The sequence below is a fragment of the Pseudomonas sp. 8 R 14 genome, assembly GCF_900005955.1.
GTDB classification, from domain to species: Bacteria; Pseudomonadota; Gammaproteobacteria; order Pseudomonadales; family Pseudomonadaceae; genus Aquipseudomonas; species Aquipseudomonas marginalis.
Window position 1 is genome coordinate 1 of the sequence record NZ_CVTH01000050.1, and the last position, 56,555, is coordinate 56,555.

Annotated in this window: 51 protein-coding genes and 1 pseudogene (1 of these 52 running past the window's edge); 19 read left to right on the forward strand and 33 right to left on the reverse strand. The window is 61.3% G+C overall.

Features of this window, described 5'->3' with window-relative positions; all coding sequences use genetic code 11:
* Positions 1-30 precede the first annotated feature (30 nt).
* Both BFQ01_RS10245 and BFQ01_RS10250 read right to left on the reverse strand, forming a co-directional pair.
* Positions 31-1,512, reverse strand: a complete 1,482-nt coding sequence (locus tag BFQ01_RS10245; protein ID WP_370671254.1) for a methyl-accepting chemotaxis protein — start codon at positions 1,510-1,512, stop codon at positions 31-33.
* Between the two features lie 190 nt (positions 1,513-1,702).
* A complete protein-coding gene (locus tag BFQ01_RS10250) occupies positions 1,703-2,857 on the reverse strand; it encodes a GGDEF domain-containing protein (protein WP_065925184.1) in 1,155 nt (384 codons plus the stop codon).
* A 266-nt stretch (positions 2,858-3,123) separates the two neighbouring features.
* Between BFQ01_RS10250 and BFQ01_RS10255 the strand changes: the two genes are divergently transcribed.
* Positions 3,124-5,322: an OsmC domain/YcaO domain-containing protein gene (locus tag BFQ01_RS10255; protein WP_065925185.1), complete on the forward strand. Its 2,199-nt coding sequence runs from the start codon at positions 3,124-3,126 to the stop codon at positions 5,320-5,322.
* Between the two features lie 63 nt (positions 5,323-5,385).
* Here the strand turns inward: BFQ01_RS10255 and BFQ01_RS10260 are convergent, their stop codons facing one another.
* Together BFQ01_RS10260 and BFQ01_RS10265 are read right to left on the reverse strand one after the other, a co-directional pair.
* Positions 5,386-6,552: a cystathionine gamma-synthase gene (locus tag BFQ01_RS10260; RefSeq protein WP_065925186.1), complete on the reverse strand. Its 1,167-nt coding sequence runs from the start codon at positions 6,550-6,552 to the stop codon at positions 5,386-5,388.
* Complete coding sequence (locus BFQ01_RS10265; protein ID WP_027608450.1) at positions 6,549-7,925, reverse strand: pyridoxal-phosphate dependent enzyme; 1,377 nt, start codon at positions 7,923-7,925, stop codon at positions 6,549-6,551. Before BFQ01_RS10265 ends, BFQ01_RS10260 begins: the two co-directional genes overlap by 4 nt.
* Before the next feature lie 246 nt (positions 7,926-8,171).
* Between BFQ01_RS10265 and atzF the strand changes: the two genes are divergently transcribed.
* Both atzF and BFQ01_RS10275 read left to right on the forward strand, forming a co-directional pair.
* Complete coding sequence (gene atzF, locus BFQ01_RS10270) at positions 8,172-9,968, forward strand: allophanate hydrolase (protein WP_065925187.1); 1,797 nt, start codon at positions 8,172-8,174, stop codon at positions 9,966-9,968.
* Positions 9,969-9,970: 2 nt separating this feature from the next.
* Positions 9,971-10,663, forward strand: coding sequence for a GntR family transcriptional regulator (locus tag BFQ01_RS10275; RefSeq protein WP_065925188.1), 693 nt, complete (start codon positions 9,971-9,973; stop codon positions 10,661-10,663).
* Between the two features lie 654 nt (positions 10,664-11,317).
* On the opposite strand, the gene dapA is transcribed toward BFQ01_RS10275, so the two are convergent.
* From dapA to BFQ01_RS10305, 7 genes and pseudogenes are all read right to left on the reverse strand, one after another.
* The gene (dapA, locus tag BFQ01_RS10280; protein WP_065925189.1) at positions 11,318-12,181 is read right to left on the reverse strand and encodes a 4-hydroxy-tetrahydrodipicolinate synthase; all 864 of its coding nucleotides are present in this window, start codon (positions 12,179-12,181) and stop codon (positions 11,318-11,320) included.
* 322 nt (positions 12,182-12,503) lie between these two features.
* Positions 12,504-12,983, reverse strand: a complete 480-nt coding sequence (locus BFQ01_RS10285) for a VOC family protein (RefSeq protein WP_065925190.1) — start codon at positions 12,981-12,983, stop codon at positions 12,504-12,506.
* 33 nt (positions 12,984-13,016) lie between these two features.
* Positions 13,017-13,409 (reverse strand): ester cyclase, encoded by a 393-nt coding sequence (locus BFQ01_RS10290; RefSeq protein WP_065925191.1) that lies wholly within the window; start codon positions 13,407-13,409, stop codon positions 13,017-13,019.
* Positions 13,410-13,419: 10 nt separating this feature from the next.
* Positions 13,420-14,040: a LysE family translocator gene (locus BFQ01_RS10295; protein WP_065925192.1), complete on the reverse strand. Its 621-nt coding sequence runs from the start codon at positions 14,038-14,040 to the stop codon at positions 13,420-13,422.
* Positions 14,041-14,175: 135 nt separating this feature from the next.
* Entirely contained in the window at positions 14,176-14,613 is a 438-nt protein-coding gene (locus BFQ01_RS33310; RefSeq protein WP_370671255.1) for a methyl-accepting chemotaxis protein, read from the reverse strand.
* Positions 14,614-14,715: 102 nt separating this feature from the next.
* Positions 14,716-15,489, reverse strand: a pseudogene (locus BFQ01_RS33315) (PAS domain-containing protein); the annotation flags it as partial.
* A gap of 100 nt (positions 15,490-15,589) precedes the next feature.
* Positions 15,590-16,384, reverse strand: coding sequence for an AraC family transcriptional regulator (locus tag BFQ01_RS10305; protein ID WP_027608440.1), 795 nt, complete (start codon positions 16,382-16,384; stop codon positions 15,590-15,592).
* A gap of 116 nt (positions 16,385-16,500) precedes the next feature.
* Between BFQ01_RS10305 and BFQ01_RS10310 the strand changes: the two genes are divergently transcribed.
* From BFQ01_RS10310 to BFQ01_RS10325, 4 genes are read left to right on the forward strand one after another with little or no spacing between them, the layout of a single operon-like run.
* Entirely contained in the window at positions 16,501-16,689 is a 189-nt protein-coding gene (locus BFQ01_RS10310) for a DUF1656 domain-containing protein (RefSeq protein WP_065925194.1), read from the forward strand.
* 10 nt (positions 16,690-16,699) lie between these two features.
* Positions 16,700-17,608, forward strand: a complete 909-nt coding sequence (locus BFQ01_RS10315; protein WP_065925195.1) for an efflux RND transporter periplasmic adaptor subunit — start codon at positions 16,700-16,702, stop codon at positions 17,606-17,608.
* Positions 17,608-19,563, forward strand: a complete 1,956-nt coding sequence (locus tag BFQ01_RS10320) for an FUSC family protein (RefSeq protein WP_065925196.1) — start codon at positions 17,608-17,610, stop codon at positions 19,561-19,563. Before BFQ01_RS10315 ends, BFQ01_RS10320 begins: the two co-directional genes overlap by 1 nt.
* Positions 19,560-19,757 (forward strand): hypothetical protein, encoded by a 198-nt coding sequence (locus BFQ01_RS10325; RefSeq protein ID WP_065925197.1) that lies wholly within the window; start codon positions 19,560-19,562, stop codon positions 19,755-19,757. The genes BFQ01_RS10320 and BFQ01_RS10325 overlap by 4 nt, the downstream gene beginning before the upstream one ends.
* Positions 19,758-19,842: 85 nt before the next feature.
* On the opposite strand, the gene BFQ01_RS10330 is transcribed toward BFQ01_RS10325, so the two are convergent.
* Together BFQ01_RS10330 and BFQ01_RS10335 are read right to left on the reverse strand one after the other, a co-directional pair.
* Positions 19,843-20,346, reverse strand: coding sequence for a DUF6630 family protein (locus BFQ01_RS10330; protein WP_370671252.1), 504 nt, complete (start codon positions 20,344-20,346; stop codon positions 19,843-19,845).
* A gap of 155 nt (positions 20,347-20,501) precedes the next feature.
* Complete coding sequence (locus tag BFQ01_RS10335; RefSeq protein WP_256097721.1) at positions 20,502-21,110, reverse strand: hypothetical protein; 609 nt, start codon at positions 21,108-21,110, stop codon at positions 20,502-20,504.
* A gap of 228 nt (positions 21,111-21,338) precedes the next feature.
* Between BFQ01_RS10335 and BFQ01_RS10340 the strand changes: the two genes are divergently transcribed.
* Positions 21,339-21,821 carry a DUF2867 domain-containing protein gene (locus BFQ01_RS10340; protein ID WP_065925199.1) on the forward strand — a complete coding sequence of 161 codons (483 nt, stop codon included), beginning with the start codon at positions 21,339-21,341 and terminating at the stop codon, positions 21,819-21,821.
* 54 nt (positions 21,822-21,875) lie between these two features.
* On the opposite strand, the gene BFQ01_RS10345 is transcribed toward BFQ01_RS10340, so the two are convergent.
* On the reverse strand, positions 21,876-22,805 hold the full coding sequence (locus BFQ01_RS10345) for a LysR substrate-binding domain-containing protein (RefSeq protein WP_065925200.1): 930 nt from the start codon (positions 22,803-22,805) through the stop codon (positions 21,876-21,878).
* 137 nt (positions 22,806-22,942) lie between these two features.
* Between BFQ01_RS10345 and BFQ01_RS10350 the strand changes: the two genes are divergently transcribed.
* Together BFQ01_RS10350 and BFQ01_RS10355 are read left to right on the forward strand one after the other, a co-directional pair.
* A complete protein-coding gene (locus BFQ01_RS10350) occupies positions 22,943-23,335 on the forward strand; it encodes a RidA family protein (protein WP_065925201.1) in 393 nt (130 codons plus the stop codon).
* A 98-nt stretch (positions 23,336-23,433) separates the two neighbouring features.
* Positions 23,434-24,303, forward strand: coding sequence for an AraC family transcriptional regulator (locus BFQ01_RS10355; RefSeq protein ID WP_065925202.1), 870 nt, complete (start codon positions 23,434-23,436; stop codon positions 24,301-24,303).
* 58 nt (positions 24,304-24,361) lie between these two features.
* On the opposite strand, the gene BFQ01_RS10360 is transcribed toward BFQ01_RS10355, so the two are convergent.
* On the reverse strand, positions 24,362-24,718 hold the full coding sequence (locus BFQ01_RS10360; RefSeq protein WP_065925203.1) for a VOC family protein: 357 nt from the start codon (positions 24,716-24,718) through the stop codon (positions 24,362-24,364).
* Between the two features lie 103 nt (positions 24,719-24,821).
* On the opposite strand from BFQ01_RS10360, the gene BFQ01_RS10365 reads away from it, so the two are divergent.
* Positions 24,822-25,565, forward strand: a complete 744-nt coding sequence (locus BFQ01_RS10365) for a class I SAM-dependent DNA methyltransferase (RefSeq protein ID WP_065925204.1) — start codon at positions 24,822-24,824, stop codon at positions 25,563-25,565.
* Positions 25,566-25,744: 179 nt separating this feature from the next.
* Here BFQ01_RS10365 and BFQ01_RS10370 read toward each other — a convergent pair whose 3' ends face one another.
* On the reverse strand, positions 25,745-26,392 hold the full coding sequence (locus BFQ01_RS10370; protein ID WP_065925205.1) for a hydrolase: 648 nt from the start codon (positions 26,390-26,392) through the stop codon (positions 25,745-25,747).
* Positions 26,393-26,567: 175 nt separating this feature from the next.
* Here BFQ01_RS10370 and BFQ01_RS10375 point away from each other — a divergent pair, with 175 nt between their 5' ends.
* Positions 26,568-27,491 (forward strand): LysR family transcriptional regulator, encoded by a 924-nt coding sequence (locus BFQ01_RS10375; protein WP_065925206.1) that lies wholly within the window; start codon positions 26,568-26,570, stop codon positions 27,489-27,491.
* Positions 27,492-27,604: 113 nt separating this feature from the next.
* Complete coding sequence (alaE, locus tag BFQ01_RS10380) at positions 27,605-28,066, forward strand: L-alanine exporter AlaE (protein ID WP_065925207.1); 462 nt, start codon at positions 27,605-27,607, stop codon at positions 28,064-28,066.
* A 77-nt stretch (positions 28,067-28,143) separates the two neighbouring features.
* Here alaE and BFQ01_RS10385 read toward each other — a convergent pair whose 3' ends face one another.
* The gene (locus tag BFQ01_RS10385) at positions 28,144-29,760 is read right to left on the reverse strand and encodes an ATP-binding response regulator (protein WP_370671253.1); all 1,617 of its coding nucleotides are present in this window, start codon (positions 29,758-29,760) and stop codon (positions 28,144-28,146) included.
* A 96-nt stretch (positions 29,761-29,856) separates the two neighbouring features.
* On the opposite strand from BFQ01_RS10385, the gene BFQ01_RS10390 reads away from it, so the two are divergent.
* Positions 29,857-30,495, forward strand: coding sequence for a response regulator transcription factor (locus BFQ01_RS10390; protein ID WP_065925236.1), 639 nt, complete (start codon positions 29,857-29,859; stop codon positions 30,493-30,495).
* Between the two features lie 21 nt (positions 30,496-30,516).
* Here BFQ01_RS10390 and BFQ01_RS10395 read toward each other — a convergent pair whose 3' ends face one another.
* On the reverse strand, positions 30,517-30,924 hold the full coding sequence (locus BFQ01_RS10395; RefSeq protein ID WP_065925208.1) for a hypothetical protein: 408 nt from the start codon (positions 30,922-30,924) through the stop codon (positions 30,517-30,519).
* A gap of 459 nt (positions 30,925-31,383) precedes the next feature.
* Here BFQ01_RS10395 and BFQ01_RS10400 point away from each other — a divergent pair, with 459 nt between their 5' ends.
* Both BFQ01_RS10400 and BFQ01_RS10405 read left to right on the forward strand, forming a co-directional pair.
* Positions 31,384-31,779, forward strand: coding sequence for a hypothetical protein (locus tag BFQ01_RS10400; protein ID WP_065925237.1), 396 nt, complete (start codon positions 31,384-31,386; stop codon positions 31,777-31,779).
* Between the two features lie 103 nt (positions 31,780-31,882).
* A complete protein-coding gene (locus BFQ01_RS10405; RefSeq protein ID WP_083244866.1) occupies positions 31,883-33,517 on the forward strand; it encodes an ATP-binding response regulator in 1,635 nt (544 codons plus the stop codon).
* A gap of 13 nt (positions 33,518-33,530) precedes the next feature.
* On the opposite strand, the gene BFQ01_RS10410 is transcribed toward BFQ01_RS10405, so the two are convergent.
* Both BFQ01_RS10410 and BFQ01_RS10415 read right to left on the reverse strand, forming a co-directional pair.
* Positions 33,531-34,151, reverse strand: a complete 621-nt coding sequence (locus tag BFQ01_RS10410) for a response regulator transcription factor (RefSeq protein ID WP_065925209.1) — start codon at positions 34,149-34,151, stop codon at positions 33,531-33,533.
* 230 nt (positions 34,152-34,381) lie between these two features.
* Entirely contained in the window at positions 34,382-35,095 is a 714-nt protein-coding gene (locus tag BFQ01_RS10415; protein WP_065925239.1) for a hypothetical protein, read from the reverse strand.
* Positions 35,096-35,361: 266 nt separating this feature from the next.
* Between BFQ01_RS10415 and BFQ01_RS10420 the strand changes: the two genes are divergently transcribed.
* Complete coding sequence (locus BFQ01_RS10420; RefSeq protein ID WP_065925210.1) at positions 35,362-36,330, forward strand: OmpA family protein; 969 nt, start codon at positions 35,362-35,364, stop codon at positions 36,328-36,330.
* Positions 36,331-36,412: 82 nt separating this feature from the next.
* Here BFQ01_RS10420 and BFQ01_RS33195 read toward each other — a convergent pair whose 3' ends face one another.
* From BFQ01_RS33195 to BFQ01_RS10435, 3 genes are all read right to left on the reverse strand, one after another.
* Positions 36,413-37,906 carry a methyl-accepting chemotaxis protein gene (locus BFQ01_RS33195; protein WP_065925211.1) on the reverse strand — a complete coding sequence of 498 codons (1,494 nt, stop codon included), beginning with the start codon at positions 37,904-37,906 and terminating at the stop codon, positions 36,413-36,415.
* A 231-nt stretch (positions 37,907-38,137) separates the two neighbouring features.
* A complete protein-coding gene (locus BFQ01_RS10430; protein WP_065925212.1) occupies positions 38,138-40,300 on the reverse strand; it encodes a TonB-dependent siderophore receptor in 2,163 nt (720 codons plus the stop codon).
* A gap of 186 nt (positions 40,301-40,486) precedes the next feature.
* On the reverse strand, positions 40,487-40,978 hold the full coding sequence (locus BFQ01_RS10435) for an Lrp/AsnC family transcriptional regulator (RefSeq protein WP_027606753.1): 492 nt from the start codon (positions 40,976-40,978) through the stop codon (positions 40,487-40,489).
* Between the two features lie 121 nt (positions 40,979-41,099).
* Between BFQ01_RS10435 and BFQ01_RS10440 the strand changes: the two genes are divergently transcribed.
* Both BFQ01_RS10440 and BFQ01_RS10445 read left to right on the forward strand, forming a co-directional pair.
* Entirely contained in the window at positions 41,100-42,134 is a 1,035-nt protein-coding gene (locus BFQ01_RS10440) for a histone deacetylase family protein (RefSeq protein WP_065925213.1), read from the forward strand.
* 67 nt (positions 42,135-42,201) lie between these two features.
* Positions 42,202-43,608: an amino acid permease gene (locus BFQ01_RS10445; protein ID WP_065925214.1), complete on the forward strand. Its 1,407-nt coding sequence runs from the start codon at positions 42,202-42,204 to the stop codon at positions 43,606-43,608.
* Positions 43,609-43,620: 12 nt separating this feature from the next.
* Here the strand turns inward: BFQ01_RS10445 and BFQ01_RS10450 are convergent, their stop codons facing one another.
* From BFQ01_RS10450 to malQ, 10 genes are all read right to left on the reverse strand, one after another.
* A complete protein-coding gene (locus BFQ01_RS10450) occupies positions 43,621-46,164 on the reverse strand; it encodes an autotransporter family protein (RefSeq protein ID WP_065925215.1) in 2,544 nt (847 codons plus the stop codon).
* 249 nt (positions 46,165-46,413) lie between these two features.
* A complete protein-coding gene (locus BFQ01_RS10455) occupies positions 46,414-47,175 on the reverse strand; it encodes a PIG-L deacetylase family protein (protein WP_065925216.1) in 762 nt (253 codons plus the stop codon).
* A 177-nt stretch (positions 47,176-47,352) separates the two neighbouring features.
* Positions 47,353-48,012: a glycosyltransferase gene (locus tag BFQ01_RS10460; RefSeq protein WP_065925217.1), complete on the reverse strand. Its 660-nt coding sequence runs from the start codon at positions 48,010-48,012 to the stop codon at positions 47,353-47,355.
* Positions 48,009-48,608 (reverse strand): SAM-dependent methyltransferase, encoded by a 600-nt coding sequence (locus BFQ01_RS10465; protein ID WP_065925218.1) that lies wholly within the window; start codon positions 48,606-48,608, stop codon positions 48,009-48,011. Before BFQ01_RS10465 ends, BFQ01_RS10460 begins: the two co-directional genes overlap by 4 nt.
* Complete coding sequence (locus tag BFQ01_RS10470; RefSeq protein ID WP_065925219.1) at positions 48,605-49,363, reverse strand: PIG-L deacetylase family protein; 759 nt, start codon at positions 49,361-49,363, stop codon at positions 48,605-48,607. The genes BFQ01_RS10465 and BFQ01_RS10470 overlap by 4 nt, the downstream gene beginning before the upstream one ends.
* Positions 49,360-50,358 (reverse strand): acyl-CoA dehydrogenase family protein, encoded by a 999-nt coding sequence (locus BFQ01_RS10475; protein WP_065925220.1) that lies wholly within the window; start codon positions 50,356-50,358, stop codon positions 49,360-49,362. Before BFQ01_RS10475 ends, BFQ01_RS10470 begins: the two co-directional genes overlap by 4 nt.
* 1 nt (position 50,359) lies before the next feature.
* The gene (gene glgX / locus BFQ01_RS10480) at positions 50,360-52,519 is read right to left on the reverse strand and encodes a glycogen debranching protein GlgX (RefSeq protein WP_065925221.1); all 2,160 of its coding nucleotides are present in this window, start codon (positions 52,517-52,519) and stop codon (positions 50,360-50,362) included.
* Positions 52,520-52,649: 130 nt separating this feature from the next.
* Positions 52,650-52,919 carry a DUF2934 domain-containing protein gene (locus BFQ01_RS10485; protein ID WP_065925222.1) on the reverse strand — a complete coding sequence of 90 codons (270 nt, stop codon included), beginning with the start codon at positions 52,917-52,919 and terminating at the stop codon, positions 52,650-52,652.
* Between the two features lie 24 nt (positions 52,920-52,943).
* A complete protein-coding gene (locus BFQ01_RS10490) occupies positions 52,944-55,694 on the reverse strand; it encodes a malto-oligosyltrehalose synthase (protein WP_065925223.1) in 2,751 nt (916 codons plus the stop codon).
* Positions 55,691-56,555, reverse strand: the 3' end of a protein-coding gene (gene malQ / locus BFQ01_RS10495) for a 4-alpha-glucanotransferase (RefSeq protein WP_065925224.1). The gene runs 1,220 nt beyond the window's last position; the window shows 865 of its 2,085 coding nt (coding positions 1,221-2,085); its start codon lies beyond the right edge, outside the window; its stop codon occupies positions 55,691-55,693. Before malQ ends, BFQ01_RS10490 begins: the two co-directional genes overlap by 4 nt.

The following is a 56,555-nucleotide window of genomic DNA, read 5'->3' on the forward strand; positions in this document are numbered from 1 at the left end:
AGCGGGCTTACTAGAGAAGCTTGTCTGCCTCTAGCGGTTGAAGCGCTCAACCAGCGCGTATTGGGTGGCCGCGGTATTGGTCAGTTCCTTGCTCAGGTCCGTGGATTGATGGGCTTGTATCGAGGTCTGGTCGGCCAGTTCGGCGATGGTGGTGATGTTGCGGCTGATCTCCTCGGCGACGGCACTTTGTTCTTCGGTGGCGGCGGCGATCTGGGTGGTCATGTCGGTGATATGCGACACCGCTTCGCTGATCCCCACCAGGGCCTGGTCCGCTTCCAGCACCCAGGCCACGCCTTCCTGGGCCTGGCGCTGGCCGTTTTCCATGCTTTGCACCGCGTTGCTGGAGGATGCCTGGAGCTTGGTGATCAGCCCATGGATCTGGGTGGTCGATTGTGAAGTGCGCTGGGCCAGTTGGCGCACTTCGTCGGCTACCACTGCAAAGCCTCGGCCTTGTTCGCCGGCTCGCGCTGCTTCGATTGCGGCGTTGAGGGCGAGCAGGTTGGTTTGGTCGGCGATGCCCTTGATCACATCCACCACGCTGCCGATTTCGTCGCTGTCCCTGGCCAGTTGCGCCACGGTCACCCCGGTCTCGCCGACCATGGTGGACAGACGCTCGATGGCTTCACGGGTATCGCGCGCCACTTCGCGGCCGCGCCCGGTCAGCACGTTGGCCTGTTGGGTGGCGTCGGCGGTGCGTTGTACATGGCTGGCGACTTCCTGGGTGGTCGCGGCCATCTGGTTGACGGCCGCCGAGACCTGTTCGGTTTCCACGCGCTGGCGGTTCAGGCCTTTGGCGCTGGCGGCAGCCAACTGATCGGATTGCCCCGCCAGGGTACTCAGTTGTTCGGCGCTGTCCTGCAGGCGGGTGAGGCAGGTTTTCAGGCGCGCGGTCTGGCTGAGAAACGCGGTTTCTAAACGCGACTGTGGGCCGCGTGCGTCACTGTACATCTGCGCGATCAAGGCATCCGACGTCGAGGGTTCGACCCCCTCCAATAGACGCAGGGTACTGCCCTGGCGCCAGCGCGAGCACAGCAGGCCCACCGGCAGCGCGACCGCCACGGCCACTGCGACGGCCACCGGTGCACTGAGGAACAGCCCGGCGACGCTGCCAGCCACACCGGTGGCCATGTACGGCACGCAACTCACTGCCGCCGGCAGCCAGGCATCCTGGCGCGGCACGCCCGGCTTGCCTTGGCTCAGACGCCGGTAGAGGGCCTGGGCGCGGCGGATTTCATCGGCCGTAGGCTTGACCCGCACCGACTCGAAGCCAACGACCCGGCTGCCGTCGAAGATCGGCGTGACGTAGGCATTGACCCAATAGTGGTCGCCGTTTTTCGAGCGGTTCTTGACGATGCCCATCCACGGCAGGCCTTGCTTGAGCGCGCTCCACATGTGGGCGAAAACGGCGGGTGGCACGTCGGGGTGCCGCACGATGTTCTGGGGCGCGCCGATCAGGTCGGCGCGTTCAAAACCGCTGATATCGACGAAGGCGTCGTTGCAGTAAGTGATCATCCCTTGAACATCGGTGGCGGAGATGAGTTTTTGCGAAGGCGCGAGTGAAATCTCGCGCTGTGTTACGGGCTGGTTGTTGCGCATTCCGACTACTCCCTGAATTGCCATAAGTTCATCGGCATCACACGGAATAAGTTGATGGCGATTGTTTGATATAAACCGGGACGTGACGAATGGCGTTCAGGAGGGCCTAAGTGGCGAATTGTCCTGGTGCGATACGAAAACAGTTTTTGCCTGCGCGCTTGGCTTCATATAACGCACCATCCGCATGGGCAATCACTGTTTGTGCGCAGGTATGTGACGTACTGTCGGCGCCTTCAAAGAGGGCAATGCCGATGCTGGCTTGCAAGGCATAGGGAAGAGCGCAACGCTCAGAGGCCTGTCGCAATGTTTCTATAATTCGTTGCGCTGCCAGGGTGGCAGAGGTCATGCCGGAATTATTCATCAGCAGAATAAATTCGTCTCCACCCAAGCGGCCGGCGCAATCCTGATTTAGCCTGACAATCGATTTAAGTGTTGCACCAAATTCGGCTAACGCCTTGTCACCTTCGGCATGTCCGTGGTTATCGTTGATGCTCTTGAAACCATCCAGATCTATATAGAGCACCGCAAAGTGTTTATCGGCATGCCGGCTGCGGGCCAGGGTGTTTTCAATCAGTTCGAGTATCCCCATACGGTTGTACAGGCCGGTGAGGGGGTCATGGGTCGCGCGGATTTCGTTCTTGGCCTCGGCCAGTAACGCGCGCACCAGGTTATCGTTCAACGTGTTGAGCAGTAGCCACATGCCCGTCAAGTACAGCGGGGCCTGGAGCAGGAATATCCTCAGCAGCGGTTCCGGCTGAAACAAGGTGGCGAGCTTCATGGGCACATCCGTCAGCAATATTTGAGTAAATGCATAGCGCGGTACACCTTGATTACGCATGGCGATCGCGGCATTCACGCTCACCATTGAGGTGCACCCGAGAACTTGAAGAATCGCATCGCCGCTGATCAGGCAACCAGCGGTACCCAGGCCCAGCTCCGCCGCCCAGACCAGGCCCAGTAATAACGATAGATCAATGACATAAGGATATTTTTGGCCGCCGTATTTATTGATCCAATACAGCAGTGCTAACCGTGAGAGCCAGATCATCGAATCAATGATGAGCCAGGCAATGAAGAATTGGCTCGGGTGCAGTGTAACCGCGACTGTGCATATCACCAGGCTGTTAAACCAACCGACCCAGAGCACCCCCTTGGAAGAAAAAGGCCCGGCTATAAGTTCGCTGCGTATGCGCGTGTCATACGGTGCGTCTGCATTCGTCAGCCATCTCATCGCCTTTGTCGCAGGGAGTTGATATTCCATATTGACCCTCACCTGAAGCCCTGAAATCAAATAGTGGCATATGGCTATGCTGGCACCGTTCCAGCGGCTTTTCAAATGCTATGAGATAAAATTTGCGGGGCATTGATTCATGAAATATTCACTTGTTATTCAGCACATCCGTCGGGGAATCGCGCCGGTAGAACCGCTATCCATCACCCCGCATGATTGAAAAGCCTGAAACTTCCCGATGAAAAACCTCATAATGGCGGCCATTTTTGTTTAGCCCGTTATTCTGGTGTGCCCCCATGGAAATCAAGGTCAACTTTCTCGACAACCTCCGGCTTGAAGCCAAGTTCGATGACTTCACGGTGATTGCCGACCAGCCTATTCGCTATAAAGGCGATGGCTCGGCACCGGGGCCGTTCGATTACTTCCTGGCTTCGTCGGCGTTGTGTGCGGCGTACTTCGTCAAGTTGTACTGCAGCACGCGCAACATCCCCACGGACAATATTCGCCTGTCGCAGAACAATATTGTCGATCCGGAAAACCGCTATAACCAGATCTTCAAGATCCAGGTGGAGTTGCCGGCCGATATTTCCGATAAGGACCGCCAGGGCATCCTGCGCTCCATCGACCGTTGCACCGTGAAGAAAGTGGTGCAGGCCGGGCCGGAGTTCGTGATCGAAGAAGTGGACAACCTCGACGCCGATGCCCAGGCCCTGTTGATGCCGAGCGCGGGCAGCGAGGCGGGCACTTATATTGCTGGCAAGGACCTGCCGCTGGAGCAGACCATCGCCAACATGTCCGGGATCCTTGCCGGCCTGGGCATGAAGATCGAGATCGCCTCATGGCGCAATATCGTGCCGAACGTGTGGTCGCTGCATATCCGCGACGCCCATTCACCGATGTGCTTTACCAACGGCAAGGGCGCGACCAAGGAGGGCGCCCTGGCGTCGGCGTTGGGCGAGTTCATCGAGCGGCTCAACTGCAACTTCTTCTACAACGACCAATTCTGGGGTGAGGAACTGGCCAATGCGCCGTTCGTGCATTACCCGGACGAACGCTGGTTCCAGCCGGGCCCGAATGACGAGCTGCCCGGGGAAATCCTCGACGCCTACTGCCTGAAGGTCTACAACCGCGACGGCGAGCTGCGCGGTTCGCACCTGTTCGACACCAACTCCGGCAATGAAGCGCGCGGCATCGTTTCGCTGCCGTTCGTGCGCCAGTCGGATGGCGAGGTGGTGTATTTCCCGTCCAACCTGATCGAGAACCTCTACCTCAGCAACGGCATGAGCGCGGGCAACACCCTGGCCGAGGCCCAGGTGCAGTGCCTGTCGGAGATTTTCGAGCGGGCAGTGAAGCGCGAAATCATCGAGGGCGAATTTGCCCTGCCGGACGTGCCGGCTGACGTGCTCGCGAAGTACCCGAGCATCCTGGCGGGTATTGCAGGCCTGGAAGCCCAGGGCTTCCCGGTGCTGGTCAAGGACGCGTCCCTGGGCGGCGAATTCCCGGTGATGTGCGTGACCTTGATGAACCCGCGCACCGGCGGCGTGTTCGCCTCGTTCGGTGCCCACCCGAGCCTGGAAGTGGCGCTGGAACGCAGCCTCACCGAACTGCTGCAAGGCCGCAGCTTCGAAGGCTTGAACGACCTGCCGCAGCCGACCTTCGAAGGCCAGGCGGTGACCGAGCCGAACAACTTCGTCGAGCACTTTATCGACTCCAGCGGTGTGGTGTCGTGGCGCTTCTTCAGCGCCCAATCGGACTACGAATTTGTCGAGTGGGACTTCTCAGGCGAAGGTGAAGACTCCAACGCCCAAGAGGCCGCGACCTTGTTCGGCATCCTCGAAGGCATGGGCAAGGAAGCCTATATGGCGGTGTACGAACACCTCGGCGCAACCGCCTGCCGCATCCTGGTGCCGGACTACTCGGAAATCTACCCGGTGGACGACCTGATCTGGGACAACACCAACAAGGCGCTGTTTTTCCGCGAGGACATCCTCAATCTGCACCGCCTGGACGAAGCGGAATTGCAGGGGTTGGTCGAGCGCCTGATCGAAAGCGAGCTGGACGACTACACCGACATCACCACCCTGATCGGCATCGAGTTTGACGACAACACGGCCTGGGGCCAACTGACCATCCTCGAATTGAAGCTGCTGATCTTCCTCGCCTTGCAGCAGTACGAGGAGGCCAAGGAGTGCGTGGAGATGTTCCTGCAGTACAACGACAACACCGCTGAGCGTGGCCTGTTCTACCAGGCGATGAATGCGGTGCTGGAGATGGAGCTGGACGACGACCTGGAACTGGCGGACTACGAAGCCAACTTCCGCCGCATGTTCGGCAATGAGCGGATGGATGCGGTGATCGGCTCGGTCAACGGCAGTGTGCGTTTCCATGGGCTGACACCGACCAGCATGAAGCTGGAAGGGCTGGACCGGCATTTGCGCTTGATCGAGAGCTACAAGAAGCTGCATTCGGCGCGTGCCAACATCGTCCAGGGGTGACGCGTACCCAATGTGGGAGGGGGCAAGCCCCCTCCCACAGTTGATCCCTGTTGCCTGGGGGATTTATATACGGGCCAAGGCTTGCGCCAGGTCCGCCCGTAGATCCTCCACGTCCTCAACCCCCACCGACAACCGTACCAGCCCGTCGCCAATCCCCAACTGCGCGCGGGTCGCCGCCGGGATGCTGGCGTGGGTCATGATCGCCGGGTGTTCGATCAGGCTTTCCACGCCCCCCAGGCTCTCGGCCAGGGCGAAGAGCTTGACGGTTTCCAGGAAGCGCGTGGCGCCGGCCAGGTCGCTGTTCAAGTCGACTGAAATCATCCCGCCAAACCCGCGCATCTGCCTGTGTGCCAGTTCGTGCTGCGGGTGGGACGCCAGGCCTGGGTAATAGACCCGGGATACTTGCGGTTGCTGTTCCAGCCAGGTGGCCAGGTCGAGGGCGTTGCTGCAATGGCGCTCCATGCGCAGGGCCAGGGTTTTCACGCCGCGCAGGGTGAGGAAGGCATCGAACGGGCCGGCGATGGCACCAACCGAGTTTTGCAAAAAACCCACGCGCTCGGCCAACTCGGGGTTGTCGCCGACGATGGCGATGCCACCGATCACATCGGAGTGACCATTGAGGTACTTGGTGCTGGAGTGCACCACGATGTCGAAACCCAACTCCAGCGGACGCTGGATCCACGGGCTGGCGAAGGTGTTGTCGGCCACGCAGAGAATGCCGCGGCTGCGGCAGATACGGGCGATGGCGCCGAGGTCGGTGAGGCTCAGCAGCGGGTTGCTCGGGGTTTCGACCCAAACCATGCGCGTGTCGTCCTGCAAGGACGCTTCGAACGCCGCCACATCACTCAGGTCGACAAAGCTGAAACGGTGCCCGGCACTGCGCTGGCGCACCTTGTCGAACAGGCGGAAGGTGCCGCCGTAGAGGTCGTTGCCGGACACGATATGGGCGCCGGCATCCAGCAACTCCAGCACCGTGGAGATTGCTGCCAGCCCGGACGCGAAGGCAAACGCCTGGCTGCCGCCTTCGAGGTCGGCCACGCAGCGCTCCAGGGCAAACCGCGTGGGGTTGTGGGAGCGGCCGTAGTCGAAGCCCTTGTGTACGCCGGGGCTGTCTTGCAGGTAGGTGGAGTTGGCGTAGATCGGCGGCATCAGCGCGCCCGTGGTCGGGTCAGGTGACTGCCCGGCGTGGATCACACGGGTGGCAAACGCGCTTTTATCGGGCTGGCTCATGCAAGGGATCTCCGCAGGTGGTTGAGCAGGTCGACGCGGGTGATCAGGCCGTGAAAGCCCGCCGCGTCGGCAATGATGGCGACCAGGCCGCGGTCCAGTTCAGCCTGCAATTCGGCCAGGCTGGCGCCGGGGGCCAGGGTGTGGACTTTGTCGCTCATGGCGCTGGCGACCATCATGGAGAAGTCCGCCGCGTCATGGTGCAGGCCCAGCAGGATGTCGGACTCATCGATCACCCCCACCAGTTCGCGGCCGTCCACCAGCACCGGCAGTTGCGACACGTCCGCCAGGCGCATGCGCTGGAAGGCGGTGAGCAGGGTGTCGTCGGGGCTCACGCTGATCACGCGACCATCTTCGAAGCGCCGCGCGATCAAGTCGCGCAGGTCGCCGTAGTGCTTGTAGTGCAGCAAGCCTGCATCGGTCATCCATTGGTCGTTGTAGACCTTCGACAAATAGCGGGTGCCGGTGTCGCAGACAAAGGTGACCACGCGCTTGGGCACCGTTTGTTCGCGGCAATACCGCAGCGCGGCCGCGAACAGGGTGCCGGTGGATGAACCGCCGAGAATGCCCTCGGCCTTGAGCAGCTGGCGGGCGTGGTCGAAGCTGTCTTCATCGCTGATGGAGTAGGCGTGGCGTACGCTGGACAGGTCGGCAATCGACGGGATGAAGTCCTCGCCGATGCCTTCCACCGCCCACGAGCCGGGTGTTTCCAGCTTGCCGCTGCGGCTGTATTCGGCCATCACCGAACCCACCGGGTCGGCGAGGACCATTTCCAGCTCGGGCTGCACCCGTTTGAAGAAGCGCGTCAGGCCGGTGAGGGTGCCGGCCGAGCCGACGCCCACCACAATCGCGTCTACATCGTGTTGGGTCTGGGCCCAGATCTCCGGCGCGGTGCTGGTCTCGTGGGCCAGGGGGTTGGCCGGGTTGTTGAATTGGTCGGCGAAGAAACAGCCGTCAATCTCCTTGGCCAGCCGCGCGGCCATGTCCTGGTAATACTCGGGATGGCCCTTGCCCACATCGGAGCGGGTGATATGCACCTCGGCGCCCATGGCCTTGAGGTGCAGCACTTTTTCCGTGGACATCTTGTCGGGCACCACCAGCACCACCCGATAACCTTTCGCCCGGCCCACCAGCGCCAGGCCCAGGCCGGTGTTGCCGGCGGTGGCTTCAATGATTGTGCCGCCGGGGCGCAGGCGGCCGTCGCGTTCGGCGGCGTCGATCATGGCCAGGCCGATGCGGTCCTTTATGGAACCGCCGGGGTTCTGGGATTCAAGCTTGAGGAACAGCGTGCAGGGGCCGGTATCGAAACGGCTGACCCGAACCAGCGGCGTGTTGCCGATCAGCTCGAGTACGGCAGGGCGGGGTAGTGTGGGCATGTCGTCACCTGGGGGCTTAGGGTGGGGGACAGCAAATCGCAGAGCATGGTCTGGAACAGTAGGTCGGTATTGGGTCGGTCGCAACCGAGGGGTCGATTGAATGACTTTTTTTGGCGCATGGGCGATGCCCGGGTGCGCCATCTACGCGCATGTTTTGCGGCGATACCCTTGTATTCATTGGCAGAGTGACCTGGCGTGGGCTTTGCTTTAGATAAATCCAAACTTGGATACAAGATGGAGTTTCCCATGCACAACGTTGTTGGCTGGACCCTCGGTGAATGGCAGGCCGCTTACCGCAACGGCACGATCACGCCGGACATTTTGCTCACCCTGGCCGCGCAATACCCCGCCGAGGACAGCGCCTGGATCGCCCGCGCCCAGCCGTCGTCATTGGCCGAGCAGTTGGCACAGTTGAGCGAACGGCTGGCAGCCCTGGGCGGCGATATGACCCAGCTGCCGTTGTATGGCGTGCCGTTTGCGATCAAGGACAACATCGATGCGGCCGGCTGGTACACCACTGCCGCCTGCCCCGAATTTGCCTACCGCGCGACCCGGGATGCCTCGGTCGTGCAGAAGCTGCGCGCCGCCGGCGCAATCCTGATGGGCAAGACCAACCTCGATCAGTTCGCCACCGGCCTGGTGGGCACCCGCTCGCCGTATGGCGCGGTGGGCAACAGTTTCAATGGCGATTACGTCAGCGGCGGCTCCAGCTCCGGTTCTGCGTCGGTGGTCGCCCGTGGGCTGGTGGCGTTTTCCCTGGGCACCGACACGGCGGGCTCCGGGCGTGTACCGGCGGGGTTCAACAATATCGTCGGCTTGAAGCCGACCAAGGGGCGTTTGTCCAATACCGGCCTGGTGCCGGCTTGCCGCACGGTGGATTGCGTCTCGGTGTTTGCGTTGACCGTGGAAGATGCCGAGACCGTGGCGCACGTTGCGGCGGGATACGACGCCAGCGACGCCTATTCCCGCGCCAACCCCAACACGGCGCCAGTGGCGGTGGGCGCTTCGATCAAGCTGGCCATCCCGGCGGCCCTGGAGTTTTTCGGCGATACCCAGAACCAGGCCGTGTTCGAACACGCGGTCGAACACTTCAAGGCGCTGGGCGCGGTGATCACCCCGGTGGATTTCACTGCGTTCAAGGAACTGGCGGACCAGCTGTACTTCGGCCCTTGGGTTGCCGAACGCACCGTGGCCCTGGAAAGCATGCTCGAAAACCAGCCCGAGGCAATCAACCCGGTGGTGCGCGGCATTGTCGAAAATGGCCGCCAGTACAGCGCCTGCGACGCCTACAAAGCCGAATACCTGCGGGCCGAACTGAGCCGCCGCATCAATGACAGCCTGGCCGGTTTCGATGCCTTGCTGGTGCCGACTTCGCCAACCCTGCGCACCATGGCCGAGATGGCGGAGGAGCCGGTGCGCTACAACTCGCAGTTCGGCTACTACACCAACTTCACCAACCTGGCCGACCTCTCGGCCCTGGCGCTGCCGGCCGGTATCCGCGCCGATGGCTTGCCCAGCGGCATTACCTTGCTCGCACCGGCCTGGCATGACACGGCGCTGGCGCACCTGGGCAAGCGCTGGCAATCCAGCCTGGAGCTGCCTTTAGGTGCCACCCAGCGCTATCTGCCGGCACCGTCCGCACCCGCCCAAGCCCCCGGCTGCGTGCGCGTGGCAGTGGTGGGCGCACACCTCACCGGCATGCCGCTGAATGTCCAGCTGACGACGCGCAACGCGGTGCTGGTGGAGCAAACCCTGACGGCCGACACCTACCGCCTGTACGCGCTGCCGGGCACGGTGCCGCCCAAGCCCGGGCTGGCCAAGGCGGACAGCGGTCGGGCGATCATCGTCGAGCTATGGGACATGCCCCTCGCACGCTTTGGCGAGTTCGTCGCCGAGATCCCCGCGCCGCTGGGGATCGGCAACCTGCTGCTGGCCGATGGGCGCAGCGTCAAAGGCTTCATCTGCGAGCCCTGGGCCCTGGCCGACGCCCTCGACATCACCGAGTTCGGTGGCTGGCGCGCCTTTATTGCGAGTCGCGGTTAAGCATGGGGGCCAAGACACGCCCCGACAGCCTGGCCGAGCAGATCTACGCGCAGCTCAAGGCGGATATTTTCGACTTCCGACTGCTGCCGGGCGATCGTTTCAGCGAAGGCGAGGTGGCCGAACGCATGCACGCCAGCCGCACGCCGGTGCGTCAGGCGCTGTATCGCTTGGAACGGGAAGGGTATCTCGAGGTGTATTTTCGCAGCGGCTGGCAGGTGAAACCGTTCGATTTCGCCTACTTCGAAGAGCTCTACGACGTGCGCATCGTATTGGAACTGGCGGCTGTCGGCCGGTTATGTGCGATGGACGAACCGAACCCGATGCTGCAAGCGTTGCAGGCGACCTGGCAGGTGCAGGAGGGCGAGCGCCTGGAGGACGCCCAGGCCGTATCGGCGCTGGATGAGCGTTTTCATTGCGCGTTGGTGGAAGCCACCGGCAACCGTGAAATGGCGCGCATGCACTACGCCATCACCGAGCAAATCCGCATCATCCGGCGGCTCGACTTTACCCAGGCGCCCCGCATTGCGGCGACGTACGAAGAGCATGGGCAACTGCTCTCGGCCATCGTGCAACGCCAGGCTGACCAGGCGCAGCACCTGCTGCAGCGGCATATCGAACTGAGCAAGCAGGCGGTGCGCGAGATCACGTTGCACCGGTTGCATACGGCCCGGCAGGTGGGGGGGCAGATTTCCTGATGCCCTGAGCTTCTGTGGTGAGCGGGCTTATTGTGGTGAGCGGGCTTGCTGTGGTGAGCGGGCTTGCCCCGCGCTGGGCTGCGCAGCAGCCCCAATCAGGCTCCCTGTGTTCTGTCGGGTAAACCGCAGCGCCTGGTTTTGGGTCTGCTTCGCAGCCCAACGCGGGGCAAGCCCGCTCGCCACAGGTTAGGAGTAGTCCTCAGATCACGTGGGGCGTGGAGGTGCAATCTCGAATGCGTTATTGGTTGAGCCTGCGCAAGCTTATTGTGGTGAGCGGGCTTGCTGTGGTGAGCGGGCTTGCCCCGCGCTGGGCTGCGCAGCAGCCCCAATCAGCCTCCCTGTGTTCTGTCAGGTAAACCGCAGCGCCTGGTTTTGGGTCTGCTTCGCAGCCCAACGCGGGGCAAGCCCGCTCACCACAGGTTACGAGTAGTCCTCAGATCACGTGGGGTGTGGAGGTGCACTCTCGAATGCGTTATTGGGTGAGCTTGCGCACGCTTATTGTGGTGAGCGGGCTTGCTGTGGTGAGCGGGCTTGCCCCGCGCTGGGCTGCGCAGCAGCCCCAATCAGCCTCCCTGTGTTCTGTCAGGTAAACCGCAGCGCCTGGTTTTGGGTCTGCTTCGCAGCCCAACGCGGGGCAAGCCCGCTCACCACAGGTTACTGGGCCTGGCGTGAAAGCCTTTGCAGCTTTGCGATGACCGCCTCGGTTGCCCGCTGCATCGGCGCCCGCAACTCACTGTCGATCAAGCCCTCCAGCGCCAGTGCGGCTTTCACCGGCGCCGGGTTGGGCTCCATGAACAGTGTGTTGATCAACGGCACCAAGCCAAGGAACGTCGCCCGCGCCTCAGCCAACTGGTTGTCCCGTACCTGTTGCCACAGCGCCACAAACTGTTCGGTGCACACATGGGCCGACGCGGCAATCGCACCGCTGGCACCCAGGCACAGCGCATTGAAGATCTGCAGGTCCTCGCCACACAACACATCGGCCTCACCGCTGGCCAACACCGCCAGGGTATTGCCCAGGTTGCCGCCGCAGTCCTTGATCGCCACGATCTGCGGGTGCGCGACGATGTTCAGCAAGGTCGCCTGCTCGAAGGTCACGCCGGTACGGTAGGGAATGTCGTAGAGAATGATCGGCACGCTGGACGCATCGGCCACCGTGCGAAAGAACGCTTCTAGGCCGGCCTGGGAAGGGCGGATGTAACTCGGCGCCGGCACCAGCAAACCCGCCAGCGGGCGCTTGAGGATCTCGGCCTGGAATTGCAGCAGCTCAATCTGGTTGTTGCCCGCCAGGCCCATCACCACGCGGTGGGCGGGCACCTGTTGCAATACCGCATCCAGCACGGTCAGTTGTTCCTGGCGGCTGAGCGATGCAGCTTCGCCCGTGGTGGTGCACACCATGATCCCGGCCACGTGCTTGCCCAGCAGGTGGCTGACCAGGCGGTGCAGGCCGACAAAGTCGATGGCGCCATCCTGGAACGGCGTGACCACGGGAACCCAGATACCTTGAAACGATGACATGCACTTTCTCCTGATGATTGACCGCTTGAGTCACCGTCAGAAGGGCATGGGGAATTGTGCAAGGGGGAGGGAGTCCGCGCTCAATGTCCTGTCAGCTCATCTGACGGGACAGCGCGCCCCGGTCACATGAGCGACTGTTTCTTCGATTTGAGGGCGTGCGCAACGCAACCTTGCGCCTTGGCAATCAAGCCAATGACGGAAAGGTTAACCACTGAGGTTGCGGACATAAGCTGACACACCCATGAAGACTGGGGCTATCTTCATGGAATATTACGAGGTGTGTCAACTTCCTCCGTAGCTTGAATGCGCCGGTGCAGGTGGATCAGCCTTTTATCGCTGCTTCAATCGCCGCAATGTCGATTTTGGTCATGGTCATCATCGCGTCGAAAGCACGTTTGGCTATTGTCGAGTCAGGGTTGGCCACCGCATCGGTCAACACCCGAGGCGTGATCTGCCACGACAATCCCCATTTATCCTTGCACCAACCGCAGGCGCTGGCCTGGCCGCCGTTGTCGATAATGGCGTTCCAGTAGCGATCGGTTTCGGCCTGGTCATCGGTGGCGACCTGGAAGGAAAACGCTTCGCTGTGGGGGAATATCGGGCCGCCATTGAGGCCAATGCACGGGATGCCCATCACGGTGAATTCCACCGTGAGCACATCGCCCTGTTTGCCGGACGGGTAGTCACCGGGGGCCAGGTGCACGGCGTCGAGCGTACTGTCGGGGAAGGTGCTGGCGTAGAAGCGCGCAGCCTCCTCGGCGGTGTCGTTGTACCAGAGGCAGAGGGTGTTCTTGCGTTTCATGATCGGTCTCCACGGACAATGGGTCCATGGAGTTTAGACGGCCAACTGCCGTTCGATCGCCGCCTTGTCGATCACCGACCAGACCTGGGCGATTTTGCCGTCGACGAACGTGTAGAAAACGTTCTCCGAGAACGCCACCTGGCGACCATTGATCGCCAGCCCGAAAAACTCGCCCCGGGGCGTGACATTGAAGTTCAGCCGGCAGGCGACGGTGGGCGGGTCGGCGATCAGCAACTGGATGTGGAACACCAGGTCGGGGATCTCGCGGAGGTCGCGCTCCAGCATGGCGCGGTAGCCCTCCAGGCCGACCACCTTGGCGTTATAGGCCACGTCAGGATGGACGAAGTCGCCCAGGCGGTTCCAATCCTGCCGGTTCAGGCAGTCGATGTAGCCGAGGTAAAGGTCGGCAAGTTGGTTGCGGGTCATGTTTTTTTCCTCAAGCCCTGCGTGCGGTCAACAACACCGTCGCCGCCGCTGACAACAACCCCGCACAGCAGCGGTTGAATATCCGCTTGCCACGCGGCTCGGCAAACCAGCGGCGCATGTGCAGGCCCATATAGGCGTAGAGGCTGATGGCGATCCATTCCAACACCAGGAACAGCGCGCCCAGCACGGCGAATTGCGGGGTGATGGGTTGGCCGGGGACCACGAATTGCGGGAGGAACGCGGTGAAGATCAGGATCGCCTTGGGGTTGCCCGCCGCCACCAGGAACTCCTGTCGCGCCAGTGCCCACAAACCCACCTTCGCGCCTGCCGATTGCGCCTCAGCCTGCGGATCAGCCCGCCACAGCTGAAATGCCAGATAAAACAGATACGCCGCGCCCACAATCTTGATCGCGTAGAACAACAACTCCGACGTCTGCAGCACCACCGCCAACCCCGCAGAGGCGAGGGCGATCATGCCGGCAAAGGCCAGCAGGCGGCCGATACCGGCGATGCAGGAGGTGCGGTAGCCATAGCGGGTGGAGTTGCTCACGGACAACAAGTTATTGGGGCCGGGCGCCATGTTCAGGGCGAAGCAGGCGGGGAGGAACAGGGCGAGGGTGGCGAGGTCCATGGCGGCTCCGGTTTTGGACGGACGGGGAGCGTCGAGGATAAGGGGAGTGGAGATGGTTGGACAATGTGCGGCTTGATTCCCATGTCCGGCGTGCAGTCGCCGCCTCATGCACAGGCGGCCCTGTGACTGCTCCGGCTAAGCCACCTGATTCGCAAACCTGCCCACCGCGTCGACCACCCGCTTGGCGCCATCCTGAATTTCCACAATGACCTGGCCTGCCTGCGTGGCGAGTTCAAGACCTTGCTCTGCCTGGGATTTGCTGTTGGCCATTTCGGCGACGGTCTCATCCACCAGTTTCTGGTTCTGCAGCACCACCGAGGCGATTTCTTCCGTCGCCGTGCTGGTGCGCCCGGCCAGTTGTCGCACTTCATCAGCCACCACCGCAAAGCCGCGACCTTGCTCGCCTGCACGGGCGGCTTCAATCGCGGCATTCAATGCCAGCAGGTTGGTTTGCTGGGCAATGCTGCTGATGGTCTGAATGATCGAACTGATCAGCAGTGACTGTTTTCCGAGGGCTTCGACTCCACCGGCAGCCGCCTGCATATCAGCGGCGATTTTATGCATGGTATGCATCGTGTCGTTGACCACGACGGCTCCACGCTCGGCACTGACATCGGTCTGCCGGGAAATTTCAAATGCGGTTTGCGCCGCGCCACTGACTTCCTGTTCCCGGGCAACCTGGTCGGAGACCACCGTGGCGAACTTGACCACCTTGCACAGTGCGCCTTCAGTGTCATACACCGGGTTGTAGGTTGCTTCCAGCCACACGGTCTGGCCGCGGCTGTCAACGCGTTCAAATCGGCCGGCTACAAACTCGCCCCTGTTCAGGGTTGCCCAGAAATCCTTGTAGTGCTGCGACGAGGTTTCCTCCGGCTTGCAGAAAATCCGGTGGTGGCTGCCTTTGGCTTGTTCCAGGCTGTAGCCCATGGCGTGCAGGAACTGTTCATTGGCGGTGATGACATGCCCGGAGAGGTCGAACTCGATCACCGCCGTCGAGCGCAGCAATGCCTGGATGAAAGAAGTGTTTTCCGATGCTTTTTCTACCCGGGCGGTAATGTTCGTTGCATAGCAGGTGACATGACTCAGCTGGCCGCTCGCATCCGTGATCGGCTGCCAATGTGCATGCAGCCATATCAATGAGCCGTCGGCATGCAGGTAGCGGTAATCGTCGGTAATGGACTTGCCTGCGGCGACCGCCGCTCGGAAATTATGAAAGCAGGGCAGCTTGGAGACGTACTGCGGGACGATCTCGGCCATGGCACGGCCTCGAAGTTGCTCCGGGGTGCAGCCCAACGACTTGGCAAAGTTGTCGTTGCATGCGGTGATCTTGAATGTCGAGTCGATGCTCAACGTCAGCATTTCACGGTTCAGGCCATCGCGCAGTTGGCGCAGTTCCAACAGCTCGGCTGCCTGGGCGTGAAGCTGGTTCTTGGCTTTTGTATTGAACATGGGAAACCGCCTCCTTGGGTTATATCCAGCCTATCGGCACGTCATTCTGCAAATTTAGGCCGTTCGACGGGTAAAGCTTCATCAGCCAGCCGGATCCCCGCTAACGTGTTGCGGTCCGCCGCATGTACCGCGCTGGCGGCGAGCCCAGTGTCTTGCGAAACATGCTGATGAACGAACTGACCGACTCGTACCCGAGGGCTTCGGCGGTGCGTTGCACGGATTCGCCCTCGGCCAGGCTCTGCAAGGCCACGATGATTTGCCATTGCTTGCGCCATTGGCCAAAGGTTAGCCCAGTTTCGCTTTTAACCAAGCGCGCCAGGGAGCGCTCGCTCATGGCGACCTGGCGTGCCCATTGGGCCATGGTGCAGCGATTTGACGGGTCCTGGGCCAACCCCCGTGCGATGAAACGCAGCTGCGTTGTGGCCGGAAGCGGCAGGTACAGCTGTTCCGAGGGGGCCAGTTCCAACTGTTCGAGGAGCACGCTCGCCACGCGTGCATTGGCAGACGCCGGCGGATAGTCCTGGGCTTGGGCGCTCAAGTGCAGGATCAATTCCAGGACCAGCGGTGACAGCACCAGCGTGCAGCATGTGTGCGGTAATGCTGCGGCACCGGGCTCTACGAACAGATAGCCGATCTTGCCGTTGGCGGTCACCCTGTTGCTGTGGGCAATACCGCCCGGAATCCATACGCCGAACCCCGATGGCACCATCCACACGCCATCCTCTACGGTGCACACGATGCCGCCGTGATACGCCACCACCAGTTGGCCTTTGCGGTGCGTATGGACGGGGAATTCGGTGTCGTTTCGCTGGCTTCCCAGCATCAACGCCACTGCGGGTTGGTCGAAACTGTCCAGTTCGAATTGATCCACCCCGTAGAGATGTGTCTCGTCCACGTCGCGCACCTCGATTGTCTGAATTTGATTATATCTTGGCAGCATACTCAATATCGGCACGGCCTTGCAGTCCCTACCATCGTCAGCAAGGCCATTGCCGACTGCGAGATTCAACGATGCTGAGCGAAATCACGATTGCCCACCTCTACCTGCCGCCTTTCTTGCTCTACCTGGGCGTTACCGCCGTGGTTTACGCACTGCTGGAGCGGATCGTGCGGCCCTGGCTGGACTGGGCCTGGCACCCGAGCATGGCGCGTTTCTGCATGTCGTTGATCGTTCTCTCGATCCTCGTGCTGAAGTTTTGAGGCGCGGGCGATGACGATCAAACACCTGCTCAAGACCCTCGTCACCCTGATGCTCGGCTTGACCGCGCTGCTGTTGTGTACGCAGTTGTGGCGCGCCTATGAGCTGGCCCCCTGGACACGGGACGGGCGGGTCAGCGCGCAAGTCATCCGCATTGCCCCCGAAGTGTCCGGCCAGGTTGAACAACTGCTGGTCGAGGACAACCAGTGGGTCGCCAAGGGCGCGTTGTTGTATCAGATCGACCGCAGCGCCTATCTGCTGGCCCGGCAACAGCGAACGGCCGAGCTTGCCGAGGCGCGCAGCGTGTTCGAACAGCGCCGCTCACAGCTCAGCCGTCGCCAGCAACTCGGCGATGCCATTGCGCGGGAGGAGACCGACAATGCGGCCCGGGACCTGGCGGTGGCCAGGGCGCGGGTGGACGCGGCCCAGAGCCAGTTGGCCCACGCGCAGCTGGATCTGCAGCGCACGACGGTTCGTTCACCGGTCGACGGGTATGTGACCCAGCTGCGGCTGCAGCCGGGTGACTACGCGGCGGCGGGCGATACCAATATCTATGTGGTCGACAGCCATAGCTTCTGGGTCACCGGTTACTTCGAGGAGACCAAGCTGCCCGGTGTTCGCGTGGGGGCCGCAGCGTCCATCAAGCTCATGGGCTTTGCGCCGCTGCTTGAAGGGCATGTGGCGAGTCTCGGCAGAGGCATTGCCGACGGCAACGAGCTGCGCAGTAACAGTGGCTTGCCCCAGGTGGCTCCTACGTTCAGCTGGATACGCCTGGCCCAGCGTGTGCCGGTTCGGATTGAGCTGGACAAGGTGCCACCGGGCGTGGAGCTGGCGGCGGGGATGACTGCGAGTATCGAGGTCGCCGAGGCGGGGGCCGCCCCCCATTGGCGGCTTACCCAGTGGCTGCAGGATTTCATGTGATGGTCGGCGCACTGCGAATGCTCGGGGCATGGCCGCCCGAGACCTCGGGGTATGTGCTGCGCAGTCTTGCGGCGGCCACATTGGCCCTGTGGCTGGGCTTCCAATTGCACCTGGAGGCGCCGTTCTCGGCGGCTTCGACCGTGTTGCTGCTGATCCATCCGCTGCAGGGCGCGGTGGTCGGCAAGGGCTTCAATCGCGTACTGGGAACCCTGGTGGGGTTGCTCGCCGCCCTGGTCCTGACCGGCCTGTTCGCGCAAAAAATGCTGCTGTTCATCCTCGGGATCGGGGTGTGGCTCGGCCTTTGTGTCGGTGCCATGACCGTGCTTCGGCACTACCAGGCCACGGCGGCAGTGGTCGCAGGCTATACGGTTTGCCTTGCCCTGGGCCCGGCCATTGTCGCCCCGCAGCAAGGTTTCGAGCATATAGTGGCGCGGGGCACGGCCGTGGTCCTCGGGGTGTTGAGCCTGAGTCTGGTGGCGACGCTGTTCAGCCGCAAGACCGTCGAGTCCAAACTGAACAAGGCGCTTGAGGACATCGCCGCCCGTACCTTGGGATTGCTGGCCTTGCGAATGGAGGGGGAGCAGGGCGCGCAACTGGCTAGTGTGCAGGGCCAGCTCGCCATCGATGTGGGTAAGGTGGACGAGCTTCTCGGGATCGGCCGAGGTGAGTCCCGCCTGATCCGTTCCAGGCTTGCGACCCTGCAGGCAGGGCTTGCGTATGTGCATGGGGTGATCCTGGACGAGTCACCGCTCAACCGTGGTGGCTTGCCTTCCCTCGTTAGGATGGGCGCGCAGCTGCAACAGCTGGCCGAAGCAAAGCCGGGTTTTTCCGCGGCAGCCGAGCATGTCCGGGAGATGCAGCACTGCCTCGCCCAGGCGCATGAAAACTGTCAAAGCCAGCAGTGCTTGAGTGAACAATTGGCAGACCTGTCCAGCGCCTTGCTGAGCTTTGCCTGCCTTGAACGCGCGCCCCGGACGCCGGCCCGCGCCGTGGGGTTCCACCGCCATTACGGCGACGCGCTGCGCAACGGTCTACGCGCCCTGGTGGCCACGCTTGCAACCGCTGCGGTCTGGTACCTGACCGCCTGGGACCAGGGGCCAACCTTGCTGGCAGTGTTGGGCCCGTGTTGCACCTTGCTGGCCACCAGCCCGGCGCCCGCTCAAGGCATCGGCCGCTTCTTCGAGGGGACGCTCTACGGCATCGTAACGGCAGCGGCGTGCAAGTTCCTGGTGTTGCCGCACATCAGCGGGTTCGCGTTGCTCAGCATCGTGCTGATCGCCTTCTGGACCGTCGGCATTCATGCCACCACCCGGCCGCGCCACGCCTTGCAGGGCATTGCCTACCTGATCGCGTTCAACACCCTCGTCGGCACCGGCGGCACGGCCCAGTACGACTTCACGGACTTCGCCAATCAAGCGCTCGCCTGGCTGGCAGCGCTTGCCATCTGCCTGCTGGCCTTCCAGCTACTGCCGGGGAAATCCGCCCGCCATGTACACGTCCTCACCCAGGCGCTGCACAGGGACACCCGGCGCTTACTCCGGCACGGGCGCCGCATGGACCTGCTCAAGTGGCAGGCCCGGCAACAGCACCGATTGGTCGCCTTGCAGGCACTCTTGGGCGCTGGTCACCAACCGGCGGGCGGCGCCGGCTCTGTGTCCCTTCAATTGAGTCGCCGGCTGCTGACTTTACAACGCCAGACACGGGAGCTGGAACCTGACTCGGCGATCGCCACGTGCGCGCAAAGGGGCGAACAGCGTATTTCACGGTATGCCTCCACTCCCGCGATCAGCGCGGCTCAGGCACGTCGGACGTCGAGATCATTGACCCGGCTGGGGGCTCACGCTCTGGCGGCTGGCTACCAGGAGTTAGCCGGGCTGCTCGACACCTATTCAAGCATTACCAACGCGGATATCCGCATCCATTCCAGTTCAAACAACCAAGGTGAGATGAAATGAAGCAACTCCTTATCTGGACGCTTTTCGGCATGATCGCGTCGACGCCATGGGCCGTGCAGGCATCGGACGGGGCTGAGGCGCTGGTGCGCTGGCAGCAGCAATTCAAGCAGGAGCAAAAACAGCGGGCTGAACGCCCGAGGGGGGATCAGGGCTCCAGGTCCAAGGCCGCAATGACCGGGAAAGGGAAAACCTGATCGGATAGCGGCCGGGGCAGGGACATTCCTCGGGCGAGGGCTTGATTGAACAGGTTTTGCAGAAGCCCCTCACCCCGCCGCAGAGTCAGAAGCTCTCAAGACGCACGTGGATTCCCGCTCGTCCAGCCAGCTCGATAACGTCTTCCAGTCGATCCGCGTCAACAATGAAACCGTCGTAATTTTCACCTCCGGAGTCCAGGTGAAGAAACCGTTTACCGAACCGGGCGAGCCACTGATCAAAGTTATCGAGAACCTGTGGCATGGAGGTAGCGTCTTCCCGTACATAGGCGTAGGGCGCCTTCAAGCCACTGGCGCTGACCAGAAAGGGCGCTTGATACTCAAACACGTCATAGCCCTTCCAATCCACGCTGAGGAGTACAAGGTGTTCAAGTTTTTGCCCCTTGGCGTCATTCAGGAAACCTTCGGTGAGGGCACTGCAGGGGTCATCTCCCATCGCGTATCTGCGCATAACGCGGCGGACAAGTCTGGCGCCTTCTTTTTCCGCAGTGGTCGCCACCAGCGCCTGGGCAAAGGCTTCGAGGGCTTTTTTCTGGGTGGGGTCGCTGCGCTCGGGCCGTAGCTCTTTCATGATCGCTGAAGCGCTGAGGTTGGTTTCCTAGGGAGGAGGCATGGTAAAGCGCCCACCAAACAACCGATCCAAAATGCCCATGTCTGTCCCTGTATGAGTGTGAGGAAAACCATTGAGTCAAGCACAACTGCCGTTCAACAACTGTCCCGGGACGATCAAGGCAAGGACGCTGGGGTCACGGTGTACCAGCCCGACGGCGTTTTGGCACACACCTGGGGTTTCAGCGGCGTTTCTACGGTGGTGTCGGCCTGGGTGGAGAGTTGGCGAACGGCAATCACGCAGCCGGCCTTGAACGTGCTGATTTTCATCATTTGAAGTTCCATTTCATAGTCTTTACCGGGCTCGGGGATGAGCGTGACAGGCGCGGGAAAGCAGGAGAGTTGCGATCCCCCCATGGCGAACCCTGCAATAAACGGTTTACCGGCCGGGATGACATGTTCGTCAAACACCTTGGGCGATTGATTGATGGCTTTGCTCGCCTTGCTGGCAGGCATGCCAATCACGCTGTTCTGGCGGTCTGTCGCCCGGAAAGGGTAGAGTCCCGCCGAGTCGACATGGGCTGTTTGCCATCCGGCTTCTTCAGGGGTTTTGGTCAGCAGGGACTCGTTGTAGAACATCTCGCAGGTCTGGCCACTGATAAAGCCTGCGTGGGTGGTGTCACCGGTGATCAGGCGGACACGCGCCGTATTGGCCGGGTCATATCGACTGATTTGTGCTTCGTTGCGAACGTCGGTCTTGGTGGTGGCGCAGCCGATCAGCGTCAAGCTGACGGCCAGGGGAAACAGTAAACGCATGGGTAACCTTCATATCCTGTGAGGGTTGGGGGCCGCAACCATACTATGGCGGGGATATGTTCGCCCACTTGCGATACACGGGGGAAGGGACAGGGAGGGGACGTTCATGGCGGCTGTACATTGACGTAACATAGCCGCATAACACTCAGCCTCGGATGTTATCGGGAATGAAAACTGGCCCACTGGACGGGATGAAAATTGCCTATCACATCACCAGCTCACACGTTGCGTGCACTGTCGGAGCTCGATTACTACCACATTAGGTCGGTTCAGCTCCCCGTTGAAATCACCATGCTTGACGCGTGGAACATCACAACGGCTGAGCCGGGGCTGGCCATGCGGCTGGCTTTCCGAATAAGGGACGCAATTTCTTCGTTATTCGGTGTGAGGCGAATCGGCGGGTTCTCGGGCGTTGCGCGAAAAACGGTACACGCAGGTGAACACCTGGATTTCTTTCTGGTGGAGCACAGCGCCTCCAATATCCTGGTTCTTACCGAGCGTGACAGGCATCTGGATGTCATGATCTGCCTTTCGATAACAGATCGTGTGCTCACCATCACATCATCGGTCGTCACGCATAACCTCTATGGACGCATCTACATGTTACCGGTAGGGCTCGCCCATAAAGTGATCGTCAGTAGTCATCTGCGCCGACTGAAGAGAAGCCTTGAAGGGCAGTAGAGGTTGGTTGTTCCGGCTGCATTTCATCGATCAGCGAACCCGTACACGACTCCATCAGCACCCATCCTGTCGCCCACTGACAGGCGCATGCACGGCCAGCAACTCAGTCACCCATTCGATAAACACACGCAGCTTGAGGCTGATATGCCGGTTCGGCGGAAAGGCCACGTAAAGCGGCATCGGATCAAGGTGCCAGTCCTTGAACAAGGGCACTAATTCGCCCCGGTCCTCGAAGGCTTTCGACATGTAGGTGGGCAGCCACAGCACGCCAAGGCCCGCCAGGCCGGCAGCAAGGTAGGCATTGCCATCATCGACCGCCAGGGCGTAGCGGCCCTTGATCTGGAGACTTTCCTGGTGCTTGCCCATGGCATAGGGCAAGGGCTTGCCGGTGCGGGCCCACAGGAAGCCGACGATACGATGGTTGGCGTCTTCCAGTTCCCGTGGGTGGGCGGGCGTACCTACGCGTGCCAGGTAGCTCGGCGCGGCAAACACGCCGAGCGCCAGGTCGCCTACACGTCGGGCCATCAGGGATTGGTCGGTGAGTTCACCGCCACGCACCACGCAATCGACGTTCTCATCGATCATGTCGACGATACGGTCGCTGACGCCCATGTCGATCTGGATGTCCGGGTAGCGGGCGTAAAACCCAGGCAACGCGGGGACGAGGATCATGCTGGCCAGTGGGCTCGGCACATCCACGCGCAGGCGGCCCCTGGGCAGGGTTGCCGCGCCGGACAGGCTGGTCTCGGCGTCGTCCATATCGGCCAGCAGCTGCAGCACGCGTTCGTAGTACACGGCGCCGTCGGCCGTGACGTTGACTTTGCGCGTGGTGCGGTTAAGCAATTTAACCCGCAGGCGTGCCTCCAACTGCTGCACCAGTTGCGTCACGGTGGTCTTGCTCATGTGCAGGGTCTCGGCGGCCTTGGTGAAGCTGCCGGCTTCCACCACGCGAGCAAATGCCTGCATTGCATCAAAACGGTCCATTAAGGCCTCGGCGATCGATTGTTTGGGTTTCACAAACAGTGCTGGCCAAGGTTGCTGGTTTATCGCCCTGGCACAAGCCCCTAGAGTCTGCCCATCGTTAATTGCGGGTCAATCTCGACCCTTTGATGGAGGCTTCCATGACGCAGCGTAATGTGGTTTTTCCGCCTGGACGCCAGGCGCTGTATGAGCGCAATCGCTATTCACCGGCCATTAAGTCCAATGGCTTTTTATTCGTGTCGGGGCAGGTCGGCAGCCATGCAGACGGCTCGCCCGAGCCCGATCTGGAGGATCAGGTCCGTCTGGCGTTCAACAACCTGAATGCGATCCTGGGGTCTGCCGGCTGCACCTTTGACGATGTGATCGATGTGACGGTGTTTATCGTCGATCCCGAATCCAGGTTCGAGACGATCTGGAAGGTGGTGCCGGAGTTCTGGGGCGAAGCGCCGCACCCGACGCTGACTGGCGTGGGGGTTACCTGGCTGTATGGGTACCAGTTCGAGATCAAGGTGATTGCCAGGCTTCCTGTGTGAATCCGTGCTGGCACATCCACCTCAGCAAGCACGGCTAGGCGCAGGCTGTCGGTATAGTTGATCCTATCGTCCAACGCCTATCCCGGAGCTTGCAACCCGTGTCTGACTTGCCAGGCAACGCCGCCTACACACAGCGTTTCGACGCCGTACTCGCCTATATCGACGCGAATCTTGAAGGTGACTTGTCGGTGAAGACGCTGAGCGGGGTGGCGCATTTTTCGGTGTTTCACTTCCATCGGCAATTCACCGCGTTCGTGGGCATGCCGGTTGCGCGCTATGTGCAACTGATGCGCCTGCGCCGCGCGGCACATGACTTGTCTTCCCGCGCTGATTATTCGGTGCTGGAGGCGGCGCTGGGGGCCGGCTTCGAAAGTCCTGAAGCCTTTGCCAGGGCGTTCAGGCGAGCGTTCGGCATGGCGCCGAGCGCATTCCGGAAACGACCGGATTGGCAGCTCTGGCGCGCGGTATTCAGCGTCCCTTACTTTTCCAGGAGCATCATCATGCAGGTACGAATTGTGGAGTTTCCTGCGGTCAAGGTGGCCGCATTCGAGCACCGCGGCGCCCCAGGGCGCGTGAATGAAAGCGTGCAGACATTCATTGCGTGGCGCATGCACAGCGGGCAGTCGCCGGTGGCTTCAAGTCGCAGCTTCGGTATTCCCTTCGACAATCCTGATACGACCCCGGCCGATGAGTTCCGGTTTGCCATTTGCGGCGAGATTCACCAGGCGCTGGCCGCGAATGAGTTCGGCGTCACTGAACGCGTCATCCCCGGCGGGCGCTGTGTGGTGGTGCGTCACGTGGGTTCGCCGGATCACATCGCAGAGTCGATCTATCCGATCTACCGCGACTGGCTGCCTGGCAGCGGCGAGGAGCTTCGGGACCAGCCGTTGTTTTTCGAATACCTGAGCATTTTCCCCGAGACACCGCAGGATCAATGGCAGACCGATATTTATGTGCCGTTGCAGTAGCGGCGCTCGCCAGCCTGTGGGAGCGCGACTGCGCTTCCACGCCCGGTGTTGCGGCCAGCTACGGCTGAGCGGTCCACACCGCCAGCTCATAACCATCCGGGTCAATGAAGTGAAACCTGCTGCCACCGGGGAACGAAAAGGTCTCGCGGCTGATCACGGCGCCGACGGATTTGAGCCGCTGCTGCGTGGCTTCAAGATCATCCGCGTACAGGATCACCAGCGGGCCACCCGGTCGTACGGGCTCTGCGGTAGTGAACCCGCCGGTCAGCCTGCCATCGCTGAACTCGGTGTAGGTGGGGCCGTAGTCGACGAATGCCCAGCCGAACACTGCGCCGTAGAAGGCTTTGCTGCGGGCGATATCGCCCACGTTGAACTCGATATTGTCGATCTGTCGGTCTGGACCGCGAACGCTCATGGTTGCCTCCTTGGCGGATGGTTGAGGGGCGAGTGTAGCGGTTTACACCCGGGACTGGGTTACCATGCCGGCGCGAAATTTCCGCCGAACCCTCTGGCCACTTATGTCCTCCAACGCGCTGTACACCGACCTGTCCATCTACTACGACCTGATGTGCGCCGACATCGACTACCGCGCGCAGAGCCACAGCGTGCGCCGGCTGCACCAGTTGTTCGGCAATGACGGGCGCCGCCATCTGGACCTTGCCTGTGGCACCGGGCCCCATGTGCGCCACTTCCTCGACTTCGGCTACCGCAGCACCGGCCTGGACATCAGCCAACCGATGCTGGACCTCGCCCAACTGCGTTGCCCCGAGGCAGGGTTCAGCCGCCAGGACATGGCCGGTTTCCAGGTGGACGAACCGCAAGACCTGATCACCTGCTTCCTGTACTCGACTCACTACAACCCCGGGCTGGCCCAACTGCGTGCCTGCCTCGCCAGCGTGCACGGCGCACTCGCCGACAACGGCGTGTTCTGCTTCAACGCGGTGGACAAACTGCATATCGACAACCGCTTGCTGGTACGCCATAGCGTGGAGTTTGAAGGCAGTCATTTCACCTTCGGTTCCGGCTGGCATTACCGCGGAGAAGGGGAGCAGCAGGCACTGCGCCTGAGTATCGAAAAGACCACGGCGGGGGTGACCCAGGCCTGGCAGGATGAGCACACCATGGTGGCGCTGAGTTTCACGGAGTTGCAGGGGCTGTTACAGCCGTATTTTGAGGTGCAGGTGTTCGAGCATGACTATGAGCGGATCACGCCCTGGGCGGGCGTGACCGGCAATGCGTTGTTTGTGTGTGTGAAGCGGTAATGAACTGCCAGGCGGCCCTGATGCTGACGCGCTGGATCGCAATGATGCCAGCGCGGGTTCAGTTGATTTGATTTAACTTGCTGGCGCTTCTTCTGCGGCTGAAACCTGGGCACGCAAGCGTTGACCGATGATCGCCACATCAGGCCAGGGCCATCACGCAATCATCAACTGCCCTTTGATCAGGTTTTCTTGCCCGCTTCCTCCAGAGCCTTTTCAGCGTTGAACCCGTCGAAGTTCTCGAACACGCCCATAAAGCCCGGCACGGTCACTTCTCGCGCCCAGTCGCGCTGCAGTTCGCAATACATCTGCACGCGACTGATGAGCTTCGCGCCCGCCTGCTCCATTCTGTGTAGCGCCGCCTCGTGTGCGGCGAGCGATGTGCCGCCAACCGCGTCGACCGGCACATACACTTCATAGCCTTCCTGGATAGCGTCGAGCACCGGGAATGTCAGGCAGGCCTCGGTCCAGAGCGCCGTCATGATGAGTTTCCTACGCCCAAGCGCCTTGACCGCCTGTTTGAATTCCATGTCCTCCCAACTGTTAATCGAGGTGCGGTCATAGGTCGGCAGGTGGCCGAGTACCTCTTGCAGTTCCTGGATCGGCGGTTTGTTGCGACCGGTCGCTACATTGACGGTCGAATGGATGATCGGAAGGTTGTAGTTGACCGCCGCCCTGGCGACGCTGGTGATGTTGAAGACGAGTTCGTCACGCGGCATCGAGCGGATCGAGGAAACCTGAACAGGCTGATAATCGATGATGATCAACGCTGAGTTTTCCGGGGTCAGTAGTGGGTCGGTATGGGGGTTGCGCAGAGTCTCGCTTGCCATGGGCAAATCCTTTTTATGGGTGCACGTTGGTAAAAAGGCCTGAGCCCGTGCGGGTAATGGATTCCAGGACACGGGTAGAGGATGCTGTGCCTGGAAAATCCATTGTGCTGTTCCCATGTTCGACACAGTAGTAGCATCCTGCGATGTGCTGTGTCGCATGACGGGGAACGCAAGCATGGATATCGAAGAACTACAGACCTTCGTGGAGGTGGCTGATGCCGGGGGCATTTCGCAGGCAGCAGTGCGTCTTGGCGTATCGAAGTCGATCGTCAGTCGTCGCCTGGCTCGGCTTGAAAGCGAACTCGGCGTGCAACTGCTGGCACGCTCCACTCGCGGCGCGGCACTCACTGAGTCCGGCGCGACATTCAGGGACTACGCCGCCAGAGTCTGCACCGAGATCGACATCGCCAAGGAAACGATCCTGCCTGCCGGCGCTCTTCGCGGCCGCCTGCGCGTGGCCGTCCCGCTGTCGTTTGGCCCGACTCATTTCGCACCGGTGCTGGCGGAAATGGCACGCCGTCACCCTCAGTTGCATATGCAGACTTGCTACAGCGATCGCTTCGTTGACCTCATCACCGAGGGCTACGATTGCGCCATTCGCGTGGGGTATCTGAAGGACTCCAACCTGATCGCAAGGCGCATTGGCCCGGTCTATACCAAGCTTGTCGCGAGCCCGGATTACATCAAGGCGCACGGTGCCCCCGCGACGCCGGACGACCTGGTCGACCATCAGGCGCTTCTGCAAGGCACTGAAGCCTGGCAGTTCATGGACGGCGACAAGATCATCACGGTTCGTCCGCAAGGACGCTTCAAGGCCGACAACGGCATCGCCCTTGTTGCCGCTGCGATTGCTGGCCTCGGCGTCGCTTACCTGCCTGACTGCCTCACCCATGAACACGTGGCATCCGGCGCACTGGTACCGATCATGACAAACCATCCACCACCACCGGCCGGGGCCTACATCCTCCGCCCGCCGGGTCCGCATCCCGCCCGTAAAATACGCGTGCTCACCGAACTGCTGATCGAGTTCTTCGGTGAATCTCCGCACCTGGCGGTGCAGCCGCTGTCACATCGGGAAGATGCGCCGCCGAATAGCTGAATCATGGTGGGCCGAGTAACCGGGCTGAAGGTTGGCACTGTTGGCTGAGCTGGCGTCGTGCGTGAATCAAGGTCCAGCGCTTTGTTTGTCCAAGCCAGGACAGGAGATGTGATGTGCTTCAACGCTCGCGACAGTCAAGGGGCCGGACTGCGTTTTTTGCAGACACAACAGCGCTGATCGTGTTTTTCACAATCACCGGCATCATCAATGAACGTTTCATTGCCGGCATGGCCTGGGATCAGGTCCTTCATGCGCGCCTTCTGGGCGCAGTGCTGATGGTGCCGGTCGCGAGACCTTACGGTCTATGGCGGGATTGGGTGATGACGCGCGCCAGTCAGGGTCGGGTTTCCAGGTTGCTATGGGACAGTCTCGCCCTCGTCAGTTTCCAGGTGCCCATCTATGCAGCGATCATAGCCTTCAGTGGTGCATCGGGAAGTGGGCTGGTGCGCGGCACGCTCGGTGCGGCGTTGATGATGCTGGTTCTGGGCCGGCCTTATGGGGCGTTTCTCAATGGGGTGCGCAAGGTGTTTGGATTGCCTCCGGGTGGAGACAAGCCAATGTCGCTGAACAGCTGAGCGACCGCTGCTGGGCGATTCTGTTGCGGTGGTCGAACGGACGTTCTTCGATATATCCGGGCATCGACATCCTCCAGCTAACCCATTTCCCTGGCGAAATGCTTGGTCAGTTCGAGCAGGGTCGTTCGCAATTCAGGTGGACGCACGGGCTTGGACAGGATGGAGATATTCATGTGGATCAATGTGCTGCGGATACGCTCGATTTCATGGCCGGTCATGATCATGGCCGGTACTTCCCAACCACGCTGTTCGCGAATTGCAGCGATACACTCGGAACCTGAAATCCTAGGGCCCAGGTCGAAGTCGGCAATGATGATGTCGCATTCCGTGGTCACGTTCAGTCCATCGCTATGACTTTCTACCTCGCATCCCCATTTTTCCAGCAAGGCCGAGGTCGCCATCAGTACGTTGGAATCGTCTTCCACCAGGCATACCCGCAGACCCTGCAGACGGCTTTGCGTGGGCGCTGGCCGTTGCGTCTCGATGCCTGGCGCGACGCTTTCCAGGCGTTGGATAGTGGCGCGGGTGCCTTGGCCGAGTCGGGAGTCCAACTGGATATCCAGATTGAGCAACTGGCTGATGCGCTTGACGATGGACAAGCCCAACCCCAGGCCCTCGACATCCTTGTCGCGTGCGTGGCGCACCCGGTAAAACTCCTTGAATACGTCCGGCAGATGTTCAGCGGCGATGCCGCGTCCCTTGTCGTAGATGACAATGGCCAAGCCCTTGCCTCTGGGACGCACACCGATCAAGACCGGTTGGCCGGACGCGTATTTGAGTGTATTTGACACCAGGTTCTGCACCATGGTGGTCAACAGCCCCGCATTGACATTCACCCAGTGCTCGCAAGGGCGCAGGCGCAGTTGAACCCCGGCCCAGCGCGCGGCCTCGGTGTTCTGTTTGACGACGTCCCGCAGCAGCGCGCCCAGGTTCACCGGTTCCGCTTGCGGCTCCAGCTTTCCGTTGTCGAGGGTGTAGATATCCAAAATCGAACGGAACAGCTGAGAGACGGTGTGCAGCGAGCGGTCGATGTTGTCCACCAGTCGCAGTTCTTCGCCGCCCAGATTCGCGTCACGCAGGCACGCGGTGAACAGGCCGATGGAGTGGATGGGCTGGCGCAGGTCGTGGCTGGCCTGGGCGAGAAAGCGTGATTTCTCCTGATTGGCGGCGATTGCCTCTTCCGATGCGATACGCGTGCGCTTGAGTAGAATGTGCGCATAGGCCGGCACGACGATGGTGGTCACGATCAGCATCAGGAACATGTAGGGCTGTGCGCGCCAGAACGGGGTAAGCATGAAGATCATGACCAGCATGCTCAGTGCGATGAGTGTCGCGGCGGTCAAGTAGCGCGAGCCAAAGCGCATGCCATTGCCCAATGTGACCCAGAGCAACGCGGCATAAACCGGCAACGCGCCTTCTCCACCCACGATCATGGCGAAAGCGATGCCGGTATAGTCATGGGCCATGGCGAACAATCGGCGCCAGAAAAAGTGCCCTGGCCAGCGCTTGATCGCCATGCGCAGGGGGACTGCCACGCTGATGAAAAACGCCATGTACCACATGATCGGTACATAGGTGGCGAAGTCACTTGAAGGAAGGAGGGCCACCACCAAGATGTACAGCGAAGCACAGGTGCTGACCGTCAACCGCAATGTGGCCTGGTCCAGTTCACTGTTCTTTTCCGTCATGTTCATTGCGATTCTCCAGGGTAAGAAGTCGCTTAAAAGTTGAAACCTGGCGTTACAGTTTGCGTTACGATGCGCCGGACCTGAGGTGAGATGGGCCTTGACATGACGCACAGAATCATAGTGGCAGATGACCATCCTCTGTTTCGCGAAGGTATGCTGAGAACCATAGAACGGCTTATGCCGACAGCGATGATAGAGCAGGCGGGCAATCTGGATGAAGTACTGGCGCTGGCGCGTACGGGCGCAGAAGTTGATTCGTTGATTCTGGACCTGCGCTTTCCCGGTATCACGTCGATGCAGGTCATAGGCCAACTGCGCAACGAGTTCAAGCGCACCTCGATCATTGTGGTGTCGATGGTCGATGACCTGGACATTATTTCCCAGGTCATCGCCCAAGGCGCTGATGGCTTTATCGGCAAAAACGTTGATCCGGCAGGCATTGCCGAAGCCATCCTGGCGATTCGGGAAGGGGAAGTCGTGGTGAAGTACAACCCCGAAAATCCCCTGCTGGACCCAAGCCTTGCCTCACTCACCGCCCGCCAACGGCAAGTGCTCGGCCTGGTTGCAGCGGGCAAGACCAATAAGGAAATAGCCAAGCAACTAGGGATCTCCCCGTTCACCGTACGCATCCATGTTTCCACTCTGCTTAAATCCCTGGGTGTGCCCACCCGCGCGGCGGCGGCGGCTCAATTCAGTAACTTTCCCGGTGCCAGTGGGTGGCCGGGCAAGCTCGATACGTGAATCAAGACGGTGCAATGAACATTAGAGCGTGGGTTGGGGGACGGGGGCGTTACCGGGGATCAACTTGGCGCCTTTAGGCCTTTTTGGACAGTCGCCAGATGAATACCAGCGGGTCACCACGCCCTTTTCAATCATGAACCGCTGTTCGCAACGGGCGTAATCAGGCACATAACCCCATTCCATCGAATGGCTGCCGTTTGTAAGCCATACGTAGTCGTAGCCGATGATTTTCGAGTTGCCATCACTGAGGCCATGGCTGTTTTTTGGCGCCCCCCATGACGTCACCAACTCATCTTCGGACGCACCTACCCATGAAGCAGTAATGTCCGATGTCGTTTGATAACGCTGGTTCGTGACCAGATTACTCAAGGGAGAACCCGCACACCCGGACAGCATCAGAATGGATAAGACGATGATCCATGATTTCATATTTCGACTCCATTCCCGCGGCTTCAATAATCCGGAATTACATCAACTGGCGAGCAATTTATTACATTAATTCAAGCCATTAATGTCCATCTGTCTATGCTAGACAAGTCCCTGTTGGTCGCCTATAGCACACTTGTACTATAGCGTCAGCTCACGCGCCCTCATAAGCTGTACACGCTCGAAAAAGTCTTAAAGGCTTTGAGCCAGAGCGCACACCGGAATGCACTTTAACTTCAGCGTTGAAGTGTTCCAGTGTGTTTGCCCACCTGTGAATCCAAAGGCTCGATTAGTTGCACTACGTTGTGTCAACTTCACCGTGCATCCGGTCGAAATGGAATGGTATTAATCACAACTCAAGGTAAGTCTATGTGCTTGAAATATGGAAAACTACTTAGAATCGGATTCACGCTGTGCATACTGACCGCAGGCCTGGGAGGCTGTGCTAACACTGGGGATTTGATGAGTTCCTTAAATCCTGGAGCACAAAAGTACGATGTTGCTTACCTGAAGAAAACCATCATCCCGGGAAAAACTACCAAGACTCAGGTGACGCAATTGTTCGGCGCTCCAGCCGAAGAGCAACTTGATTCAACGAGCAGAAGCAACGGGTCCAACTGGACCTATGATAAAAACCAGGAGGGTCTGGAAAAGTACATGACCCTGGCCCACAAATATGTCTCGACCGAGACAAGCCTGAAGATGTACGACGCCTCGTCGCAAGTGTCCAAGGCACAGGGTGTCGCCAATGATGTCGGCAGTGTGACGGGCACGAAAAAAGCTCAAAGCCAGACCCAGGGAACGAAGTTGATAATTTACTTCGTGGATGACGTGGTGGATTACTACAGGCTTTACTGAAACGTTCCGCTTCTGATACGACACGCCGTGTCGTTTGATGCCTTAACACGCCAACCTACGCCTTATTGTTCTCAAGGGGGCGGCATCCAGCGATGCATCCCCCATGGTCCATGAGGTTGAACGCGTGGAAAAGAACAGCGAACTCAATCAGGCCACGTTGCGCCTGACCGTCAGCGCCTGTGCGCTGCTGTACATCATCGTACTGAGCGGGCTGCGCCCCAGCGATACCGCAGCCTACACGCCCATCATCGTGTATATCTCGACCTTCATCGTGGTGTCGATATTCCTGCGCATGGCGATCAAGCGCTGGCCAGGACACTTTTTTTGGCGGCGCTTGCTCTCAATGCTCCATGACTACACCGGTATCGCTTTCGCCATGGTGCTGGGAGGCGAAGGTGCATTGCCTATTTATGCCGCGCTGCTCTGGGTGACCCTGGGTAATGGCATGCGTTTCGGCTCACACTATCTGGCCCTGGCAACCGTGATCGCGTTGTCTACCCTTATCGTTATTTTCTTGTTCAACCCCTTCTGGCGCGCGCAGCCCTACATGTTCCTGATGCTGATCGTGACCACCATCGTCGTGCCGACCTATGCACACATTCTGCTCAAACGCACGCGTATCGCATCGGAAGAGGCAATCGCCGCCAATCAGGAGAAATCACGCTTTCTCGCCCAGGCCAGCCACGACCTGCGCCAGCCCATCCACTCCATCGGCCTGTTCACCGCGTGCCTGCGGGACGCGAATCTGGGCGGCGAAGAACTGCGCATGGTGGACAACATCGACCGCTCGCTGCACACCGTCTCTCAGCTGTTCCGTTCGATCCTGGATATCTACACCCTCGACAACGGGAAGCTGGAGCCGCGAGCGGAACCGGTGAACCTGGGCGCGCTGTTGCAGGAGGTCGTCAAACAGAACACCGAGGCCGCGCGTTGGGCCGGGGTTCAACTGCGCCTGCACCCTTGCCCGCATTGGGTGAACGTCAATGGGGGGCTGTTGACCACCATGGTGCAGAACCTGGTGTCCAATGCGATCAAGTACGCATCGGGAGAGCCCGTGCTGATCGGTGTCAGACGCCAGGCAAAGGGCTTGGCCGTGGTGGTTTACGATAAGGGCTGCGGTATCGCCGCCGAACATTTACCGGACGTGTTCAAAGAGTTTTACCGGGTGCGCCACGCACGCGACAAGGATGTCGAGGGCCTGGGGTTGGGCTTGTCCATCGTCAAGCGCATCAGCCAATTGCTCAATGTCGATGTACATATTCGCTCCACGCCCGGGCGCGGCACCCAGGTGGCAATCAGCGGGTTGAAACACGCCGCCCCAAAGGTCATCGCGCCTCGGATGAAAAGCACCCATGAGCGCCTGAACGGACTACGGATATGCCTGATTGAAGACGACGCCAATGTGTTGCTGGCCACCAAGGCCCTGCTGGAGAAATGGGGCTGCGTCGTCGAGACCCACAGTGATGCGGATACCCTGGCCAGCGATTGCGACATCATCATTGCCGACTTCGACCTGGGCACAAAGGTCTCGGGGTCCGAATGTATCGCGGCAATACGCGAGTTCCGGGGTCAAGAGATACCGGCATTGGTCATCACCGGGCACGAAATCGAGCGCATCCGTCAATCACTGCACGCATTCAATATCTCGGTACTGGCCAAACCGGTGCGACCGCCGGAACTGCGCAACGTGTTGCTTGAGCAGGTCAAGTCAATGAAGTGCGGTGCGAGTTACCCGTAGATCCATCAAGGGACTAGCAGGTGTAGCGCCCCGCGAAACGCGCGGCGGCTACTGCTCTATTGGGTACGTTCAAGGCACGTATCAGCGAAGACACGTGAATACGCACGGTATAGGGAGAGATTTCCAGTTCAGCGGCAATTTCCTTGTTGGTTTTACCTTGTGCGATCAAATGCCAGACTTCCCGCTGCCGCGACGTCAGTTTGCCCATCGCATGATCACTTTCAAATGATGGTGATTCGGCCGGTTCGTATTTGACCACTACTTGGCCATTCCGAATATCATTGATGGCGTTACGTACCTCTTCGGCTGAAATGTTCTTGCCAATAAAACCATTGGCGCCGGCCTCCATCACTCGCGTAATGACCACGCTGTCATCGACTGTCGAAACAACAACGACTGCAGTAGTGCCTCTTTCCCCGCACAGTTTCGCAAGCTCTTTCAAGGAGCAAAGCCCTGGCAAATATACTTCGATAAACAGCATGGCGACAGGTTGCCAGCGTTCCAGGAGAACCCAGACTTCCTCCAGGTTTCCTGCCTGTTTTATCGTTGCTTCAGGTATTAAGCACTCCAGTAGCCCTGTCATGCCCTCTCGATAAAGTAGGTGTTCGTCCGCCACCACAATTCGGCAACTCATATCAGCAAGCACAACCCGTCCAGATCAATGAAAACACGCTTTGATCATGTCCGACTCATACAACTTATGATATAGAACAGCTGAACTAGTACACCTGTGCTAGTTACTAAAGGCCATTAAGCACTTAAGTACATTTTGGTCGATGCAACTGCGGCACAAACAGCGGGCTTGAACCCGTTGCCAGGAAGGGCAGTGCTATCCTCCTTCTCATCGCCTGGGCATAAAGCTACCTAGTTGGCTCGCGTCTCATATCGCATCTTGACCACTTCAACGAGCCGCTCCTGTCCTCCATTGGTTCCGGAGAGGCTGGCCGACCTGATTGATTGTCCACGGTAGGGCCCTTCGGCAGCAAACCAATTCTGCACCACGACCTTCTGGGTCGGTTGCTGACCGGACGTTGATCCAGTGGAAATTTCATTGGTGAAGCGACAGGTCTCGAACGTCCCGAGTGCTGTCTTGATCGTCTCGCGGCCGTGGTAGGTCAGCTTTTCTGATACCTCAAACTCAAGCGTGGTGCCGCCGCTGGCGACCTGGTTCTTGTAACTGACGGCGACTGTTTGCCCGGGTTGTAAATCCAGCGGCGTGGTGGGCGGAGGGGTGTAAAGGGTCGTGGTCAACGAAGGCCCGGCACCGTGTCGATCACCATAGCGAATCAACTGGCCGTCCTTGATTTGCGCAAAGGTGGTCGTTAAATACACCGGCGAATTGCTTATGAACGTGGTGTGTAACGACGCCACCGGGTTGGCCCCGGCGAAGTCTTCAGGGCCCAGCGTTTCGGTTTTACTTCGATTGGTTACTGCAGAGGTGTTGTCGCGACTTTCAGATTCCACAACGGTGCCGGCCTGGAAATCCGCTTCATTGGTACACGGTGCCGAGGAGGCCGTTGCACCAACGGCTGCCTCGGTCCAGGTAGCGCTGGTGGTTAACAGCGAGATCAAGGCCATCGCCAGCGCAGCGTTCATTTCAATTTTTCTGGTGGTTATAGGTTTCAAAAAAAGCATCCCTGTTCAATACGATCGGCAGCGTCGAATAGCGTAGAAAAGACCTGTTAGAGCGCGAACAACTGTGATCCAGCGCCAAAGCGCGATGCAATAGGGCAGCTGTGCTATTGAGTTATCTCGATAGCCCCGGTTTTATAAGCAGCCAACGACAGCAGCACCCTTTATCCGCTCGACCATCACCCTGGGTGCTAAGGATTTGCGGGAATAACATGACGTTAGTGAAAAAAACAGCAGCGACTACCCTGGTTTTAATCGTCACCCTGGGGCTGAGCATTCAAGCCTCGTCATTCGAGAGCGGAGCAGACAACAAGGTATTCGATGCCGCGAGTCTTGAGGTGTCGAACGTGCCGTTGGGCGCCTTTCCCTACATCGCCCTTCCCGACGGATATGTCATCGCCACCGCGCCCGATGTCTCCGACTTCGATCAGGTACCCTTCTGGACCGGTGATCGCCTGGCAGTAGTAGAAGGCAAGGTCTGGTCAGCCCATATCGACGCCGCGCAGGGCAAGGCGTTCTCCGACCTGGAATTGCAGCGCAACCTCGAGTCCGTAGTGTCCTCGTTGGGCGGCAGCAAGATCTTCGATGGCAGGATTCCGGAAGACCCTGGCCAGAAGATCAAAGAATGGCCGCGGGACTTCGCGCTCAAATACAACAGTGGCCTGGGGGACATTTGGAATAACGCCGCGCAGGTGTTTGTTATCCATCGCGCCGACCGCGATATCTGGATTCATTTGTGCAGCTACGCGTTCGGCGGCGGCCTGCTGATTGCCGAAACCAAACCGCTGCAAATAACGGCCAGCCTGTTGCCGGCCAGTGAACTGAAAGCGCAGATAGATAAAACCGGCAAGGTGGCATTGCACATCAACTTTGCGACTGACCAGACCCGCATCCTTCCGGGTTCACAGCCACAGATCGAGCAGGTGTCGTTGTTACTCAAGCAAAATACATCGTTGAAACTGGCCATTAACGGCTACACCGATCACACCGGTGATCCCGCGTACAACAAGACACTGTCATACGCCCGCGCCAAGGCCGTCGAGGCCGCCATCACCGCCAAGGGTATCGACACGGCGAGGTTATCTGCGGCCGGATTTGGCGAGGCTGACCCGGTGGCCGACAACGCCACCGAGGCAGGCAAAGCTGAAAACCGCAGGGTCGAGCTGGTCAAGCAAGACTAAGCGAACGCTCAGGACCAGGGGCGGCCCGGGCCGCCAAGACGAGACCCGTGATGGCTTCCGGCTGATGGCGAGCCCCAAATTATCACGGGTGAAACCGCCTCCCCAACGCATCCAACCGCACCGCAATCGGCGGCAACTGCTTGCTGCTCCTGGCCAACATCTCCACATCCTCCGCCGTGCTCTGCGCAATGCTCTGCACCGACTGCAAGCGCCCGACAATCTCCAGGTTCGCCGAGGTCTGTTCGCGTGTGGTGGAGACAATCCGCCCATTCAGCGCATCGATCTGGGTAATGTCATTGCCCACCGCTCGCAGCATTTCCACTGCCAGCTGACTGTCCTCCACACACCGTTCCACGCCCTGGCGGCTGTCGTGCATGGCTTCCACGGCCTGGCGGCTGCCTTGCTGCAGGCCTTCGATGATGGTTTTGATTTCCTGGGTGGAGACGGCGGTGCGTTGCGCCAGGCTGCGCACTTCGTCGGCGACGACGGCGAAGCCGCGGCCTTGTTCGCCGGCGCGGGCGGCTTCGATGGCGGCGTTGAGGGCAAGGAGGTTGGTCTGGTTGGCGATGCTGCTGATGACTTCCAGTACCGAGCCGATTTGTTCGGCCTGGACCGCCAGGCCTTGGACGGTGTGGTTGGTGCCTTCCAGGCGTGTGGCCAGTTGGGTGATTTCGTGTTGGGCGCGGCCGACGCTTTCCTGGCCACGCAGGATTTGTTGGCTGGCGACGCCCGCGTGTTCAACCGCTTCTTCGACGTGCACCGTAATGTGGCCCATGGCGTCTTCCATGCGCTGCATGGAGTCGGTCATTTGCGCGATTTCGGCCAGTTGGTGGCGAGCGCCTTTTTCCAGGGTGCCGCTGGCGTGGGCCAGTTCCTGGCCGAGTTGGCCGAGGCCGTGGGAGTCGCGGGCGACGCCGTCGATGAGGTGGGTGATTTGTTGCAGGAAATGGTCAAAGCGCTTGGCAAGGGAGACGTGCACCTTGCCTTCACCTTTGGCGCTTTCCACGGTGAACTGGGTGGTGACGGCGAGCATTTTTTCCAGCATCTCCTCGCTTTCCACCGCCTCGGCCTGGCTGTTTACCGCGAGGTAGAGCAGGGCGATGGTTTCCATCACTACGTAGAAGGCGTGGACAAACACCATGGTCCAACCGCCGTGATGCGCCATCACGAACACCGGGAAGCCTTGATGCTGCAACGCATGGAACACCACGTGGTGCACGGCAATCGTCAGGGCGGCCACCAGGATCGGCAGCCAGTCTCGATAGAACGTCAGCACCGCCAGCAGCGCGAAAATCCCGAAGTGCGCTTCGATCACACCCTGGGCCTGGTTGATGTGCAGCGCCGCCATGACCATCAAGCCCGCGCCCAGTGCGCAACGCATCACCCGCGTGCCGCCGATGGCGCGGTAGAGCGCGGTGAGCACCGTGCTGGTGCCTCCTCCCACGACAATCGCCTGGGTCAGGGTGTCGTGCCAGAACGCAAGCCCGACGGAGAACAGCGTCATCAGCCAGATCAATGCCAGCATGATGCGGTCGGCCTTGCGGTAGTGCTCCAGGAAACGTGCGCGTGCAGGCATTCACTCTTACTCCATGTGGTCTGGCAAGGATCAAAGCATGCGGCGTGCCACTACGGCCCGCGTTCAGGCACTTTGCGGGTGCAGGGAAACCAAAAAGTTTATCGGCTTTGCGGGAGGGGACTTTAAGCGCGAATGCGTTCGGAGGGGGCAGAACACATTCGTGGTGACAAGCCGGGGGGCAATGTGGGAGGGAGCAAGCCCCCACATCAGGACCCCCGTTCGCCAGGTGGATCAGAAGCTGTATTTGGCCGTCAGCATCATGTTGCGTGGGGTGCCGTAGGCGTCGCCGCCATAGCTCACGGAGTTGGCGATGGTGGAGTAATAGCGGCGGTCGAAGATGTTGTTGGCGTTGAGCTGCAGGTCGAGGTGGTCGTTGACCTTGTAGCCGGCCATCAGGTCGGTGACGGCGTAGGCGCCCTGTTGGAGGCGGTAGGTGCTGCCGTCAGCCAGCTTGACGTCGTTGTACAGGCGGCTTTGCCAGGAGATGTTGCCGCCCACGCGCAGTTTCTCCAGCGGGCCCTGGAAGTTGTAGCGGGTGGTCAGCTTGAACAGGTGCTCCGGAACGTCCGTGTCGTACTGCTTGTTGACCTTCTGCGGGTTGGCTTCATCCTTGATGGTGTGGGTACGCGCGTAGGTGTAGCCACCGCCGACCTGCCAGTTCTCGGTCAGCGCGCCTTGCAGTTCGAAGTCGATCCCCTGGCTGCGAATCTCTCCGGAGGCCTCATAGCACTCTGTCTGTGGGCAGTTTTGCACGGTCACCTGGGTGGCGCGGTTTTCCTGGTCGACACGGAACAGCGCCACGCTCGCATTCAGCGCGCCACCCAGGTATTCGCCCTTGATGCCGACCTCGTAGTTTTTGCCGACAATCGGCTTGACCGGGGTACCGGAGGTGTCCTTGGCGCTCTGCGGCGTGAAGATGTCGCTGTAGCTGACGTACACGGAGTGGTGATCGTCCAGCTCGTAGATCAGCCCCGCGTAGCGGGTAAGGTTGCGGGTGACGTGATAGTCGCCGTCGTTGCTGCCGTGGGCATCGTAGTCATACCAGTCCAGGCGCCCGCCGAGGATCAGCTTCAACGGGTCCGCCAGGCTCAGGCGCGTGGTCACGTAGACACCGTCCTGGGTGGTGACCTCGCGATCGTCCGTGGTGTGGACGAAGTCCGGTTTGCCCGCGGTGAGGGGCCAGTTGGTGTCGTAGGGGCTGTAGTTGTGGGTGGTCATGTCGTAGATGCGTCGGCTGGCGCCCACCACCAGTTCATGGGTGCGCCCGAATGCCTGGAACGGGCCGCTGGCAAAGGCGTCGACACCGGCCTGGTTTTCATCGTAGGCGGCCTGGTAGACCGTGCGCGCCAGGGTGTTGTTGACCCAGCGCGACTGGTAGGAACCGGAAAACAACGCGTTCTGTTCGGCGTAGTTGGCGTTGACCTGAAGCTTCCAGTCATTGGCCAGGCGCTGGCGCAGTTCGGCGAAGACCGTGTTGATTTCCTGGTCCTTGTTCTCCCAGTCGGTACCGGGATTGTAGGAGCGCGGCAGGTCCAGGTGATGGCCGTCCTGGCCGATCATCGACGAGCCCCAGAAGTAGTTGGTCTTGTCCTTCTGGTTCGAGAAACCGAGGGTGAGGGTGGTGTCTTCGCTCAGGTCGGCCTCGGTGACGGCATAGAACAGGCCGTGATAGGACTCGGCGTTGTCGATGAAGCTGTTGGCGTCTCGGTAGGAAGTGACCACCCGGCCGCGCCAGGTGCCGCTGTCATTGAGCGGGCTGGAGGCGTCGAGCTCGCCACGGTAGTCATCCCAGCTGCCGGCGGCACCGGTGAGGGTGACTTTCTGTTCGTCCAGCGGCCGCTTGCGGACCAGGTTGATGGCCGCCGACGGGTTGCCCGCACCGGTCACCAGGCCGGTGGCGCCACGCACGACCTCGACACGGTCGAACATCGCCAGGTTCGGCTGGGCGCCTACGGAAACGCCGTTGTAGCCGCTGGGGATGCCGTCGTACATCAGGTTGTCGATGTCGAAACCGCGTGAGGTGTAGGACTGCCGGCCCGGGCCGCTGGAATAGTTGAGGAATAGCCCAGGCGTGGCATTGACCACGTCGTTGATGCTGGTCATCCCCTGGTCATCCATGCGCTGGCGTGTGATGACGGTGACGGCCTGCGGGGTTTCACGCAGGGTGAGGGGCAGTTTGGTCGCGGTTTTCATCGCGCCGGTGGTGTAGGACTGCGTACCCTCGGTGGTTTCGCCCAGTTGTTGCTCGCCGGAGATCTGGGTCGCACCCAGTTCCAAGGTGGTTGCCGGCGTTTCAGCGTCGGCGGCGAAGGCCGCGTGCGAGGTGGCGAGACACACCGCCAAAGCGATCAGACTGGGTGTAAAACCTTTACCGCCGTGTTGTTGCACAGACATGGAACGGACTCTCCCCTAAGTGCCGTCCGTGGCGAATAATAAATCTGTTGATAATTATTCGCATTAGTTTGGCAGATTAAATCTGTCGGAAAAAGCCTTTGGGGAGAATTAGTTAACGAATTTTTCACATCTGCAGGGCAGGCTTTTTGCCATTACCTGCCGTCGGCGAGTTGTTTTTTTGCGTGTTCAATCGCGTTTCGGAATCGCCATCCGACTCGTCGCTTTCACCTCCCGCAGCGCCAGGCTCGACTGGATCGACGCAATCCCCAACTGCCGCCGCAGCACGCTTTCGACAAATTCGCTGTAGCTGTCCAGATCCTCCGCCAGCACCTGCAAGAGGTAATCCGCGTCGCCGGTGATCTTGTGGCACGCCAGCACCTGAGGAAGCTCCTTCACCACCGCTTCGAACGCATCCGGAGCATGGTCGGTGTGGATCGCAAAACGCACATGCACAAACGCCATGATGTCCAGGCCGAGCAACTTGCGATCGAGGTTGGCCTGGTAGTCCTTGATCACGCCTTCTTCCTCCAGGCGTTTGCGCCGCCGCCAGCAGGGGGTGAGGCTCAGGGCCAGGCGCTCGCTCAGTTGGGCGTTGGAAATACTCGCGTCTTCCTGCAGCAGGGCGAGGATGGCGAGATCGGTGTCGTCCAGAACGACCTGCTTGGTTTTATTTTTCATATTTGGCTGTAACCAGGGTAAAAACACCCGATAAAGCTATCAGTGTCAGAAGTAAAAGCAAAGAAAGCCCTGCGCAGCCAGAACAAAATAGACCCTGTCTTTTTCTGGCGGATGTATCCAAATGCTGACTGTTTTTAGTGATGACCACCGTTTGCACCACGGCACCGAACTCAAGGACGGCGTGCTCAAGCCCTCATTCGAACAACCCAGCCGCGCCGACACCGTGCGTGACCGCGTCCGGCACGTCGGGCTGGGCGATATCATCGTGCCGCGCAGCTTCGAGCGCGCCTGCTACGTCAACGCCCACAGCGAGCGCTACGTCAGCTTCCTCGAAACCGCCTGGGCCGAATGGACCGCCATCGGCCGCCGCCATGACGCGCTGCCGCTGGTGTGGCCGGTACGGGACCTGGCCAATGAGCAGGTGCCGGACTTCATCGACGGCAAGCTGGGCTTCTTCGCCATGGACGCCGGCTCGCCGATCACCGCCACCACCTGGCAGGCGGTCAAGACCAGCGCGGACATCGCGCTCACCGGCCTGGCGCTGATCGACGAAGGCCATCACAGTGCCTTCGCCCTGTGCCGCCCACCGGGGCACCACGCGGCCCGCGAATACATGGGCGGTTATTGCTACCTCAACAATGCCGCGATTGCCGCGCAACAGGCCATCACCCAAGGTGCCAAGCGCGTAGCGGTGCTGGATGTGGATTTCCACCACGGTAACGGCACGCAGAATATTTTCTATGACCGCGCGGAGGTGCTGTTCATCTCCCTGCACGGCGACCCGTCGGTGTCCTATCCGTATTTTTCCGGCGCCGACAGCGAACGCGGTGCAGGTGCCGGGGAGGGCTTCAACCTGAACTACCCCTTGCCGAAAAACACCACGTGGGCCCAGTACAAAACCGCGCTGATCCACGCCTGCCAGCAACTCAAACACTTCGCCCCCGAGGTGCTGGTGATCTCCCTCGGCGTCGACACCTTCAAGGACGACCCCATCAGCCACTTCCTCCTCGACAGCCAGGACTTCCTCAGCATGGGCGAGATCATCGCCGGGGTGGGCGTGCCGACGCTGTTCGTGATGGAAGGCGGCTACATGGTCGACGAGATCGGCATCAACGCCGTCAACGTCCTGCACGGCTTCGAAAGCAAGACTGCCTGACCTAATAACAACACTCGCTCGATTCTTTTTTCTGCCAAAACTCAAAAACATAACAAGAGGTTTTGTGATGAAAACAACCACGTCCGGGCTGTGTGAAAAGCCTGCGTTGCAACGCACCCTGAGCAACCGCCACATCCAGCTGATGGCCATGGGCGGTGCGATCGGCACCGGCCTGTTCATGGGCTCCGGCAAGATCATCGCGTTGTCCGGCACCTCGATCATCCTGATCTACATGATCATCGGGCTGTTCGTGTACTTCGTGATGCGCGCCATGGGTGAGCTGCTGCTGTCCAACCTCAACTTCAAGAGCTTCGCCGACTTTGCCGGCGCCTACCTGGGCCCGCGTGCGGCGTTCTTTCTCGGCTGGTCGTACTGGCTGAGCTGGAGCGTGGCGGTGGTGGGGGACGCGGTGGTGGTCGGCGGGTTTTTCCAGTACTGGTTCCCGCATGTGCCAGCGTGGATGCCGGCGGTGGGCATGCTGTTGACGCTGTTCGCGTTGAACGTGCTGACGGTCAGGCTGTTCGGCGAAGTGGAATTCTGGTTCGCGATCATCAAGATCATCGCGGTGCTGACCCTGATCGGTGTCAGCGTGGTGCTGATTGCCAGCTCGTTTGTCTCGCCCACCGGGGTCACGGCCTCCGTGAGCCACTTGCTGGACAAACAGGCGGCGTTTCCCAATGGCCTGTTCGGTTTTTTCGCCGGCTTCCAGATGGCGATCTTTTCCTTTGCCGGCACCGAACTGATCGGCACCGCAGCCGCCGAAACCCGAGCACCGGAAAGGACCTTGCCCAAGGCGATCAACTCGATTCCGCTGCGGATCATCCTGTTTTACGTGCTGGCCCTGGCGTGCATCATCGCGGTCACCTCGTGGCAACAGGTGTCGCCGAGCAAGAGCCCGTTCGTGGAACTGTTCCTGGTGGCGGGCTTTCCAGCTGCGGCGGGGATCGTCAATTTCGTGGTGCTGACCTCGGCGGCATCGTCGGCCAACAGTGGGGTGTTCTCCGCCAGCCGCATGTTGTTCGGCCTGGCTGACCTGGGGGACGCCCCGGGTATCTTTGGACGCTTGTCGAAAAGCAGCGTGCCGTTTATCAGCCTGGCCTTCACCACCTTGCTGATGCTGCTGGGCCTGGTGTTGCTGTTTGTGGTGCCGGAGGTGATGACCGCCTTCACGATTGTGTCGACGGTGTCGGCGATCCTGGTGATTTTCACCTGGTCGACCATCCTCGCGTCCTACATTGCCTACCGCAAAAAGCGCCCGGACCTGCACGCCAGATCTCTCTACAAGATGCCTGGCGGTGTGCCGATGGCCTGGTTTTCCCTGGCCTTCATGGCCTTCGTCCTCGGCCTGCTGGCGTTGCGGCCGGATACACGCCTGGCGCTGTACGTGATGCCGGCCTGGTTTATCTGGCTGGGCATTGCCTTTCAGTTTTCACGCTTCAAGGCTGCCGGGATGGTCAATCCCGGTCATAGGTGATTCACGGGTTCCCTAGAACTCCATTCTCAAGCCCACCGTGCCCTGGCGGCCGTTGAAGGTGTTGCTGTCCAGGTTGCGGTTGTAGCCCAGCTCGCCGTACAGGCTGATGCCCGTGGCCACCTTCAGCGTGGCGCCGGCGGTCAGGTCCAGGGTGGTGGACTTCTGCTCGGTGTCGATGGCCGTCACACCGTTGAAGGTGACGGTGTTCTGCCCGGCGCTGGTGTGCCAGACATTCGCCCGTACGTAGGGTTGCAGCGGCATGCTGCGGACCTGGTAGTCGCCGCGCAGGCGCACACCCAGGCGGCTGGTGACCTGGGTGTCGGCGTCATAGGAAACGTCGGAGATCCCGTCGTTTTGCTTAGCCAGCTTGGTCTTGCCGACGATCAGTTGCGCCTGGGGTTCAACCACCCAGTTACCCACCCACGCAAACGGCCAGCCGACTTCGGCGGACGCCGTGACATTGTGCCCCCGGGTGTCCATCTTCACGCCACGATCCGACTCGTTATTGCCGTCGAAGCGGGTGCCCATCAGTACCAGGTCGAGGTAGGCCTGGTTGGCGCCGATCAGCGTCCAGTAGACCCCCAGGCTGTCCCCGCGCAAGGTGGTCTTGCCGGCGTCCTTGTCCTGCCAGCCGCCGTTGAAGCCCTTGATGTTGCCTTTGAGGGTGCTGTGGCCGACAAAGAACCCGCTCCGTTGGGTCAGGCCATTGTCGTAGGTGCTGGCGTACAGGTCGGTACCCACTTGGAAGCCGGTCACCGAACTGTCGAGCGACGGGCTGACCGTTCCGGTGAAGCTCTGGCGCGTGCTGTTGCCGTAGGTCCGTCCCCAGCCCGACGTGAATGGGCCGGTATGCAACTGCTGGCTTTGGTCACCCATACGCTGGTGGAAGGTGCCGAGCATGCCCTGCACGAGTTGTTGTGCGGCGGGAAACAACGCAGCGTAGATCGGCACTTCCGGGCGATAAATAGGGATCGGTTCGGTCCCGGGATTGGGCGGCAGCGGTGGTTCACCGGGAACGGGGGTGGGTAACGGCACGATAATCACCGGGCCAGGCGGCACCACGGGGATCGTCGAGCGCAGGTAGTAGTTCTCCGCCGTACCGGCCGTGACACCGCCTTTGAACAGGTAGTAGTCGAACGCGCCGGCAGACACCGGGCCCGCCAGTGTAAACGCGCTGCCACTGCCAGACGCGCCGTTGAGGGCTTGCACCACCTGGATGCCGTCCTGCAGGGTGGCCGCACCCGCGCCGCCGAGGTTGGTGACGCTGATGGCGGTGGTACCGGCGAGGGTGCCCTGGTTGATGATCAGTTTGTCGCTGGGGGAATCATCCGCGCCCAGGGCGCTTTGCAGTAAAAGCCGTCCATTGTCGCCGGTGTAATTGCCATTAATGGTCAAGGTGTCGCTGGTGCGGGTGTTGCCGGTGGTCATGTTGAGGGTGCCGCTGTTGGTGACGTTCACCCGTTGGCCGGCCGTAAAAGGGTCGATCACCCCCGTGCCGATCAACAGTTCACTGGTCCCGTCGATGCTCAGGCTGCCCGTGCCGGTGTCGCTGTCACCCAGTTTCAGCGTTCCGCCCAGGATCAACTGCGACTGGTTGTCCAGCCGAATGCTTTCCCAGTTGGGAAACAGGCCCGGATCGCCTGCCTTGGTATTGTCCAGTGTGAGCGTGTCGACACCCAGGCCAGCGTCGATCAACTGCGCCGCGGCCAGTTGGGTGTTGACCAGGTTCTGCAGCACCGCCGTGTCGTCACCGGCGCCCAGCAGTACGAACGAATGCAGGTTGCCACCGGTCCATTCGAAGTGATCGTCGCCAAAGCTGAGGAGTATCTGGCCGTTGACGTCGCCACCGGACACCGCCACGTGATCGTTGCCCCCGCTGACACTGATATTGCCGCCGACAAAGGCCGAGCCCGAGATCAGGATGGTGTCGTTGCCGAAGCCGGTCACCAGGTTGCCGATGATGCTGCCACCCACCATATCGAACAGGTTGTTGTCGAGCTTCATGTCGACCCGGCCGATGGTGCCGCCGCTCATCCTGGCCTGGTCGCCATCCTCGAAGGCTCCGGTGATGGTGCCGCCACTCATGTTGAAGGTGTCCAGGCCATCGCCCTGGGCCAGTGAGGCAATGGTGCCGCCGCTCTGGGCGTAGCTGTCGACGCCTGCGCCCTGGCTGACGGCGCCGGCCTGTCCGCCGGTGATCTGCGCCACATCCGCGCCCGAGCCCTGGCTGACGCTGCCGGTGATGCTGCCCAGGTTGAGCCGGAAAATATTACTGCCATCGCCCTGGTTGAGGTTGCCATCAATCCCGGCACTGGGCCCGTTCACATCCACCAGATCGTTGCCGGCGCCGTAGGTGACATTCCCGGTAATCCGCCCCGTGGCGCTGAGGTTCAGGGTGTTGTTGCCGGCACTGTCGGTAAAGCCCGGTGCCGTGCCGCTGTCGCAGGAAGAGAGGTCGTCGCCGGCGGTGTTGCTGATGGTGCACGCCCCGTAAGAGGCGCTCGGCAGTGCCGCCAGGGCAATCAGGTACAGCAGGGTCAGAGTCCGTAAGCGCATGATCCATCCTCGTGCGAGGGGAAAGTTGCCCCGGCACCGGCAAAGGCCGGTGCAGGCCAGACCATGACAACGTGACACGCGATACGGAGCAGGGAGTGCGGGTTACCTGTTCGAAAACACCGGCCAATGCAAGGAGTTGGCATGGCTTTCTCGACTGCACCTCAACGGGTGCAGCGCTGTTTGCACCCTAGCCATACATCGTGCAGGGCGCTACTGTCAGAGTTGACAGGTATAGACGAGCTGCCGGTCTTACGAAAACACAATCTCGTAAGGCTCGCGCATACGCTCCAGCAGCACCTGGGCCAATATCGGCGCCAGGCCGATCTGCGGGTCGCCCGCCAACTGGCTGGCATACGCATGGACGGCGTGGAGTTTGCGCGCCACGGTCCAGGTGTCCAGGCGTACCTTGCGCGCCCGTTGCCAGGGGATCATCGCACCCTCGCGGGCGGGGCAGTGCCAGGCCCAGATCGGCAGTTCATAGAGTTGCGCACCCACCAGCCTGCAGGCGTTGGCGCTGGCACGGCCGACGGCCTCATGGTCGTCATTGCCGTCGTTGCGCCAGGTGGAAAACACCACGTCGCCCGGTTGCAGGTAGCGCGCGATAAATTGGCTCAGTTGCGGCTCGCGAGCGGCGAGGGCGTTGTCGCAGAAACCGCCGCGAATCCACTTCAGGCTGTGCAAGGGCATGCCCAGGCGGCGCAGCGCCTCGGCGCTTTCCTGGGGCCGCACCACACTCAGGCGGCTGGCCGGCCATACGTGGGAACCCGGGTGGCTGGCACTGCCGTCCGTGATGGAGATCATTTGCAGGGGGTGTTCCAGGGTGCTGAGCAATTGCAGTAGACCGCCGCAGGCCACCACCTCGTCGCCGGGATGGGGCGCGATGATCACCACACGCGCGCCAGCGGGCACCAGGGAGGTGGTAGAGATAGGCGGGATTTGCGCCAGCTGCGGTGCGCTGTTCCAGATTTGCGCGGGGCCGCGACGGCCTTCACTGAGGGAGGCAGGCTTCATGGGCGTTACGTCCTTGTCGATTGATGCTGGGTCGTGCCCCGTTGACGGGACGACTCTATTTATTCACCACAGACTCCGCCGTGGTGCACGCGTGGTAATCCAACCCTGAATTGCCAGCAAGGCGTCATCAGCATAGACAAGGATTGGTCGCTTTTACATTTTGCAATGTCGTTTTTTTCAAGACGCGCACATCAGGCTCTTCAAATAATCGCCGAACCCGCCCTGGGCACGGGCCTCCAGGCGCGCGCTGGTGATGACTTGCGGGGCGTGGCTCCAGGCGATGGAGGCCCCGCAGCGCTCGAGGTCACGCACCAATTGCACATCTTCGTGACAGGCCAGCGGTTCGAACCCTCCGGCGCGCACATAGGCCCCGGCACTGATGCCCAGGTTGGCGCCGTGGATATGCCGGTGACCGTCACGGGCGTGGTACGCCGCCTGGTAACGGATCTGCGCCGCCGGGTCGAACTCTTCGCTCCAGGTGTCGACGGTCACGGTGCCGCACACCGCGTCGGCGCCCAGTGCCAACTGGGCCACCAGCCAATCGGGGGCCACGCGGCTGTCGGCGTCGGTGCACGAAATCCAGCGTGCACCCTGGTTGAGCAGGTGCCGCGCGCCCACCCCGCGCACATGGCCCACATTGCGCGCCTGTACCTCCAGGCGCTGCACCGGGAACCCCTCGGCAATCTCCGCACTGGCATCGCTGCAACTGTCGAGCAGCACCAGGATCTGCACCGTTTCACCCAGCAGGCCTGGGTGACTGGCGGCCACCAATGCTGCCTCCAGACACTCGCCGAGCAGCGCCTCTTCGTTATGTACCGGGATCAGAATGCCGATCATCGCAGGCCCTCAAGGGTGGCAACCGAAGTGCCGTCGCGGCTCCACAGGTCGAGTAGAAAGTCGGGTTCGTGGTGGGTGGCGACCAGGGGCATCCCCAGCCGCTCATGGAGCAGGGCATGCACCTGTTCGGCGGTCTGCGGGCACCCGTCGATCGTCGGGCGCCAGTGGCAGGCCAACACCTGGCCGTTGGCGGTGAGGCTGCTGAGGGCGCGATCGATCAAGCGGCACAGGTCATCGCGGTCGAGGTAGTAGCACAACTCGCTCAAGACAATCAGGTCGAACTCGCCTATCGGCCATTGCTCGGGCAGGCGGCTCTGCTCCACACGGGCATGGGCAAAGCCCAGCAGGCGGCTGCGTGCCAGGGCGACGGCGGCCGAGGCGGTGTCGCAACACAGCAGGTGATCACAGCGCGGGGCCAGCTCGAAGCTCAATTCGCCATTGGCGCAACCGGGTTCGAACACCGAGGCATAGCGCGGCCGGGTCAACAGTGCCAGGGTCAGCGCCCGTTTGCGACGCTCGTACCAGCGTTGGCGAAAGGCCCAGGGGTCGTCGTTACCGGCAAACAGTTGATCGAAATACGGTGTCGCCACACTCATACGAATACCACTTCAAAAGGTTGTAGCAGACGCTCCACCACATAGGGCGCCAGCACCGGCGGCAGGCCGATCTGCGGGTCACCCTCCAGCTGGCTGGCGAACGCATGAATGGCATGGCGCTTGCGCGCGACGGCTTCACAGCTCAGGGGGATTTTGCGGGCACGGTGCCAGGGCACCAGGCTGTTCTCGGGAGACGCCCAGTGCCAGGTCCACACCGGCAGCTCATAGAGGGCCGCACCCACCGCGTGCGCTGCCTTGGCGCTCGCGCGGCCAACGGCCTCATGGTCGCAATGGCCGTCTTCGCGCCAGGTGGTAAACACCACATCCGTGGGTTTGAGGTGGCGCTGGATAAAGGCGCTGAGCTGGTCTTCCCGCGCTGCCACCTGGCTGTCGCTGAAGCCGGCCCGCAACCATTTCAGGCTGTGCAACGGCACACCGAGGCGGTGCAGGGCCTGGGCCGACTCCTGGGGGCGCACCACGCTCAAGCGCTCCACCGACCAGTGGGTGGAGCCGGGATGACTGGCGCTGCCATCGGTTACCGAAATCAATTGAATGGGCCGGCCCAGTTCGGCCAAGCCTTGCAACAGGCCGCCACAGCCCAGCACTTCGTCATCCGGGTGTGGGGCGATGATCACCGCGCGGTGGCCCTCGGGTACCAATTGTTCGACGCTGATCTGCGGCAGTTCGGCCATCAGCGGCGAGTCCTGCCAGCGCTGCAGGGGCGTGCCCTGGCCGACGATCGGGTTGGGTTTCATAACTGCCACCTCCCTGTGGGTTCCCCTGCGACCAGTTCGCCGAGGCCGGCCAGGTCGCGTTCGGCATGGCTCTGGCGGACATACACCGGCAGGTCCGCCATCAACTGGGCGAAGTGCGGATCCTTGCAGTACGGACCCGCGCCCACGGCTCTGCCCACGTGCCGCATGACCTGCTCGACGGTGTCCTCGATGCTCGCGCGCACCTGCTGGGCCAGGTGCCGGGCATCGGCCCTGGGGTAGCGGTCGATCTGCTCCGCACTGGCCCGCAGCACGCAGGCAGCGCTGTTCAAGGCGCTGTCGACCGCCCCCAGATGGGCGAGGGCGTGAGGCTCCGAGCGCTTGCAGCAGTGATCGCGCAACACCTCGGCCAGGCGTTGTGCCGCACCGTACCAGCAGGCGGCGATACCGATGCCGCCTTGCCAGAATCCGGGACGCCCGAGGTAGTCGCCGGGGCCGCCCACGGCAAGGCCATGGGCGCCGTCAAAGACGACCTCGACGCTGCCGGTGGCGGCCATGCCCACGGCATTCCAACCGTCGTGGGTGACCGTGATGCCCGGTTGGTCCATCTGCACCGCCACCAATTGCTGGCCGCCTTGTTCATCCCACGCCGTCAGCAAACCATGGCTGAGCACCGCCGCCCCGGAACACCAGGCTTTACGCCCGTCCAGACGCAGGCGATGGCCCTCGCAGCGCACCTGCACCTTGGCATTCGGCGGTTCTGCGGCCCACATGCCCCACAGACTGCCCAAAGGCGGCGCCGGGCTACGCAGCTCGGCAATGATGGCCAACGCATCGGTGTGGCCTTCGAACAGCTTGCACAAGCGCAGGTCATGACCCGCCACCTGCGCCAGGCGGCTGAACCGCCCCAGGGTGTCGCCGCTGCCAGGCAGCGGCAACTGATCGAGGCCTTCCTCCTGAAATGCCCTCAGGGCCTTGGCCAGGTCCTGCGTGTCCGCATAGCCCTGGAAGCCTTGAAGGAATCCATGCAGTGCCATGTCACACCTCGTCGTCACGCTGCAGTTCGAACAGCAGCAGCGAGCGGCCGGTCACACCGTACTCGTGGTCGAACTCGAAGCGTTCCTGGCCACGTACCGCCGGCTCGTTGGTGTCGAGCATGCAGGTCCAGAACTCACCCTCCGGCACCGGCGGCAGGCGGAAATTGACCACGTCGTGGTGGGCGTTCACCACCAGCAACAGGGTGGCGTCGGCACCGGCGCGGCGAATCCCGGTTTCCTGGGCGCGGCCATCCATCAGCATGCCCAGGCAACGGCCGTGGCTGTCTTCCCACTGTTCGGTGGTCATCTCGTTGCCAGCCGGCGACAGCCAGGTGACGTCCTTGACGCCGATGTCTTCGTTGTAGTCGCCCACCAGGAAGCGGCCACGACGCAGGATCGGGTAGGCCAGGCGCAGCTTGATCAGGCGCTTGACGAACTTGAGCAACGCCTTGCCGTCCTCGTCCAGGTCCCAGTTGACCCAGCCGATCTCGCTGTCCTGGCAGTAGGCATTGTTGTTGCCGTGCTGGGTCCGCGCGAACTCGTCACCGGCCACGATCATCGGCGTGCCCTGGGCCAGCAGCAGCGTGGCGAAGAAGTTGCGCATCTGGCGCAGGCGCAGTGCGTTGATTTCCGGGTCGTCGGTGGGGCCCTCGACGCCGTGGTTCCAGGACAGGTTGTTATTGCTGCCGTCCTGGTTGTTTTCGTCGTTGGCTTCGTTGTGCTTGTCGTTGTACGACACCAGGTCATGCAGGGTGAAACCGTCATGGGCGGTGATGAAGTTCACCGAACTGTACGGGCGGCGGCCACGGTGGTTGAACATCTCGCCCGAGGCGGTCATGCGCCCGGCGAAGTCCGCCAGTTGGCCGTCATCGCCTTTCCAGAAAGCCCTTACGGTGTCACGGAAGCGGTCGTTCCATTCAACCCAGCCTGGCGGGAAGTTGCCCACCTGGTAGCCACCGGGGCCGCAGTCCCAGGGCTCGGCAATCAGTTTCAGCTGGCGCAGCACCGGGTCCTGGCGGCAGGCCACGAGGAAGCTGTGGCGTTCATCGAAGCCATCGCGGTAGCGGCCCAGGATGGTCGCCAGGTCGAAGCGGAAGCCGTCGACGTGCATCTCGTTGGCCCAGTAACGCAGGGAGTCGGTGACCATCTGCAGTACGCACGGGTGGCTCAGGTCCAGGGTGTTGCCGGTGCCGGAGTCGTTGATGTAGAAGCGCTTGTCATCGGGCATCAGCCGGTAGTACGAAGCGTTGTCGATGCCGCGCATGGACAGGGTCGGGCCGCGCTCGTTGCCTTCGGCGGTGTGGTTGTAGACCACGTCGAGGATCACTTCCAGCTTCTGCTCGTGCAGGTGCGCGACCATCTCCTTGAACTCGGCGATCTTGCCGCTGGCCAGGTAGCGCGGGTCGGGGGCGAAGAACGCAATGCTGTTGTAGCCCCAGTAGTTGGTCATGCCTTTTTCCAGCAGGTGCTGGTCGTTGACGAAGGCGTGCACCGGCAGCAACTCCACCGACGAAATGCCCAACTGGCGGATGTGCTTGAGCACATCATCTTCCATCAACCCGGCACAGGTGCCGCGCACGTCCTCGCCCACCGAAGGGTGGCGCATGCTGATGCCGCGCAGGTGGGTTTCGTAGATGATCGTACGGTCCCACGGCACCCGCACCGGCTGGTCGTTGCCCCAGGTGTGTGCCGGGTCGATGACCTTGCACTTGGGCACGAAGGGCGCACTGTCACGCTCGTCGAAACTGAGGTCGTCGTCCGGGTGGCCGATGGTGTAGCCGAACAGCGCTTCGGACCATTTGAGTTCGCCCACCAATTGCTTGGCGTAGGGGTCGATCAGCAATTTGTGGTGGTTGAAGCGATGACCATTGGCCGGGTCATAAGGCCCGTACACACGGTAGCCGTAGATCAGCCCAGGGTGGGCGTCGGGCAAGTAACCGTGGAAAATTTCGTCGGTGTATTCGGGCAGTTCGATGCGCTCGAGTTCCACTTCGCCGGTGTCGTCGAACAGGCACAGTTCGACTTTCTCGGCGTTGGCCGAGAACAGCGCAAAGTTGACACCCAGGCCATCCCAGGTAGCGCCGAGGGGGAAGGGCAAACCTTCACGAATCCGCGACGGCTCGCTGCCCGGCGTCGAAGGGGTCTTATGGGGTTTGCTCATTGAGTTGCTCCTGCAAGGCTATTTTTTCGGGCCGAACGCGGCCGTGCTGACGAGTTTTCAGCTGATGATAAGAAGAGTGAAGTCACCTTTTGCCGGCCGCGCCGGCAAAAGGTTGATGGCGCCGTGCGCGTTAAGCCTTGGGCTTTTTCGGCGCGGGTGGCTTCTTGGCCGCCGGCGGCGCCGGCTTGCTTGCGGCTGGCGCCGGTGGCTTGGCCTTCGCCGCCGGCTTGGGTGCGGTCTTGGGCTTCGCGGCGGGTTTGGGTTTGCTCGGCGTCAGCGCTTCGGCTTCGGCCAGCTTGCGCGCCATCTCCCAGTGGCGCGCGTCTTCCCCGTGGGGTTTGCCTTCAGACTCCCAGATCTGATGCGCCAGTTCGCGTATGCGTTTGTCTTCAGTACTCATCACAATGCTCCTCACAGAAAATTTTCAGCTTTCTTGATCATCAGGATTGATAAAGACATTGACCGGGAAATCCCCCAGGGCAGTGCTGATCAACAGCTCCTTGTCTGGTGTGACTGCGCCTGTATGAAAAAGTCCCTTCCAGTTTTGCGTTGGTGCGGCGAACGGTAATTTCACCCGTGTATCGCCCCAAACCCGCGCATTGATCTGGGGACGCACACCGTTTTCAAGCAGCTCATGGGACCAGCGTGGCACCACCACCAGCGCGCGTTTGCCTTGGTGTTCGCGGCAGAATGCGACCACCCGCTCGGCGTGTTGGCCGACCACTTCCAACGCTGTATAGCGGCCGCTGCGGAACACCTGCGGATGGGCCTTGCGCAAGGCCAGTACGTGGGCAATCAAGGTTTGCTTGATACGCCCATCACGCCAGTTGAACAACAGTTCGCCGATGTCCGGCGGGGTATTGAGTGCCTGTTGCCGCGCGGTGAAATCCACCGGGCGACGGTTGTCCGGATCCACCAGGCTGAAGTCCCAGAACTCATCGCCCTGGTACAGGTCCGGCACACCCGGCACGGTAAGGCGAAGCAAGGTTTGCGCCAGTCCATTCAGTGCGCCGGCGGGGGCGATGGCCTGGGCTGCGTTATTGATCGCACTGCGCAGGGGCCGACCTTCCTCCGTGAGCAGCAGGCGCGTGAGAAAAGCCTCGACACCCTGTTCATAGGCCTCATTGGGCGCGCTCCAGCTGCTCTGCAACTTGGCTTCGCGCAGGGCTTTTTGTTGCCACTGCCACAGGCGCTGGTGATAGCCCTCGAAGTCCTCGGCCTGGTCCAGCGGCCAACTGCCCAGCAACACCTGGTACAGGATCAGTTCATCACCGGCCGACGGTGTGGCCGCGTCGTCGCGCAACGGCGCCGCCAGGGTGCGCCAATGCTCCACTTGCTCGACGTACCACGGCGCGCACTCGCTGAGCACGGCCAGGCGCGCCCGGGTGTCTTCGCCGCGCTTGTGGTCATGGGTGGCGGTGGCCAGCAGGTTGTCGGGGAAGGCCTGCAAGCGCTGTTGGTTGATGGCATGAAACTCGGCCAACGGCGCGCTGAACTGCTCAGTACTGAAGCCCACATCGTTGCGCGACAGCAGCACGGCCGAGCGGTAGAACGCGGTGTCTTCCACGGCCTTGGCCGCTGCCGGCGAGGTCAGTTGCTGGAAGCGCACACAGGCATGCTTGAGCATCTTGCGCTCGCGGCCCACCGGACGATTGCGCCAGGGCTGGCCGCCGAGCCAATTTTCCAGATGCTCGAGCACCGGCCAGTCGCCCTCGCCAAGGGTCGTGCGGGCGCCGTCCAGGGCCTGCTGGAACACCTTGTCGTCATCTGCGCTGCGACCACGGGCACTGATATAGGTGCGGTACACCGGGAAGTGCACGATCAGTTCCTGCAATGCGCGACGGATCGCGCCGAGGGTCAGGTCGCGGGTCATCACGTCGTCGCGGGCCACCTGCAACAGGGCCTGGGCCACGCTTTCAAAGTCGCCGCCCAGGGAGCCGTTGAGGATTTGCTGGCGGGCCAGCCGTGCCTCTTCGATAAACGCCGAGGGCCGTTCGCTGTGGCGTGTCCACACCTCGGCCAGCGGCGCAAAGCCCTCGGGATGGTGTTGCAGCAACGACAACTGGTTCATGAATTCGTAGCCGGTGGTGCCGTCCACTTGCCAGTCTTCGCGAAGGGTTTCCCCCTCGCCGAGGATTTTTTCGACGAAGATCGGCAAGTGCCGCTCGGGCGACAGCGAATCCACCCGACGACGCAGCTTGCGGCAGTAACCGCGCGGGTCGGCCAGGCCGTCGATGTGGTCGATGCGCAGGCCATCCACCAGGCCTTGGCTGATCAGTTCGAAGATCTTGCCATGGGTGGCTTCGAACACCGCCGTGCGCTCCACGCGCAGCCCGCCCAGTTCGTTGACGTCGAAGAAGCGCCGCCAGTTGATATCGTCCGCCGCCGTGCGCCAGCTGGCCAGGCGGTAGGCCTGTTGCTCGAGCAAGTGGTGCAGACGCTTGAAGCCCTCCGGCGTGCGTCCGTCGAACTCGGTCAGTCGGCGTTCGATAAGCTCGAGGACTTCGGTGGCACGCTCGGCCAATGCCTGCTTGAGCCAGGCGGCTTCGGCGTAGGCGTCATCCTGATACGCCAGGGCGCTGAAACGGTCGGCCAGGGGTTTAAGCAGCTCGTCGGCGCCGAGGATCGCCGCGTAATCCCGTGGGCAGATCGGGAAGCGATGTTCGTAATGCTCGACATGAAACGCGCCGTGGGCCGCATCGAAATGCAGCGTCAGCGTGCCGCTCTGCAAGGCTTCGCCGTAGTCGCTGCCGAGGAAGGGCATGAGCAATTGGCCCTTGAGCAGCGGGTCGGGGGAGTGCCACTGGATATCGAAGAATTCGCTGTAGGGGCTCAGCCGGCCCCATTCCAACAGGTCCAGCCACCAGGGGTTGTCGGCGCCGCCCACGGCCATATGGTTGGAGACTATATCGAGGATCAGCCCCATATCGTGCTCGCGCAGGGCCGCGACCAGGCGACGCAGGGCCGGTTCGCCGCCCAGCTCGGGGTTAACGCTGGTGGGGTCGACCACATCGTAGCCGTGCATGGAACCGGCACGCGCACTCAGCAAGGGCGAGGCATATAGATGGCTGATGCCCAATTGGGCGAAATACGGTACCAGGGGGACCGCGTCATCCAGGGTAAAACCTTTGTGGAATTGCAGGCGCTGGGTCGCGCGCAGGGGCAGGGCTTTCATCGGTCACGCTCATAGGCTTGGTTACGCGCGACGGCCAGCAGTTCAAGGCGGCGCGCGGCACCGGCGTTGTCGAGCAGGCTGGAGGCCTCGCCCGGCAAACGGCGGCGCCAATTGGGGTGGGTGTCGGTGGTGCCGGGCAGGTTGGCCTGTTCTTCCAGGCCCAGGGCGTCTTCCAGCGGCAACAGCACCAGCGGCGCACGGGTGTGGCCGAGGTAGCGCACGCTGGCGTCGATCATGTGGTCGGTTTCATTGCGGATCTCATCGACGAAGTTCTGCGGGTCCTGGCTCAAGGCCTGGCGCAGCGCCTGGCGTTCACGCAGGCGGTGCTCGCTCCATTGCTCCACGGTGGGCGCATCGATCAGGCCCAGCTGGACGTTCCAGTCGATATCGCGGCTGTGCCACCAACCGTTGAGGGTCGGTAAGTCGTGGGTGCTGGTGGTGGCCAGGGCGTTGTCCGGCCAGTCGAGGATCGGCTTGAACTGGCCATCGTGGCCCTGTTCGAACAACAGCACGCGCATGCCGAGGATCGAGCGGGCGATGAGTTTTTCGCGCAGCCCATCGGGCACTGTGCCGAGGTCTTCGCCGAGCACGATGGCCTGGTGGCGGTGGGATTCCAGCGCCAGCAGGCGCAACAGGTCGTCCACCGGGTAATACAGGTAAGCGCCCTCACGCGGCGAGGCGTCCATGGGGATCACCCACAGGCGTTGCAGGCCCATCACATGGTCGATGCGCAAGCCGCCGGCATGGGCGAAGTTAGCCCGCAGCATCTCGATAAACGCGCGGAAACCGTTGCGCTTGAGACCTTCGGGCGAGAACGCGGAAATGCCCCAGCCCTGGCCGGCGCGGTTAAGGATGTCGGGT

What these genes read in the sequence shown, in the direction of transcription:
- BFQ01_RS10410 (WP_065925209.1), bottom strand. Translation starts at nt 34,151, where the DNA reads ATGAGTTGCCGAATTGTGGTGGCGGACGAACACCTACTTTATCGAGAG.
- BFQ01_RS10435 (WP_027606753.1), bottom strand. Translation starts at nt 40,978, where the DNA reads ATGAAAAATAAAACCAAGCAGGTCGTTCTGGACGACACCGATCTCGCC.
- BFQ01_RS10265 (WP_027608450.1), bottom strand. Translation starts at nt 7,925, where the DNA reads ATGCCCACACTACCCCGCCCTGCCGTACTCGAGCTGATCGGCAACACG.
- BFQ01_RS10285 (WP_065925190.1), bottom strand. Translation starts at nt 12,983, where the DNA reads ATGAAACGCAAGAACACCCTCTGCCTCTGGTACAACGACACCGCCGAG.
- BFQ01_RS10450 (WP_065925215.1), bottom strand. Translation starts at nt 46,164, where the DNA reads ATGCGCTTACGGACTCTGACCCTGCTGTACCTGATTGCCCTGGCGGCA.
- BFQ01_RS10250 (WP_065925184.1), bottom strand. Translation starts at nt 2,857, where the DNA reads ATGGAATATCAACTCCCTGCGACAAAGGCGATGAGATGGCTGACGAAT.
- BFQ01_RS10475 (WP_065925220.1), bottom strand. Translation starts at nt 50,358, where the DNA reads ATGGCACTGCATGGATTCCTTCAAGGCTTCCAGGGCTATGCGGACACG.
- BFQ01_RS10375 (WP_065925206.1), top strand. Translation starts at nt 26,568, where the DNA reads ATGGATATCGAAGAACTACAGACCTTCGTGGAGGTGGCTGATGCCGGG.
- BFQ01_RS10320 (WP_065925196.1), top strand. Translation starts at nt 17,608, where the DNA reads ATGGTCGGCGCACTGCGAATGCTCGGGGCATGGCCGCCCGAGACCTCG.
- BFQ01_RS10460 (WP_065925217.1), bottom strand. Translation starts at nt 48,012, where the DNA reads ATGATCGGCATTCTGATCCCGGTACATAACGAAGAGGCGCTGCTCGGC.
- BFQ01_RS10330 (WP_370671252.1), bottom strand. Translation starts at nt 20,346, where the DNA reads ATGAAAGAGCTACGGCCCGAGCGCAGCGACCCCACCCAGAAAAAAGCC.
- BFQ01_RS10245 (WP_370671254.1), bottom strand. Translation starts at nt 1,512, where the DNA reads ATGATCACTTACTGCAACGACGCCTTCGTCGATATCAGCGGTTTTGAA.
- BFQ01_RS10415 (WP_065925239.1), bottom strand. Translation starts at nt 35,095, where the DNA reads ATGGCCTTGATCTCGCTGTTAACCACCAGCGCTACCTGGACCGAGGCA.
- BFQ01_RS10345 (WP_065925200.1), bottom strand. Translation starts at nt 22,805, where the DNA reads ATGGACCGTTTTGATGCAATGCAGGCATTTGCTCGCGTGGTGGAAGCC.
- BFQ01_RS10260 (WP_065925186.1), bottom strand. Translation starts at nt 6,552, where the DNA reads ATGAGCCAGCCCGATAAAAGCGCGTTTGCCACCCGTGTGATCCACGCC.
- atzF (WP_065925187.1), top strand. Translation starts at nt 8,172, where the DNA reads ATGCACAACGTTGTTGGCTGGACCCTCGGTGAATGGCAGGCCGCTTAC.
- glgX (WP_065925221.1), bottom strand. Translation starts at nt 52,519, where the DNA reads ATGAGCAAACCCCATAAGACCCCTTCGACGCCGGGCAGCGAGCCGTCG.
- BFQ01_RS10275 (WP_065925188.1), top strand. Translation starts at nt 9,971, where the DNA reads ATGGGGGCCAAGACACGCCCCGACAGCCTGGCCGAGCAGATCTACGCG.
- BFQ01_RS10455 (WP_065925216.1), bottom strand. Translation starts at nt 47,175, where the DNA reads ATGAAGCCTGCCTCCCTCAGTGAAGGCCGTCGCGGCCCCGCGCAAATC.
- BFQ01_RS10315 (WP_065925195.1), top strand. Translation starts at nt 16,700, where the DNA reads ATGACGATCAAACACCTGCTCAAGACCCTCGTCACCCTGATGCTCGGC.
- BFQ01_RS10295 (WP_065925192.1), bottom strand. Translation starts at nt 14,040, where the DNA reads ATGGACCTCGCCACCCTCGCCCTGTTCCTCCCCGCCTGCTTCGCCCTG.
- BFQ01_RS33310 (WP_370671255.1), bottom strand. Translation starts at nt 14,613, where the DNA reads ATGCATACCATGCATAAAATCGCCGCTGATATGCAGGCGGCTGCCGGT.
- BFQ01_RS10470 (WP_065925219.1), bottom strand. Translation starts at nt 49,363, where the DNA reads ATGAAACCCAACCCGATCGTCGGCCAGGGCACGCCCCTGCAGCGCTGG.
- BFQ01_RS10440 (WP_065925213.1), top strand. Translation starts at nt 41,100, where the DNA reads ATGCTGACTGTTTTTAGTGATGACCACCGTTTGCACCACGGCACCGAA.
- BFQ01_RS10395 (WP_065925208.1), bottom strand. Translation starts at nt 30,924, where the DNA reads ATGAAATCATGGATCATCGTCTTATCCATTCTGATGCTGTCCGGGTGT.
- BFQ01_RS10325 (WP_065925197.1), top strand. Translation starts at nt 19,560, where the DNA reads ATGAAGCAACTCCTTATCTGGACGCTTTTCGGCATGATCGCGTCGACG.
- BFQ01_RS10365 (WP_065925204.1), top strand. Translation starts at nt 24,822, where the DNA reads ATGTCCTCCAACGCGCTGTACACCGACCTGTCCATCTACTACGACCTG.
- dapA (WP_065925189.1), bottom strand. Translation starts at nt 12,181, where the DNA reads ATGTCATCGTTTCAAGGTATCTGGGTTCCCGTGGTCACGCCGTTCCAG.
- BFQ01_RS10370 (WP_065925205.1), bottom strand. Translation starts at nt 26,392, where the DNA reads ATGGCAAGCGAGACTCTGCGCAACCCCCATACCGACCCACTACTGACC.
- BFQ01_RS10465 (WP_065925218.1), bottom strand. Translation starts at nt 48,608, where the DNA reads ATGAGTGTGGCGACACCGTATTTCGATCAACTGTTTGCCGGTAACGAC.
- BFQ01_RS10420 (WP_065925210.1), top strand. Translation starts at nt 35,362, where the DNA reads ATGACGTTAGTGAAAAAAACAGCAGCGACTACCCTGGTTTTAATCGTC.
- BFQ01_RS10400 (WP_065925237.1), top strand. Translation starts at nt 31,384, where the DNA reads ATGAGTTCCTTAAATCCTGGAGCACAAAAGTACGATGTTGCTTACCTG.
- BFQ01_RS10445 (WP_065925214.1), top strand. Translation starts at nt 42,202, where the DNA reads ATGAAAACAACCACGTCCGGGCTGTGTGAAAAGCCTGCGTTGCAACGC.
- BFQ01_RS10485 (WP_065925222.1), bottom strand. Translation starts at nt 52,919, where the DNA reads ATGAGTACTGAAGACAAACGCATACGCGAACTGGCGCATCAGATCTGG.
- BFQ01_RS10385 (WP_370671253.1), bottom strand. Translation starts at nt 29,760, where the DNA reads ATGAACATGACGGAAAAGAACAGTGAACTGGACCAGGCCACATTGCGG.
- BFQ01_RS10350 (WP_065925201.1), top strand. Translation starts at nt 22,943, where the DNA reads ATGACGCAGCGTAATGTGGTTTTTCCGCCTGGACGCCAGGCGCTGTAT.
- BFQ01_RS10360 (WP_065925203.1), bottom strand. Translation starts at nt 24,718, where the DNA reads ATGAGCGTTCGCGGTCCAGACCGACAGATCGACAATATCGAGTTCAAC.
- BFQ01_RS10310 (WP_065925194.1), top strand. Translation starts at nt 16,501, where the DNA reads ATGCTGAGCGAAATCACGATTGCCCACCTCTACCTGCCGCCTTTCTTG.
- BFQ01_RS10405 (WP_083244866.1), top strand. Translation starts at nt 31,883, where the DNA reads ATGGTCCATGAGGTTGAACGCGTGGAAAAGAACAGCGAACTCAATCAG.
- BFQ01_RS33195 (WP_065925211.1), bottom strand. Translation starts at nt 37,906, where the DNA reads ATGCCTGCACGCGCACGTTTCCTGGAGCACTACCGCAAGGCCGACCGC.
- BFQ01_RS10390 (WP_065925236.1), top strand. Translation starts at nt 29,857, where the DNA reads ATGACGCACAGAATCATAGTGGCAGATGACCATCCTCTGTTTCGCGAA.
- BFQ01_RS10290 (WP_065925191.1), bottom strand. Translation starts at nt 13,409, where the DNA reads ATGACCCGCAACCAACTTGCCGACCTTTACCTCGGCTACATCGACTGC.
- BFQ01_RS10255 (WP_065925185.1), top strand. Translation starts at nt 3,124, where the DNA reads ATGGAAATCAAGGTCAACTTTCTCGACAACCTCCGGCTTGAAGCCAAG.
- BFQ01_RS10490 (WP_065925223.1), bottom strand. Translation starts at nt 55,694, where the DNA reads ATGAAAGCCCTGCCCCTGCGCGCGACCCAGCGCCTGCAATTCCACAAA.
- BFQ01_RS10430 (WP_065925212.1), bottom strand. Translation starts at nt 40,300, where the DNA reads ATGTCTGTGCAACAACACGGCGGTAAAGGTTTTACACCCAGTCTGATC.